The sequence below is a fragment of the Streptomyces sp. NPDC052109 genome (assembly GCF_040680195.1).
Taxonomy (GTDB): Bacteria; Actinomycetota; Actinomycetes; order Streptomycetales; family Streptomycetaceae; genus Streptomyces.
The window spans coordinates 228538-285254 of sequence record NZ_JBFAWF010000009.1; the positions used below are offsets into that span (position 1 = coordinate 228538).

The 56717-nt window shown below is 71.3% G+C and carries 49 protein-coding genes and 1 pseudogene (2 of these 50 only partly in view); 26 read left to right on the forward strand and 24 right to left on the reverse strand.

Translation table 11 applies throughout. From position 1 onward, the window contains the following. Window positions 1-815, forward strand: the final stretch of a protein-coding gene (locus AB0L59_RS20740; protein WP_365585536.1) for an ATP-binding protein. The gene continues 1639 nt to the left of window position 1, outside the view; the window shows 815 of its 2454 coding nt (coding positions 1640-2454); its start codon lies off the left edge, out of view; its stop codon occupies window positions 813-815. 69 nt (window positions 816-884) lie between these two features. Here AB0L59_RS20740 and nucS read toward each other — a convergent pair whose 3' ends face one another. Continuing rightward, window positions 885-1556, reverse strand: a complete 672-nt coding sequence (gene nucS / locus AB0L59_RS20745; protein ID WP_365585539.1) for an endonuclease NucS — start codon at window positions 1554-1556, stop codon at window positions 885-887. A gap of 276 nt (window positions 1557-1832) precedes the next feature. Here nucS and AB0L59_RS20750 point away from each other — a divergent pair, with 276 nt between their 5' ends. Continuing rightward, a complete protein-coding gene (locus tag AB0L59_RS20750) occupies window positions 1833-2225 on the forward strand; it encodes an SCO5389 family protein (protein ID WP_365585542.1) in 393 nt (130 codons plus the stop codon). A gap of 117 nt (window positions 2226-2342) precedes the next feature. Here the strand turns inward: AB0L59_RS20750 and AB0L59_RS20755 are convergent, their stop codons facing one another. Continuing rightward, a complete protein-coding gene (locus AB0L59_RS20755) occupies window positions 2343-3371 on the reverse strand; it encodes an LLM class flavin-dependent oxidoreductase (RefSeq protein WP_365585545.1) in 1029 nt (342 codons plus the stop codon). A 222-nt stretch (window positions 3372-3593) separates the two neighbouring features. On the opposite strand from AB0L59_RS20755, the gene AB0L59_RS20760 reads away from it, so the two are divergent. Further along, window positions 3594-3926, forward strand: coding sequence for an ATP/GTP-binding protein (locus AB0L59_RS20760; RefSeq protein ID WP_365585548.1), 333 nt, complete (start codon window positions 3594-3596; stop codon window positions 3924-3926). Between the two features lie 7 nt (window positions 3927-3933). Here the strand turns inward: AB0L59_RS20760 and AB0L59_RS20765 are convergent, their stop codons facing one another. From AB0L59_RS20765 to AB0L59_RS20790, 6 genes are all read right to left on the reverse strand, one after another. Further along, on the reverse strand, window positions 3934-4539 hold the full coding sequence (locus tag AB0L59_RS20765) for a hypothetical protein (RefSeq protein WP_365585551.1): 606 nt from the start codon (window positions 4537-4539) through the stop codon (window positions 3934-3936). A 15-nt stretch (window positions 4540-4554) separates the two neighbouring features. Further along, window positions 4555-9435 (reverse strand): RICIN domain-containing protein, encoded by a 4881-nt coding sequence (locus tag AB0L59_RS20770; RefSeq protein WP_365585553.1) that lies wholly within the window; start codon window positions 9433-9435, stop codon window positions 4555-4557. Between the two features lie 538 nt (window positions 9436-9973). Next, on the reverse strand, window positions 9974-10861 hold the full coding sequence (locus AB0L59_RS20775; protein WP_365585555.1) for an ABC transporter permease subunit: 888 nt from the start codon (window positions 10859-10861) through the stop codon (window positions 9974-9976). Further along, a complete protein-coding gene (locus AB0L59_RS20780) occupies window positions 10858-12159 on the reverse strand; it encodes an ABC transporter ATP-binding protein (RefSeq protein WP_365585558.1) in 1302 nt (433 codons plus the stop codon). Before AB0L59_RS20780 ends, AB0L59_RS20775 begins: the two co-directional genes overlap by 4 nt. A 130-nt stretch (window positions 12160-12289) precedes the next feature. Further along, complete coding sequence (locus tag AB0L59_RS20785; RefSeq protein WP_365585560.1) at window positions 12290-13063, reverse strand: ABC transporter permease; 774 nt, start codon at window positions 13061-13063, stop codon at window positions 12290-12292. Then, window positions 13060-14019: an ATP-binding cassette domain-containing protein gene (locus AB0L59_RS20790; protein ID WP_365585563.1), complete on the reverse strand. Its 960-nt coding sequence runs from the start codon at window positions 14017-14019 to the stop codon at window positions 13060-13062. Before AB0L59_RS20790 ends, AB0L59_RS20785 begins: the two co-directional genes overlap by 4 nt. Before the next feature lie 181 nt (window positions 14020-14200). On the opposite strand from AB0L59_RS20790, the gene AB0L59_RS20795 reads away from it, so the two are divergent. After that, entirely contained in the window at window positions 14201-14344 is a 144-nt protein-coding gene (locus AB0L59_RS20795; protein WP_365585566.1) for a hypothetical protein, read from the forward strand. Between the two features lie 221 nt (window positions 14345-14565). On the opposite strand, the gene AB0L59_RS20800 is transcribed toward AB0L59_RS20795, so the two are convergent. From AB0L59_RS20800 to mce, 3 genes are all read right to left on the reverse strand, one after another. Continuing rightward, window positions 14566-15501, reverse strand: coding sequence for a cellulose-binding protein (locus tag AB0L59_RS20800; RefSeq protein ID WP_365585569.1), 936 nt, complete (start codon window positions 15499-15501; stop codon window positions 14566-14568). 182 nt (window positions 15502-15683) lie between these two features. Beyond that, entirely contained in the window at window positions 15684-19598 is a 3915-nt protein-coding gene (scy, locus tag AB0L59_RS20805; protein WP_365585571.1) for a polarized growth protein Scy, read from the reverse strand. A gap of 206 nt (window positions 19599-19804) precedes the next feature. Continuing rightward, window positions 19805-20245: a methylmalonyl-CoA epimerase gene (mce, locus tag AB0L59_RS20810; RefSeq protein WP_365585574.1), complete on the reverse strand. Its 441-nt coding sequence runs from the start codon at window positions 20243-20245 to the stop codon at window positions 19805-19807. A 148-nt stretch (window positions 20246-20393) separates the two neighbouring features. On the opposite strand from mce, the gene AB0L59_RS20815 reads away from it, so the two are divergent. From AB0L59_RS20815 to AB0L59_RS20825, 3 genes are all read left to right on the forward strand, one after another. After that, a complete protein-coding gene (locus AB0L59_RS20815; protein WP_365585577.1) occupies window positions 20394-21593 on the forward strand; it encodes an acetyl-CoA C-acetyltransferase in 1200 nt (399 codons plus the stop codon). A gap of 53 nt (window positions 21594-21646) precedes the next feature. After that, complete coding sequence (gene meaB, locus AB0L59_RS20820; RefSeq protein ID WP_365585580.1) at window positions 21647-22603, forward strand: methylmalonyl Co-A mutase-associated GTPase MeaB; 957 nt, start codon at window positions 21647-21649, stop codon at window positions 22601-22603. Window positions 22604-22752: 149 nt separating this feature from the next. Then, window positions 22753-23955, forward strand: coding sequence for an MFS transporter (locus tag AB0L59_RS20825; protein WP_365585583.1), 1203 nt, complete (start codon window positions 22753-22755; stop codon window positions 23953-23955). A 105-nt stretch (window positions 23956-24060) separates the two neighbouring features. Here AB0L59_RS20825 and AB0L59_RS20830 read toward each other — a convergent pair whose 3' ends face one another. From AB0L59_RS20830 to AB0L59_RS20845, 4 genes are all read right to left on the reverse strand, one after another. Beyond that, window positions 24061-24537 carry a MarR family transcriptional regulator gene (locus AB0L59_RS20830; protein WP_362119024.1) on the reverse strand — a complete coding sequence of 159 codons (477 nt, stop codon included), beginning with the start codon at window positions 24535-24537 and terminating at the stop codon, window positions 24061-24063. Window positions 24538-24629: 92 nt separating this feature from the next. After that, window positions 24630-25439, reverse strand: a complete 810-nt coding sequence (locus AB0L59_RS20835) for an AIM24 family protein (protein WP_365585585.1) — start codon at window positions 25437-25439, stop codon at window positions 24630-24632. After that, window positions 25436-26086 carry an AIM24 family protein gene (locus AB0L59_RS20840; protein ID WP_365585588.1) on the reverse strand — a complete coding sequence of 217 codons (651 nt, stop codon included), beginning with the start codon at window positions 26084-26086 and terminating at the stop codon, window positions 25436-25438. Before AB0L59_RS20840 ends, AB0L59_RS20835 begins: the two co-directional genes overlap by 4 nt. A gap of 2 nt (window positions 26087-26088) precedes the next feature. Then, window positions 26089-26721 carry an AIM24 family protein gene (locus AB0L59_RS20845; protein ID WP_365585702.1) on the reverse strand — a complete coding sequence of 211 codons (633 nt, stop codon included), beginning with the start codon at window positions 26719-26721 and terminating at the stop codon, window positions 26089-26091. A gap of 160 nt (window positions 26722-26881) precedes the next feature. Here AB0L59_RS20845 and AB0L59_RS20850 point away from each other — a divergent pair, with 160 nt between their 5' ends. The 3 genes from AB0L59_RS20850 to AB0L59_RS20860 all read left to right on the forward strand — a co-directional run bounded on the left by AB0L59_RS20850 (window position 26882) and on the right by AB0L59_RS20860 (window position 28379). Next, a complete protein-coding gene (locus tag AB0L59_RS20850; RefSeq protein WP_365585590.1) occupies window positions 26882-27226 on the forward strand; it encodes a DUF3817 domain-containing protein in 345 nt (114 codons plus the stop codon). Then, window positions 27223-27516 (forward strand): MTH1187 family thiamine-binding protein, encoded by a 294-nt coding sequence (locus AB0L59_RS20855; protein WP_365585592.1) that lies wholly within the window; start codon window positions 27223-27225, stop codon window positions 27514-27516. Before AB0L59_RS20850 ends, AB0L59_RS20855 begins: the two co-directional genes overlap by 4 nt. 110 nt (window positions 27517-27626) lie before the next feature. Next, window positions 27627-28379: a hypothetical protein gene (locus AB0L59_RS20860; RefSeq protein ID WP_365585594.1), complete on the forward strand. Its 753-nt coding sequence runs from the start codon at window positions 27627-27629 to the stop codon at window positions 28377-28379. A gap of 118 nt (window positions 28380-28497) precedes the next feature. Here AB0L59_RS20860 and AB0L59_RS20865 read toward each other — a convergent pair. Beyond that, window positions 28498-29463, reverse strand: a pseudogene (locus AB0L59_RS20865) (DUF5937 family protein); the annotation flags it as partial. 75 nt (window positions 29464-29538) lie between these two features. Between AB0L59_RS20865 and AB0L59_RS20870 the strand changes: the two are divergent. The 5 genes from AB0L59_RS20870 to AB0L59_RS20890 all read left to right on the forward strand — a co-directional run bounded on the left by AB0L59_RS20870 (window position 29539) and on the right by AB0L59_RS20890 (window position 33948). Beyond that, window positions 29539-30807: an MFS transporter gene (locus AB0L59_RS20870; protein WP_365585597.1), complete on the forward strand. Its 1269-nt coding sequence runs from the start codon at window positions 29539-29541 to the stop codon at window positions 30805-30807. 11 nt (window positions 30808-30818) lie between these two features. Beyond that, window positions 30819-31328 (forward strand): MarR family transcriptional regulator, encoded by a 510-nt coding sequence (locus AB0L59_RS20875; protein WP_365585599.1) that lies wholly within the window; start codon window positions 30819-30821, stop codon window positions 31326-31328. Between the two features lie 57 nt (window positions 31329-31385). Then, window positions 31386-31724, forward strand: a complete 339-nt coding sequence (locus tag AB0L59_RS20880) for a DUF3817 domain-containing protein (RefSeq protein ID WP_365585602.1) — start codon at window positions 31386-31388, stop codon at window positions 31722-31724. A gap of 86 nt (window positions 31725-31810) precedes the next feature. Beyond that, the gene (locus tag AB0L59_RS20885) at window positions 31811-33511 is read left to right on the forward strand and encodes a methylmalonyl-CoA mutase family protein (RefSeq protein ID WP_365585604.1); all 1701 of its coding nucleotides are present in this window, start codon (window positions 31811-31813) and stop codon (window positions 33509-33511) included. 191 nt (window positions 33512-33702) lie between these two features. Then, window positions 33703-33948, forward strand: a complete 246-nt coding sequence (locus AB0L59_RS20890; RefSeq protein WP_365585607.1) for a hypothetical protein — start codon at window positions 33703-33705, stop codon at window positions 33946-33948. 30 nt (window positions 33949-33978) lie between these two features. On the opposite strand, the gene AB0L59_RS20895 is transcribed toward AB0L59_RS20890, so the two are convergent. Next, window positions 33979-34599, reverse strand: a complete 621-nt coding sequence (locus AB0L59_RS20895; RefSeq protein ID WP_365585610.1) for a TetR/AcrR family transcriptional regulator — start codon at window positions 34597-34599, stop codon at window positions 33979-33981. A 211-nt stretch (window positions 34600-34810) separates the two neighbouring features. Here AB0L59_RS20895 and AB0L59_RS20900 point away from each other — a divergent pair, with 211 nt between their 5' ends. The 4 genes from AB0L59_RS20900 (at window position 34811) to AB0L59_RS20915 (ending at window position 39087) form a co-directional block, all read left to right on the forward strand. Further along, complete coding sequence (locus AB0L59_RS20900) at window positions 34811-35779, forward strand: tetratricopeptide repeat protein (RefSeq protein ID WP_365585613.1); 969 nt, start codon at window positions 34811-34813, stop codon at window positions 35777-35779. Between the two features lie 622 nt (window positions 35780-36401). Then, the gene (locus tag AB0L59_RS20905) at window positions 36402-37040 is read left to right on the forward strand and encodes a DUF6230 family protein (RefSeq protein ID WP_365585616.1); all 639 of its coding nucleotides are present in this window, start codon (window positions 36402-36404) and stop codon (window positions 37038-37040) included. 117 nt (window positions 37041-37157) lie between these two features. Further along, a complete protein-coding gene (locus AB0L59_RS20910; RefSeq protein ID WP_365585619.1) occupies window positions 37158-37712 on the forward strand; it encodes a DUF6114 domain-containing protein in 555 nt (184 codons plus the stop codon). Further along, the gene (locus tag AB0L59_RS20915; protein ID WP_365585622.1) at window positions 37702-39087 is read left to right on the forward strand and encodes a hypothetical protein; all 1386 of its coding nucleotides are present in this window, start codon (window positions 37702-37704) and stop codon (window positions 39085-39087) included. Before AB0L59_RS20910 ends, AB0L59_RS20915 begins: the two co-directional genes overlap by 11 nt. Before the next feature lie 98 nt (window positions 39088-39185). On the opposite strand, the gene pyk is transcribed toward AB0L59_RS20915, so the two are convergent. From pyk to pta, 3 genes are all read right to left on the reverse strand, one after another. Beyond that, on the reverse strand, window positions 39186-40613 hold the full coding sequence (gene pyk, locus AB0L59_RS20920) for a pyruvate kinase (RefSeq protein WP_365585624.1): 1428 nt from the start codon (window positions 40611-40613) through the stop codon (window positions 39186-39188). 84 nt (window positions 40614-40697) lie between these two features. Beyond that, window positions 40698-41906, reverse strand: a complete 1209-nt coding sequence (locus AB0L59_RS20925) for an acetate kinase (RefSeq protein ID WP_365585627.1) — start codon at window positions 41904-41906, stop codon at window positions 40698-40700. 23 nt (window positions 41907-41929) lie between these two features. Then, window positions 41930-44005 (reverse strand): phosphate acetyltransferase, encoded by a 2076-nt coding sequence (gene pta / locus AB0L59_RS20930; protein WP_365585629.1) that lies wholly within the window; start codon window positions 44003-44005, stop codon window positions 41930-41932. Between the two features lie 215 nt (window positions 44006-44220). Between pta and AB0L59_RS20935 the strand changes: the two genes are divergently transcribed. Beyond that, on the forward strand, window positions 44221-45246 hold the full coding sequence (locus tag AB0L59_RS20935; RefSeq protein ID WP_365585632.1) for an ATP-dependent 6-phosphofructokinase: 1026 nt from the start codon (window positions 44221-44223) through the stop codon (window positions 45244-45246). On the opposite strand, the gene AB0L59_RS20940 is transcribed toward AB0L59_RS20935, so the two are convergent. The 3 genes from AB0L59_RS20940 to AB0L59_RS20950 form a co-directional block, all read right to left on the reverse strand. Beyond that, entirely contained in the window at window positions 45243-45932 is a 690-nt protein-coding gene (locus AB0L59_RS20940; protein ID WP_365585635.1) for an XRE family transcriptional regulator, read from the reverse strand. The two genes, AB0L59_RS20935 and AB0L59_RS20940, sit on opposite strands and share 4 nt — an antisense overlap. Before the next feature lie 319 nt (window positions 45933-46251). After that, window positions 46252-46944 (reverse strand): response regulator, encoded by a 693-nt coding sequence (locus tag AB0L59_RS20945; RefSeq protein WP_365585638.1) that lies wholly within the window; start codon window positions 46942-46944, stop codon window positions 46252-46254. Next, window positions 46941-48569 (reverse strand): sensor histidine kinase, encoded by a 1629-nt coding sequence (locus AB0L59_RS20950; RefSeq protein WP_365585639.1) that lies wholly within the window; start codon window positions 48567-48569, stop codon window positions 46941-46943. The genes AB0L59_RS20945 and AB0L59_RS20950 overlap by 4 nt, the downstream gene beginning before the upstream one ends. A gap of 121 nt (window positions 48570-48690) precedes the next feature. On the opposite strand from AB0L59_RS20950, the gene AB0L59_RS20955 reads away from it, so the two are divergent. Then, on the forward strand, window positions 48691-50100 hold the full coding sequence (locus AB0L59_RS20955; protein ID WP_365585705.1) for a cation:dicarboxylase symporter family transporter: 1410 nt from the start codon (window positions 48691-48693) through the stop codon (window positions 50098-50100). A gap of 114 nt (window positions 50101-50214) precedes the next feature. On the opposite strand, the gene AB0L59_RS20960 is transcribed toward AB0L59_RS20955, so the two are convergent. Continuing rightward, complete coding sequence (locus AB0L59_RS20960) at window positions 50215-50832, reverse strand: TetR/AcrR family transcriptional regulator (RefSeq protein ID WP_365585642.1); 618 nt, start codon at window positions 50830-50832, stop codon at window positions 50215-50217. A 134-nt stretch (window positions 50833-50966) separates the two neighbouring features. On the opposite strand from AB0L59_RS20960, the gene AB0L59_RS20965 reads away from it, so the two are divergent. From AB0L59_RS20965 to AB0L59_RS20985, 5 genes are all read left to right on the forward strand, one after another. Further along, window positions 50967-52640: an MFS transporter gene (locus AB0L59_RS20965; RefSeq protein WP_365585645.1), complete on the forward strand. Its 1674-nt coding sequence runs from the start codon at window positions 50967-50969 to the stop codon at window positions 52638-52640. Window positions 52641-52745: 105 nt separating this feature from the next. Next, complete coding sequence (locus AB0L59_RS20970; RefSeq protein WP_365585648.1) at window positions 52746-53510, forward strand: DUF2127 domain-containing protein; 765 nt, start codon at window positions 52746-52748, stop codon at window positions 53508-53510. 57 nt (window positions 53511-53567) lie between these two features. Beyond that, on the forward strand, window positions 53568-53996 hold the full coding sequence (locus tag AB0L59_RS20975; RefSeq protein ID WP_365585650.1) for a MerR family transcriptional regulator: 429 nt from the start codon (window positions 53568-53570) through the stop codon (window positions 53994-53996). Then, window positions 53993-54325 carry a thioredoxin gene (gene trxA / locus AB0L59_RS20980; RefSeq protein WP_365585652.1) on the forward strand — a complete coding sequence of 111 codons (333 nt, stop codon included), beginning with the start codon at window positions 53993-53995 and terminating at the stop codon, window positions 54323-54325. The genes AB0L59_RS20975 and trxA overlap by 4 nt, the downstream gene beginning before the upstream one ends. A 181-nt stretch (window positions 54326-54506) precedes the next feature. Continuing rightward, window positions 54507-56717 carry the 5' portion of a UvrD-helicase domain-containing protein gene (locus AB0L59_RS20985; RefSeq protein ID WP_365585707.1) on the forward strand. Its footprint extends 30 nt past the window's final position, so 2211 of the gene's 2241 nt are visible here — the first part of the coding sequence; it begins with the start codon at window positions 54507-54509; its stop codon lies off the right edge, out of view.

The following is a 56717-nucleotide window of genomic DNA, read 5'->3' on the forward strand; positions in this document are numbered from 1 at the left end:
CGCTCGCCGACAAGCGGGGCACCGTCTCCGGGCGCCGGGCCCTCGCGCTGGTCGCCGACCGCTCGGGCGAGGTGGTCGGGTTCGCGGCGACGGCGGGGGAGGAGCCGCCGGAGATACGGCACGAGGAGTCGGCGCCGCCGCCGTACGTACCGCTCGGCGATCCCCTCGTCACCCAACGGCTCCCGGCCGCCACGGCGAGCGGCGGGGGCCTCAGACGGCTGGCCCGCCGCAACCTCGTGGCGGTCGGCTCCGGGGCGCTGCTCGCCGCCGTGCTCGGTACGGTCGTGACGCTCGGCATGACGTCCAACGAGAACGCCGACAAGAACCCGGCGGGCAAGGTGGACATCAACCCGTCGGCGAGCCAGGGCACGGACGACGGCACGCTCGGCGCGGACCCGAAGAAGGGCCCGACGTCGGGCTCCGGCTCGATGCCGACCGCCACCCGGCCCACGGACCCGGGTCCCGACGGCACCTACGGCACGACGGACGACCCGACGCCTTCGGAGCCGGGCACGACGCCGTCGGCCGGTCCGAGCGGGACCAAGGGCACGGGCGGCGGGGGCACCTCGCCGACGCCGTCCAAGTCGCACACCACGAAGCCGGGTTCGCCGACGCCGACCAAGTCGACGCCCACGGGCACACCCACCTCGTCCACGCCGACGTCCTCCCCGACGGACCCGACGACCACTCCGACCCCGACGGGCGGTACGACGCCGTCCACGACGGACTCGGCGAGCGGCCCCACGACGCCGCAGACGTCGGGGAGCGCGGTGAGCTCGCAGAGCGCGCCGGCGTCCACGGAGGCGGTGATGTGAGGCCGCCTCGTCACCGGCGGAGGACGGCGGGCGCCGCAAGAAGGTGCGGGCGGCGCCGGACGGCGGCCCTCAGAACAGGCGCAGCTTGTCGTCCTCGATGCCGCGCAGGGCGTTGTAGTCGAGGATCTGGCAGTTGATGCCGCGGTCGGTGGCGAGGACGCGGGCCTGGGGCTTGATCTCCTGGGCGGCGAAGACGCCGCGGACCGGCGCCAGGTGGGGGTCGCGGTTCAACAGCTCGAGATAGCGGGTGAGTTGCTCCACGCCGTCGATCTCGCCCCGGCGCTTGATCTCGACCGCGACCGTCTGGCCGTCCGCGTCCCGGCACAGGATGTCCACCGGCCCGATCGCCGTCATGTACTCGCGGCGGATCAGCGTATAGCCGTCGCCCAGCGTCTCGATGCGGTCGGCGAGCAGCTCCTGAAGGTGCGCTTCCACGCCGTCCTTGATCAGACCGGGGTCCACGCCGAGTTCGTGCGAGGAGTCGTGGAGGATCTCCTCCATCGTGATGATCAGTTTCTCGCCCGTCTTGTTGACGACCGTCCAGACGCCCTCTTCCTCGCCGGTGCCCTCCTTCAGCGTGCAGGGCGGCGACATCCAGTTGAGGGGCTTGTAGGCCCGGTCGTCGGCATGGATGGAGACGCTGCCGTCCGCCTTGACCAGGATCAGGCGGGGTGCCGAGGGCAGGTGGGCGGTGAGCCGGCCGGCGTAGTCGACCGAGCAGCGGGCGATGACGAGACGCATGGTCGGCAACGCTACTCGACGCCCGTCGGTGCGCGCGATCCGCCCGTCCCGCTCCCGATCGATCGCCCCAATTGTCCCTGGAAACTCTTGTTCATCCCTGGCCGATTGTGCCCGTAACGGGACCGTTCCATATACGCATTCTGCTGGTGCCGTCACCTACCGTTGCCTACCGTAGTAAACGGGAGGTCGCCATCTATGTACTGAGCGTGTTCGATATCGCGAACTCCCATACCTGTCCGGCAACCCCTGCTCCGCGGGGGTGCGAGAGGAGTACCCATGTCGCTCGACGTCTCACCGGCCCTACTCGAACAGGCCGAGCGAGGCGAGGTCGACGAAGCAGCATTCGTCGACTGCGTCCGGACCTCCCTGCCCTACGCATGGGAGATGATCAGCTCCCTGGTGGCCCAGCTGAAGGTCGACGGCGGATCGTTCGCCGACAACCAGACGCCCCCGCCGGACGAGCAGGCACGCGGACAGCTGCTGCGTGCGCTCGCGAGTGACGCCATCCGCGGCGCCCTGCAGCGGCACTTCGGTGTGCGGCTGGCCTTCCAGAACTGCCACCGGGTGGCGGTCTTCCCGCTCGACCCCTCGGTGGACGAGACGCTGGCCCGCTTCACGTCGGTACGCAGCCAGTTGCTGAACCAGTCGCCGGAGCTCCGGGACTGCTGACGGGCAGCCCCGGTACGGCACGGGACGTGAGCTGCTTGCTTGCCGCTCCACACGCGGGAGGTGCATTCAGTACTGGGGCGGCAAGCCCCCAAGGCGGCCGGGGAGCCGGCGGCGGGCTCAGCGCAGCTGGGGCAGCACCTCGGCGCCCAGCCGTCGCAGGTTCTCCTCCGTCGCGGCGAGATCACCCGACCCCTCCACAAGGAGGGCGAAACGGGAGATTCCGGTGCGCTCCGAGGTGGCCGCGAGCCGGTCGGCGGCGAGCCGGGGGGTGCCGACCGGGTGCAGGCCACAGAGCAGTTCGGTGTAGGCGTGGGGGTCGCGCATCGCCCGCGTCCGCCCGTCGACCGTGACATGCGCCTCCAGGCCCTGCTTCAGCCAGCCCGGCATCGCCTTCATGAGGGTCTCCGCCGCGTCCGTGCGCCGGTCGGCGAGCTGGCACACCCCGGCCGAGACGTGCGCGGCGCCCGCGATCTCCTCGGCCGGCCGGCCGGCGTCTCGGGCGTGGCGTCGCCACAGGGCGACCATCTCGGCCTTTTCCTCGTCCCCGACGTGCATGCCGAGGAGCATCGGCAGTCCGCGCTCGGCGGCAAGCCGTACGCTCGCCGGGGAGGTGCAGGCGACGACGACCTCGGGCCCCGGGGTCTCCGTCAGCTCCTCCGCCGGGCGGGGTACGACCTGCACCTCGCGGAACGTGTACCGCTCGCCGGACGCCGACACCGACGGCTCGCGCAGCCAGCGCAGCAGCAGATCGAGCGACTCCGGGAACCCCTGTTCGTACGCCTCCAGGCCCGCGCCGAACACCTCCAGGTCCACCCAGGGCCCGCCGCGGCCCACGCCCAGCGTGAACCGCCCGCCGCTCGTCAGGTGCAGCAGCGCCGCCTGTTCGCCGAGGGTGACCGGGTGGGCGGTGGGCAGTACGCTGACCGCTGTCCCGACGCGGATGCGGCGGGTGCGGCCGAGCAGTAAGGCGGCCAGGGTGACCGCGGACGGGCATGTGCCGTACGGCACGAAGTGGTGCTCGGCCAGCCACACCGCGTCCAGCCCGGCCTCCTCGGTGACCTCCGCCGAGCGGACCGCCCGGTGCAGGGCCTCCCCGGGGCCCTGGCCCGGGAACTGGGCGCCCAGCACAAAACTTCCTACGTACATCTCTTTTCCTGCTTCCTTGGCTCCGACCGGAGCTCCCCCACACCCGCATAACCGTCTGACACGTGCCCAGGACACGGCCTGGCGGGGAGATTTGCGGATTGTCTGCAGAATGGGGCCCCGCGGAGGGGGACTTGTACGGGTTGGTTCCGTACGCGTACCCCTGTCGGTGGCGCGTAGGCTGGATGCAGCCCGTGCTGCCTGTGAACCCCCGAGAGGTGTCCCGTGTCCCCGCGTCGCAACCGACCGAATGCAGCCGGATCGTCGGGCCGGAGCGCCGAGGACGACCGCGCCGACCGGTACGGCGGCTGGCAGTCGACCGAGAGCTGGCAGGGCGAGGAGTGGAGCGTACGCCATGTCGCCGGGGCGAGCGCCGAGGGCAAGACCTACCGCTGCCCGGGCTGCGACCAGCTGATCCCCTCCGGGGTCCCGCACGTGGTGGCCTGGCCCGAGTACGCGGGCGTGGACGACCGCCGCCACTGGCACAAGGCCTGCTGGAACGCGAAGGACCGCCGCACCACGCGGGTGCCGCGGTCCCGTAACGCGCCGAGGTTCTAGCCGGGGGCTAGTCGGCTTCGACCAGGTACTGGACGGAGTCCACCACGAACTCGCCGTGGTGGAGGGCCGATCCGATGGTTTCCAGCCGCCCGTACTGCTCCGGAGTCAGCGACCCGCCACGGGCGACCATCATGGCCCGCAGCAACAACCGAAAGGCCAGCTCCGGGGTGCAGCGGCGAGCGCACTCGACGAGTGCCGCCCGCACGTCGACCGCCAGGAAGCGTGCCTCCTCGATCTCGGCGAGGACCGCGTCCAGCTGGGCCGCACCGTCTTCCGTGTCCGCCCCGGCGAGGGGACGTACGTCCGCCTTCGCCGACAGGCGGGCGTCACACAGGTCGACGACCGTGCGCGTCCATTCGGCTCCTCCCCCGATCCGCTCGAAGCCCGGCATGTAGTCCGCCCCGGCGTCCCACAGCACCTCCAGCGTCTCGGAGGGAAGGCCGTCGAGGAGCGTCCGGGCGTCGCGTCGGACGGCCAGGACATACTCGGCGTCCAGGTCGGCGAGGTTCTTGGCCACGACGTCGGCGGCCGTCGGCCCGTCGTGGTACCAGTCCTGGTGGAAGAAGCCCATCACCCACGTGACGCCGAAGTCGAACTCTGTGAACCGCTGCACCGCTTCTCACCTCCCTCAGACCGGAAAGAAGGTCTGGACGTAGTAGCCGCGGGGGTGCTTGGCGACTCCCCGGCCCTTGGACTTCACGAGCTTGAGGAAGAACTGGTTGCCGGCGTCCTCAGTGGCCCGGTCCGCCCAGAAGACCTTACCGAGGGAGGAACCCTCGGGGCCGAAGCTACCCCTCAAGGGCAGCTCGACCGGGCCGCCCTGCGTCCGCATCCACTTGCTGATCCTGCTGGCATTCTTGCTCAGCGCGAAGTCGAGGACCTTTTGTGCCGTCGCCTCGTCGACCCAGACGCTGTTCGGTGTCGGCTTCCCCTGCTCCTCCGTCTTGCGCCGGGACAGGGCCTTCGCCTCGTCCTCGTCGGGGCGCACGTGCTCCTCGAGCGTGTGTGCGTCCTTGAACTGCGCCTCGTCCAGCGCCAGGTTGTCACAGTTGTGGACCAGGACCGGGCTGGTGCCGGCGACCGCGTAGAAGGTGTGCAGGTCGGACACTGTCAGGTCGTACACGGTCCGGGGCGTGGCCTGGTGCCGGTCGAGCAGCACGGCCACGGTGCGGACGGTACCGTCAGGACCGCGCAGGGCGTCTCCGCGTCGCAGGTCGGACGCCAGGGTCCAGCCGCGGCCCACGACGTAGAACCGGTGGCCGGGGGTGCTGGTGAGGCGTCCGCCGTCGGCCAGGGCCAGGTCGACCAGGTCGACGGTGGTGTGGTGGAACGTCCGCGTGACCGGCTCGCCCTGGGCACGTCCCGTCGCCGGGTCGGTGGCCAGCAGCAGGTCACCGGTCCGCACGTCACGCAGCGCCTTGCGGCTGCCGTCGGCGAGGACCACCTCGGTGGTGCCGGGGAAGCTGTTGAGGTTGCATGCCGTCCGCGCCTCCTCGAACACGTCGACCTGCCGCTCGATCTCGGCGAGCGTCTCCGCGTCGACATCGAGCGTCTTGAGCGCCTTCAGCGCGTCGGCCACCCCTTCGCCGGACCGCAGCGCGGCGTCCACGCTGCGGATCGCATCGGCGACCTTCCCGAGCGGACCGCCGAGCGGAAGCCAGGTGGCGGCCCAGGCGCAGTCGCCGAGGGTGCCGTCACCATCACCGGTGATCTTGTGGTAGCAGCCGGTGAAGTCGCCCTTGATCGAGTTGAAGATGCCCTTCCAGAGGTCAATGGTCACGTCCAGGGCGGAGACCTTGACCTTCTTGCTCAGACCCTTGACCGTCACCGTCTTGAGGAAGATCGTGTCCTCCACCGGGCAGCCGGACTCGGTGGCGGGCACGTCCGGGTCGAGGCACAGGTAGTAGCTGACCACCGCGTCGAAGTGCGCGATGTACACCATGGTGTTGCAGTTGAAGTTGTGGCACTCGTTGGGCAGTTGCTCGGGATCGCCGTCCTGCTTGATGTCGTCGATGACGGAGAACACTCCGCCGACTCCGGTCCCCGCCCCCGTCTGGACCTGCTGGTTGGCCTTGTTCCGTTCGGCCTGGTCGGCCGCGTCCTGGGCGTCCTTGGCGTACTTGTCGGCGTCCTTGGCGGCCTGTTCGGCCTCGGTCGCGGCGGTGTCGGCGCGGTCGGCGGCGGCGCGGGCGTCCTTGGCGTCCTGTTCGGCCTGGGCCGCCGCGGAGCGTGCGGCGTCCGCGTCGAGTTCGGCGGCGTCGGCCGAGCTGCGGGCGTCCTTGGCGTAGCCGTCGGCGTTGTCGGCCGCCTTGTCGGCGGCCGCGGCGTCGTCGGCGGCCTGCTTGTCGTACTCGATCGTGCGGGCCAGTGACTCCTGGGCCGCCGCGGCGGCCTTGGCGGCGTCGGCCGCGTAGCCGAGGGCCTCCTTGGAGTAGGTGCGGGCGTCCGCCGCGTACCGGGCGGCGTTCGCGGCGTGCTGGTAGGCCTCCTTGGCGTCTCCCTTGGCCTGGTCGGCGAGGTTCTTGGCGGCGTCGGCCTCGGCGGCGGCGTTCTTGGCGTGCGCGTCGGCGACGGCCTGCTGCTGATCCGCGATCGTCTTCGACGCCTGCCCGGTGAGCACCACCAGGCCGGCGGCGGAGTCGGTGTCGACGTAGGCCGAGCCGAGTTGGATGGCGTCGTTGGCGGGGTTGGCGACCTGTTCGGCCGCCTTGCCGGCGTCCACTGCGGCCTGGGCGGTGACGTGGGCGTAGCCGGCGGCCTTGGCGGAGGCGGCGAGTGCGTTGCCTGCTTCAGTGTTGGCGGCGTCGGCCTGGGCCTTGGCGTCCTTGGCGTGCTGTTCGGCCTCGTCGGCGAGTTTGACCGCGGTCCTGGCCTCGGTGGCGGCGTCCTGGGAGGCCTTGATGGCGTCGGCGGCGGCGCTGGTGGCGGTCTTGACCGCCGCGTCCGCCTTCGCCTTGTCCGCCTGCGCGGCGTCCGCGTCGGAGCGGGCCCGCTTGGCGGCCGCCTCGGCGCGGGTGGCGGCGGCGTCGGCGTCGGCGGCCGCCTGGGTGGCGGCGTCGGCGGCCGCACGGGCGTTCTTCGCCGCGGTCTCGGCGTCGTCGGCGTCCTTGTCCGCCGCGTCCGCCGCGGAGCGGGCCGCATCGGCCGCGTCCCCGGAGTCGACCTTGTCGGCGTAGGCGTCCTTGGCGTCGGCCTTGGCGCGCGCCGCGTCGGCCTTCTGCTCGGCGTCCCAGGCGTCGTCACGCTTGGCCTTGGCGTCGTCCTTCGCCTTGACGGCCGCGTCCCGCTTGTCCTCGGCCGTCTTCTCGGCGGCGTCGGCCTTGTCCTTGGCGTCCTTGGCCCTGCCCGCCTGGTCCTCGGCGTTCTTCCGGTCCTGGGCGGCTTCGGCCTGTTCGGCGGCGGCGGTCTCCTTCTCCGCCTTGGCCGTCTTCTCCTCGGCCTCGGCGGCGAGGCGCTTGGCGTGGGCGTCGGCGGCCGCCGCCTTGGCATCCCCCTCGGCCTTCAGGGCGTCACCGAGCCTGGCCTCGGCGGTCTCCTTGTCCGCCTTGGCGTTGTCGCGGTGCACCTTGGCCGCGTCGGCGGCGGCCTTGGCCTGCTCCTCCGCGGCCTTGGCGGCCTCCTTGCGGAACTCGGCCTTGGCCTGCGCGGCCTGGGCGAGGGCGCGCTGGGCGATGGTCTCACTGTCGTCGGCGGAGGCACGGGTGGCGGCCTCGGCCGTCTCACCGGCCTTCTCCAGCGCCGCCAGTGCGGCGGCCGCACCCCGGGTGACCTGCGCCTTCTGCTGGCCGACCAGCAGACCACGGCCCCGCGGCGCACCATTGGCATCCGCGATGCCGTACGCGGCCTGGAGGGCCGTGTCCGAGGTGGTGGCGGCCGTCTGCGCGGTCGCGAGCTGGGCCTTCAGAGCGGCCAGTTGCTTCTTCGCGCCCGCCTGGGCCGCGGTGATGCCGGCCTTGGCCTTGTCGAACTGGGCCTTGTCCGGGTACGACGGCGCGTCGGTGCCGCTGTGGCCGGAGGGCGCGATGTCGAACTGCTGCGCAGCGGTGCCGTTGCACGTGTACAGCTGGGCGTCGTTGCCGTTGTCGAGGGTGTGCAGGTCCAGGCATTTACCCGTACCGGCGTTCTTCAGGCTGGTGGCGCCGCGCAGGCCGGAGTCCCATGTCTGGGCGGGGGAGCCGGTGCACGACGAGATCTGGATCTTCGTGCCGTTGGCGTTGTTGCCGCTCTGCACGTCAAGACACTTCAAGGAGTTGACGTTGCGCAGGTGAAGGCTGTCCTCGCTGCCGTAGAGCACCCACTTCTGCGCCGCGCTGCCGTTGCAGGTGTAGACCTGGACGGGCGTGCCGTTGTCCTTCTTCCCGCCCTGTACGTCGAGGCACTTGCCCTTGGCGGCGTGCACCTCGATGACCGCCGGGCTGTCACCGACCCAGCCCAGACCACCCGGCTGCCAGTAGTCCTGCCAGCGCGTGAGGCGGTCGGCGACCCAGGAGTGCCCCAGCATCTCGCCCAGGGCCTTGGCGCCCTTGGCGAGTGCCTCGACGGCGGTCTTGTCGGCGTCCAGGATCTGGTTGCGCTGGGCGGCCTGGGAGGAGACCTCCTGCTGCCACTCGCCGGCCGCGGTGGAGGTGACATCGCCCAGCACGTCGTCCGGGTCGAGCGGGTCACGCCAACCGCAGGCCGCGAAGCGGGACTTCACGTCCTCCACCGCGATACGGAACTCCGGCGTCCCCGGCTGCGGCGCGGTGCGCGGGAAACCGCCCGAGGAGAGGAAGACGCGCGCGTCGTCGGCGCCCGCGTTCGCGGCCGGGCTGCCGTGCATCCACTGGAACGCGCTGTGTTCGGCGAGCGCCCGGTTCCACTCCTGCTGGGTGGTCCCGGCCGGGTCGGGGTCCTTGCCGTAGAGCGGGCCGCCGACGGCGTCGACGGCCTTGAGGGTCTCGTCGTCGGCCTTCGGGGTGTCGTCGTTGTAGAAGTCGACGTCGTTCCTCCAGAACCGGTCGGCGATCCACGGGGTCAGGCCGGTCTGCTCGTAGAAGGACCTCTGGCCGTCGTTGCCGGTACCGGGCGGCCAGTGGAAGCCCGTGTCGGTGAACCCGGCCGGGGTGGTCAGGCCGTCCAGGGACTTCTTCCAGCCGTCCTGGAGCGTGGAGAGCGCGTCGAGGTCCTTGCCCGCCGCGTCGCGGTCCTTCTGGTACGCGGTGGAGAGCGGCGTCTGCTCCCAGCGCTCGCGGTTGGCCAGGACGTGCAGTTTGTCGGCGCTCTGGTTGAGACCGTCCTGCGCGGTCGCGGCCATCGACGGCCCGCCCAGGCGCAGTACGTCGGTCATCAGGCACTGGTCCTGCCGCAGCTGTTCGGCGGCGGTGTCCTGGTACCAGGGGTAGGAGTCACTCGCCGGTTCGGCGTTCAGCGGGGAAGAGCCCGGCTGGACCGCGAGACCGGCCACGACCGCCAGCGCGGCCACGGCGGTGACGGCGGAGGTGAACCTGCCCGGTGGTCGTGACGCGGGCATGCGGAACCTGGGTCTGGGGTGCACAGATGCATCCCTTTCTGCACTCATGGGGGGCCGGGAGAACGGCCGAAGAGCAGGGAGCGGCTGCCGGAACGCGCCTCTGGCAGCCCGTCAGGACGGCAGGGACGACGGCAGGGTGAAGCGACCCCTCCCCGTGAGCGACGGTGTTCCCCCGGTCGCTGGTCGATGCGCGCGTCACGGAACTGGTCAGGTTCCGGTCATGCGCGGCGACACCTTACGCGTACACGGATTGATTCGTGTAGGTGTTCGCTTCGGGACGGCGGAGCGTGCTGGCCGGAAAGTTCCCGCTGTTCACCGGGTGGCAGGTGATCCACCCGGGAGCATGTTTATGGATGTTCTGTGGGTTTCCTGTGTGTGCGACCCGGGCGATGGCCTCCGTGGGCCGTAGAGGAATGGCTGGTTTACGCCCCCATGGCGTCGGTGGGTACGACGGTGAAACACGAGGGCCTCCCGTCGGCGGCACGCGGATCCGTCGATCCGCGGCGCCCGGGAGGCCCCTGCCGGTGAACGTCCAGGCTCAGACGTCCCGCTTCTGCAGCAGCGCCCACGCGCCGGCGAACGCGGCCGCCGTCAGGCCCAGCATGATCCACAGCGGGTCCCAGCCGGTGGGGCCGGAGCTGCTGAGGGAGTTGTCGTAGAAGCAGCTCATCTGGCTCGGGATGGAGTACTCCAGCAGCCATTCGCGGATCTTGGACAGCGACTGCGAGGCCATGAACAGCGCGATCACCAGCGGGGCCAGCACCGCGCCGATCATGATCGTGATGGCTCCCGCGGAATGCCGGATGACCGAGCCGATGAGCAGCGAGAACAGCCCGAGAAGCGCGATGTAGACGCTGACACCGACGGTCGCCTTCAGCCAGTCGTCCGTGGAGGGCGTACGGGCGCCGCCGACCCCTTCCAGCATGGACGCGTGGACCATCGCCACGAAGCCGGACGTGGCCAGGGTGACGACGAAGGCGACGGCGAAGAACACCATCGACTTGGCCGCGAGCACCCTGGCCCGGCTCGGGCACGCGGTCATCGTCGTGCGGATCATGCCGGTGCCGTACTCCGAGGCCGTGGTCAGCACGCCGAGCGTGATGATGCACATGCTGCCGAGGAGCAGGCCGAAGAAGCCGAACTGGAGCGGGTTCTGGTCCGACAGGCTCTGCGACCCGGAGTGGGAGCTGACCACCGAGCCGGAGAGCAGGCCGATGCCGAGGACGAGCAGCACGAACACGCCGAGCGTCCACATCGTCGACCGCACCGACTTGATCTTCGTCCACTCGGAGGTCAGCGCGTGCCCGAGGTGGGTGCGCACGACCGGGATCGGAGAGGTGTAACCGGGGTACGGACCGCCGGGCACCGCCTGCCAGTCGGGCACGGAGGCAGGGGCCTGCGGCATCGGGGGCTGGTGGGTGCTCATCGGGCGTCCTCGGGCTTGGTCAGGTCGGCGGGGGCGGGGGCGGCGGGCGGGGCCGGGGGAGCGGCGGCGGGCGCCTGCTGCGGCGCGGTGGCGGCCGGCGCCGGCGGCTGGTCCTGCGGCGCCGGAGCGGCAGGCTGAGCCTGCGGGGGCTGCTGGGCGTACGGGGGCTGCTGGGAGTAGGGGTTGGGGGCGCCGGGAGCCCCGTAACCGCCCGCCTGCGCACCGCCGTACGGCCCCGCGGGCGCCTGCGGCATCGCGAACGGCTGCCCGCCCTGCTGGGGCGGCGGCGGGGCGTACCAGCCGGGCTGGCCCTGGCCGGGCACCGGCAGGGGCGGCTGCGCGCCCGGCGGCAGCGGCTGCTGCAGGCCCGCCTTCTGGTCGATGGTCGAGCGGTAGTCCACGGCGCCCTGCGTCATCCGCATGTACGCCTCCTCCAGCGAGGCCTGGTGCGGCGACAGCTCCCACAGCCGGACGCCCGCCTCGTGCGCGAGGTCGCTGATCCGGGGCAGCGGCAGCCCGGTCACGCGCAGCGCGCCGTCCTGCTCAGGCAGCACATGGCCGCCCGCCTCGGTGAGCGTGGTGCTGAGCTTCTCGCGCAGCTGCGGCTCGCTCTCGGGGGTGCGCACCCGGGCGAAGTCGGCGGAGTTGGCCGAGATGAAGTCCTTCACACTCATGTCGGCGAGCAGCTGGCCGCGTCCGATGACGATCAGGTGGTCGGCGGTCAGCGCCATCTCGCTCATCAGGTGCGAGGAGACGAAGACCGTACGGCCCTCGGCCGCGAGCGCCTTCATCAGGTTGCGGACCCAGAGGATGCCCTCGGGGTCGAGACCGTTGACCGGTTCGTCGAACAGCAGCACCTGCGGGTCGCCGAGCAGCGCGGCGGCAATGCCGAGGCGCTGCCCCATGCCGAGCGAGAAGCCCTTGGACCGCTTTCTCGCCACGTCCTGCAGGCCGACCACGCCGAGCACCTCGTCCACGCGCCGGGCCGGGATGCCCGACAGCTGGGCGAGGCTCAGCAGGTGGTTGCGGGCGCTCCGCCCGCCGTGCACGGCCTTGGCGTCGAGCAGGGCGCCCACCTGGCGGGGGGCGTTGGGCAGCCTGCGGTACGGGTAGCCGCCGATCGTCACCGAGCCGGACGTCGGGTTGTCCAGCCCGAGGATCATCCGCATCGTCGTCGACTTGCCCGAGCCGTTCGGCCCGAGGAAGCCGGTGACGGCACCCGGCCGCACCTGGAAGGAAAGGTTGTACACGGCGGTCTTGTCGCCGTAGCGCTTGGTCAGGCCGACAGCCTCGATCATGCTCCGCACCCATCGAAAGGTTCAGGACAGCGGGGCACACGCCCCCGTAAGGGTTAGGAGGATATCGAGGCGCTGACGGTTCCGCCCAAAAGAAAGTAAAGTCATGACGCTACGCTGCGTCACCTCTGGTCTATTGGGCGTCCCGGCGCTTGATGAGGACGTACCCGCCGACGAGCGCCGCGATCACCCACAGCGCCATGATCCCGAGCCCGCCCCAGGGCCCGTACGGTCTGTCGTCGCCGATTCCCGGCACCACCTGCATGATCCGGCTGCCCGCCTGGTCCGGCAGGAACCGGCCGATCTTCTTCGTGGCGTCCACATTGCCTAGGATGTTGGAGATCAGGAAGAAGAACGGCATCAGGATGCCGAGCGACAGCATCGGCGAGCGCAGCATCGCGGCGACACCCATGGAGAACGTCGCGATCAGCGTCATGTACAGCCCACCGCCGAGCACCGCGCGCAGCACGCCGGGGTCGCCGATCCGCGCGCCGTCGGGCCCGAGCATCGCCTGCCCGAGGAAGAACGCGGCGAAGCTCGTGCACATGCCGACCACCAGGGCGAGCCCGGTGGCCACCGCGACCTTGCCGAACAGGAAGGTGGCGCGCTGCGGCACGGCGGCCAGCGACACCCGGATCATGCCGGTGCTGTACTCGTTCGAGACGACGAGCACCCCGAACACGATCATGGCGAGCTGGCCCAGGGTCATACCCGCGAAGCTCACGTACGTCGGATCGAAGGACAGCCGGTCCTGCACCGGCATCGAGTCGAACTGGCTCCGCGACAGCGCCGAGATGAGCATCCCGACGGCCAGGGTGACGACCACGGCCAGCGACAGCGTCCACACGGTGGACGCCACCGACCGGATCTTGGTCCACTCGGACCGGACGACCTGCACGGCCGTCATCGCCCCGGGCCATTCCGGTCGGCACCCCAGTCCTGCGGGCCGGGATCCTGGCCGGCCTGCGCGTGGTACTCCACCGCCTGGGCCGTCAGCTGCATGAACGCCTCCTCCAGCGAGGCCTGCCGCGGGCTCAGCTCGTGCAGCACGACCCCGTGCCGCGCCGCCAGCTCACCGATCCGCTCCGCCTTGTCGCCCTCCACCTCCAGCGCACCCGAACCCGCCTCCACGACGGTGATCCCGTCCGCGTGCAGCACGTCGAGGAGCCGTTCGCGCTGCGGGGAGCGGATCCGCACGTACGACCGCGCGTTCTGCCGGACGAAGTCGGCCATGGAGGTGTCCGCGAGCAGCCGTCCCTGCCCGATGACCACCAGGTGATCGGCGGTCAGCGCCATCTCGCTCATCAGGTGGCTGGACACGAACACCGTCCGCCCCTGCGCGGCCAGCGATTTCATCAGGTGCCGGATCCAGTGGATGCCCTCCGGGTCCAGACCGTTGACCGGCTCGTCGAACATCAGGATCCGCGGATCGCCGAGCAGCGCCGCGGCGATCCCCAGCCGTTGCCCCATCCCGTACGAGAACCCCTTGGCCTTCTTCCGCGCCACCGCGGTGAGCCCGACGGTGTCCAGCACCTCCGCCACCCGGGCCCGCGGAATCCCGTTGCTCTGCGCGAGGCACAGCAGGTGGTTGTAGGCGCTGCGCCCACCGTGCACGGCCTTGGCGTCCAGCAGCGCGCCGATGTACGTCAGCGGGTCCTTCAGCTGCCGGTAGTGCCGGCCGTCGATCCGGACATCACCGGCCGTGGGGTGATCGAGCCCCAGGATCATCCGCATGGTCGTGGACTTCCCGGCCCCGTTGGGCCCCAGAAAGCCGGTCACGATCCCGGGTCTGACCACGAAGGTGAGCCCGTCGACCGCGACCTTCTCGCCGTACCGCTTGGTCAGCCCCTCCAGCTCGATCATGCGGTCACGCTAAGACCGGCTCCGGGCATCTGCCACTCGAGCGGCCGGAGCGGGCAACTGGAGGGTCCGGCGACGACCGGGGAGCGTGGGCCGAGCCGGCCGGTGGGCGGGTCGGCGGCACGGGCCGCGCCGAGCCGGTCGTCACCGTGCTGTGCCGGCGCCAGGGAGCCGTCGCCGACCGGTGCCGGGCCCCGGTCCGCCGCGCGAGGACGTGCCGGCCGCGCTGCGGACGAGGGCCGACCGGCAGCGGGAGATCGGCCAGGACGCCCACTGGGCGCTCGCGGAGATCGGCGACCAGCGCATCGGGGAGGCCGGCGAATCATGAACCCTCCCACCGACCGGGTACGGCACGAGATCGTGCCGCGCGGACCGGCGACCGAGGCGACCCCGGCGGACATCGTGGACGAGGTGGTCCTGCCGTTCGTCCGCGCTCCGAGGGGGCCTGGGGGCCGCGCGACCAGCCCCACGCACCCGCTCCCACAGACGAAGGCCCGCACCCCCGAAGGAGATGCGGGCCTTCGTCGAGATTCGCCGTGCGGCAGCGCCTTACCGGGACTGCTGCGCCGGAACCCCACGCGAGATCGGCTCGTCCTCGGTCGGCGAGCCGGCGGCGGCCACCGCCGCGCCGGTCAGCGTGGCGAGCATCTCGCGGACGTTCGTCAGCTGGGCGTTGATGCTGTCGCGGCGGTTCGTCAGCGCCGCCAGCTCACGCTCGGATTCCGAACGGATCCGGTCGGCCTTGGCGTTCGCGTCGGCCACGATGTCCTCGGCCTGGCGCTGGGCCGTCTCCACCGTCTGACGGGCGCGGCGCTCGGCGTCCGTGCGCAGCTTCTCGGCCTCCAGGCGCAGCTGCTCGGCGCGGTGCTCGATCTCGGCGAGACGCTTCTCCGCCTTCTGCTGACGCGAGGCCAGGTCGCGCTCGGACTGCTCGCGACGCTTGGCGAGGTTCGTCTCGAAGTCGGCGGCGGCCTGCGCGGCCTTGGCGCGGGTCTCCTCGAAGAGGGCGTCCGCCTCCTCGCGCTTGGACTGCGCGTCCTTCTGCGCCTCGGCGCGCAGCTGGGCCGCGTCGGCCTTCGACTTCTCGACGATCCGGACGCCCTCGTCCTCGGCCTTGGACTTGCGCTCGGCGGCGTACGACTCGGCGTCGTTGCGGACCTGCTGGGCCGCCGACTCGGCGAGGTCGCGGTGCTGTTCGGCCGCCCGCCGGGCCTCCTCACGCAGCTCCTTGGCCTCTTCCTCGGCCAGGCGCAGGATCTTCTCGACCCGTGCGCCGAGACCCGCGTACGACGGCTCGGCGTCGGTGACCTGGGCCTGGGCGTTCTGCGTTTCGAGGTGCAGCTCCTCGATGCGCTTCTCCAAGGCGGTGATGCGGGCGAGAGCGCTGTCACGGTCGGAGACGAGCTTGGAGATACGTTCGTCCACCTGAGCGCGGTCGTACCCACGCCGCACAAGCTCGAAGCCGTAGGGGGAAGTGTCGCTCATGGGGTTCCTGTCAATGAGACCGGTGAGGTGATAAGGGGAATCCTAGGGGCCGAAGCGGTGTGTCATCGAGCGGATACGGTTTTGATCTGGAGAATGGCACCTCTTTTGAGTGGCTGACCGTCGGAGCGCTTGCCAACGACTCGGGCAAAGCCCCCAGACGTTACCGGAACGCATCGCTCACACTAGCTGTCTGACGACTTGCCACCCGATCGGGGGGCTCCCACCGTCGCGCCCGCCTTGACACCGCCGTCCTTGCTCCCGCCCGGGGCCTCGAAGGACTCCAGCGCCTCCAGGACGTCCTGGACCCGCGAGATCTCGGCGTTGATGTCCTCGCGCCGGCGCACCAGGATCTCCAGCTCGCGCTTGCCCTCCTCGACCGTCCGCCGGGCCTCCCGGATCGCCTCGGCCTTGAGCTCCTCGGCCTCCTTGACCAGGCTGGCCTTCTTCTGCTCGGCCTCCTTGAGCAGCCCCTCCGCCTTCTTGACGGCGGCGATGCGCACCTTGCCCGCCTCGGAGTTGGCCTCCGAGACCAGCTCCTTGGCCTTCGCCTGCGCCTTCTCCAGCTGCTCCTCGGCGGCCTTGATGAGCGCGTCGCAGCGGTCGCCGGTCGACCTCATCGTCTCGGCGGCCTCGCGGCGGGCCCGCTCGTGCAGCTCCTCGATCTCGGTGGTGATGCGGTCGCGCAGCTCCTCGGCGCGCTCCCTGATCGCGGTCGCGTCCCGGCGGGCGCCGACCAGCAGCTCGTCGGCGTCCGTACGGGACTTCTCCACCAGGGAGTTGCCCTCGACGGTCGCCTCGGCGACGATCCGCTCGGCCTCGCTGCGGGCCGCCCCGACCATCGTGTCGGCCTGCGACTCGGCGTCCGCGGTGGTCTTCAGCGCCTGCTCCTGCGCCTCGCCGAGCAGCTTGTCGACCTCGGCCGTGGTCTCGGTGATGAGCGTGTCGACCTGCTCGGCCGCCTCCGAACGCCGCTTGTTGGCGTCCTTGCGGGCCTCGTCGAGGGTCCGCTCCGCCTCCTCGCGGGCGGAGCTGACGAGCCGTTCGGCCGCCGCCTCCGCATCCGCCCTGACCTGCTCCGCCTCGGCCCGCATCCGCTCGGCGTGCTGCTGGGCCGAACCGACGGTGTCGGCGGCCTCGGCGCGCAGCCGCTCGGCCTCGCCGGTGGCGTCCCCGATGAGCTGCTCGGCGGCCGCCAGCGCCTCCGCGCGCACCCGGTCCGCCTCGGCGAGGGTCTCCGTGCGCACGCGCTCGGCCTCGGCGGCGGTCTCCGCCTGCAGCCGCTCGGCCTCGGCGATCGTCTCGGTCTGGAGCCGCTCGGCCTCGTTGCGGGCCTCGGTGATGAGGGTGTCCGCCTGGGTGGCCGCGTCCGAACGGATTCGGTTGGCGTCCTCGCGGGCGTCCGCCCGGGTGCGGGCGGCCGCCTGGTCGGCCTCGGCGAGCGCGTCCGAGGCCTCCGTGCGCACCCGCTGGGCGTACTCGCCGGCGTCCGCGCGCAGCCGCTCGGCCTCGGCGATCGCCTCCGCGACCGTACGCTCGGCCAGCCCCTTGGCGGCCTCGGTCTCCTCCTTCGCCTCGCGGCGGATCCGCGAGGCGTCCTCGCTCGCCCGTTCCCGTTCGGCGTAGGCGTCGGCGCGGACCCGGTCCGCCTCCTCCTCGGCCTCCCGCTTCGTACGGTCCGCCGCGTGCTCCGCGGCCGAGCGCAGCCCGGTGATCTCCTCCTGCGCCTGCTCGTGCAGCCCGGCGACGGAGTCCCGCACCTGCTGGGCGTGCTGCTCGGCGGCGGAGACCATCTCGGTGGCGCGCCGGTCGGCCTCTTCGACCAGCCGGGTCGCCTCGGCCTGGGCCTCCTCCACCCGCCTGCGGGCGGAGGCCAGCAGTTCCTCGCTCTGCTCGCGGGCCCGCTCGCGCTCCTGGTCGGCCTCGGCGCGTGCGGCCCCGAGGGTCTCCTCGGCCTCGCGGCGGCGCCGGACGGCCTCCTCCTGCGCGGCGGCCAGTGTCTCGGATGCCTCGGTGCCGAGCCGCTCGGCGGCGGCCTGCGCCTCCGCCCGCACCCGGTCGGCCGTCTCCTGCGCCTCGACCTTCAGCCGCTCGGCCTCGGCGGCGGCCTCGGAGCGCAGTCGTACGGCGATGGCCTCGCCCTCGGCACGGGAGGCGGACGCGTCGGACGCGGCCTCCGTGCGCAGCCGGTCGGCCTCGGCCTCGGCCTGCTCCTGCAGGCTGCGGATGCGTTCCGCCGACTCGGCGCGCAGCCGCTCGGTCTCCTCGCCGGCCTCGCGGCGGATCCGGGCGGCGTCCTCGCGGGCCTCGGTCAGCGCCTGCTCGGCCGAGGCCAGCCGGTCCTGCGCCTCGGTCTGCAGCCGCGTCAGCTCCTCGGCGGCCTCGGCGCGGCGGGCCTCGACGGCGCGCTCGGTCTCCTCGCGCAGTGCGCGCGCGGCGGTCTCGGCGTCCGCCCGGGCCGTCTCGGCCTGCTCGTCGGCCTCGGCGCGCAGCCGCTCGGCCTCCTTGCGGGCGCGGTCCAGAGTCTCCTCGGCCTGCCGGCGCAGGCTGGTGGCCCGCTCGATGGCCTCGGTGCGGACCTTCTCGCTGTCGGTGGTCGCGCTCTGGCGCAGCTCGTCGGCGTCCGCCTTCGCCTTGGCCAGCAGCTCCTCGGCGGACCTGGCCGCCTCCTCGATCTGCGTGACCGCCTCGCGGCGGGCCTCCGCGCGGATCGATTCGCCTTCGGCGACCGCGTCGGCGCGCAGCTGCTCGGCCTCGCCACGCAGCCGGCGGGCCTCCTCCTGCAGCTCGACCGTCTTGGCGCGGTACTCCTTGGTGTCGTCCTTCGCCGCGCCCTTGAGCTGCTCGGCGATGTCGTGCGCCTCGGCGCGCAGCCGGTCCGCCTCGGCCTCGGCCTCGGTGCGGATCCGCTCGGCCTCCTCGGCGGCGGCCCTGGTGGTCCGCTTGGCCTCCTCGGACGCCTTGTTGAGCACGTCCTCGGCGGTCTTGGCCGCCTTGGACAGCTGGGTCGCGCTCTCCTCGGCGGTGATCGTGCGGGCCTTCTCGGCGGCCTCCGCGACGATCTTCTCGGCCTCGGCGCGGGCGTCCGCGACCAGCTGCTCGGCCTCGGACCTGGTCTGCTCGGCCTCCTTGGTGGCCTCCTCGACCAGCCGGGCGACCTGCTCCTTCGCCGTGCGCGTGCGCGCCTCGCCCGCGGCCTCGGCGCTCGCGAGGGCCTTGGCGGCGGCCTCCTTGGCCTCCGTCTGCAGCTTCTCGGCCTCGGTCTGCGCCTTGCGCAGCGCCTCCTCGGCCGCCGTCATCCGCTCCTCGGCGGCCCGGCTCAGCTCGGCGGCCCGGCGGCGGGCGGTGTCCGACTCGCCGGCCGCGTCGGTGCGCAGCCGCTCGGCGTGGTCGGTGGCCTCCTGGGCCTGCGTGGAGGCGGCGTTCAGCAGCCGCTCCGCGTCCGTGCGGGCACGGCGCAGGAGCTGCTCGGCCTCGGCACGGGCCGCTTCGGCGTCGTTCTGCAGCCGCTCGCGGGCCTCCCGGGTCAGCCGCTCGGCCTCCGCGCGGGCGGTGGCCATCGCCTGCTCGGCCTCGTTGCGGGACTCCTCGAGGAGGCGGCGGGCCTGTTGCTCGGTACGGGCGCGCAGCTGCTCCGCCCAGGCCACGTTCTCGTTGACGTGCGACTCGACGGTGGCGCGGCGTTCGGCCAGCTCCTGGTCGAGCTGCTGGCGCCGGGTCACCGCCTCCTGGTGCAGTTCCGCCTGCAGCCGGGCGGCCTGCTCGGCGTGCTCCTGCAGGATGCGCTGCGTCTGCGCGCGGGCCTGGCTCAGCTCCCGCTCGGCGTCCTGACGCAGCTGGTCGGCCTGCATCTGGGCATTACGGAGCAACTGCTCGGCCTGATAGCCGATGTCACCGCCGTCGAAGGCGGGCCGGGTCATCAGGGTGCGGCGCGCCTCGTGCAGCTTGGCGCGCAGCACCTCGACCTGGTAGCCGAGGTCCTCGGCGTGCTGGATCGCCTTTTCCCGCTCGGTCCTCAGCCGCTTCATCTCGGCCTCGAACCGAGAGAGGTGGTCGACGTCAGCCGCCGGCTCTCGCTCCTGGCTCTCGTAGCCCCGCACTGCGCGGTCCCATCCGTCCCCTGGTCAGCTTCTCCAACGAGCTCCGTCCATCCGCCGAACGGGGCCCCCGGGGAATGGTGTCAGATCAACGGCGGAGCACGGGCTGCTGCCCCGACGCTCGTCCCCCGAAACCCGGACCCCGGCATGCGGTCATCCCTGTTTCAGGGACGACCGCCCCCAACCCTACCGGCCCTTATGTACGAGGGTCAGTGCTCGGGCGACTCAACAGGGGCCGAAGTGACCAGTTCTGTGAGGACGCCATGGCAATCCTTCGGGTGCAGGAAGGTGATCCGCGACCCCATGGAACCGCGCCGGGGCTCGTCGTACAGCACGCGTACGCCCTTGCCGCGGATCTCCTCGGAGTCGGCGTCGACGTCCGCCGTGCCGAAGGCGATGTGGTGGACGCCCTCCCCGTTCTTGGCCAGCCACTTCCCGACCGCGGAGTCCGCGCGGGTCGGCTCCAGCAGCTGGAGGTAGGAGGCGCCGCCGTCCGAGGTCCCGTTGATCTTGAGCATGGCCTCGCGTACGCCCTGCTCCTCGTTGACCTCGGTGTGGAACACCTCGAAGCCGTAGGTCGCCCTGTAGAACTCGACGGTCGTGTCGAGGTCGTGGCAGGCGATCCCGATGTGGTCGATTCGCGTCAGCATGGAATCAGTGCAGCGCTCCCGGCGTGGTTACGCAACGTGCGCGCGATCACACCGACGGCCCGATGACGGCACGGAGTGCCATCAGTACATTCGAAGTAAACCCTCGTTCACTCCTCGGCTGTGCAGGCCGGTAAGGGGATCGCAGCTCATGCCTTCTGGAACGACCAGCTCTGTGATCGTCGCGGGCGCGCGCACGCCCATGGGACGACTGCTGGGCTCCCTCAAGTCCTTCTCCGGGGCCGACCTGGGCGGCTTCGCGATCAAGGCCGCCCTCGACCGTGCGGGGATCGGCGGCGACCAGGTGCAGTACGTGATCATGGGCCAGGTGCTGCAGGCCGGCGCCGGCCAGATCCCGGCCCGCCAGGCGGCCGTGAAGGCCGGCATCCCGATGAACGTCCCGGCGCTCACCGTCAACAAGGTGTGTCTCTCCGGCCTCGACGCCATCGCGCTCGCCGACCAGCTGATCCGCGCCGGCGAGTTCGACATCGTCGTGGCGGGCGGCCAGGAGTCCATGACCAGCGCCCCGCACCTGCTGCCGAAGTCCCGCGACGGCTTCAAGTACGGCGCGGTGCAGATGCTCGACGCGATGGCCTACGACGGCCTGACCGACCCGTGGGAGAACATCCCGATGGGTGAATCCACCGAGAAGCACAACACTCGCCTCGGCATCGGCCGCGCCGAGCAGGACGAGATCGCCGCCCTGTCCCACCAGCGGGCCGCCGCCGCGCAGAAGAACGGCCTGTTCGAGGCCGAGATCACCCCGGTGGAGATCCCGCAGCGCAAGGGTGACCCGGTGCTGTTCAGCAAGGACGAGGGCATCCGCGGCGACACCACCGCGGAGTCCCTGGCCAAGCTCCGCCCCGCGTTCACCAAGGACGGCACGATCACGGCGGGCACGAGCTCCCAGATCTCGGACGGCGCGGCGGCCGTGGTCGTGATGAGCAAGGCCAAGGCCGAGGAGCTGGGCCTGACCTGGCTGGCCGAGATCGGCGCGCACGGCAATGTGGCAGGCCCGGACAACTCCCTGCAGTCCCAGCCGTCCAACGCCATCCTGCACGCCCTGAAGAAGGAGGGCCTGGAGGTCTCCGACCTCGACCTCATCGAGATCAACGAGGCCTTCGCCGCGGTCGCCGTGCAGTCAATGAAGGACCTCGGCGTGTCCACGGAAAAGGTGAACGTCAACGGCGGAGCCATCGCGCTGGGCCACCCGATCGGCATGTCCGGCGCCCGGCTGGTGCTCCACCTGGCGCTCGAGCTCAAGCGCCGGGGCGGCGGTGTCGGCGCGGCCGCGCTGTGCGGCGGTGGTGGCCAGGGTGACGCGCTGATCGTGCGGGTACCGAAGGCCTGAGTTCTCTCTGTACATCGCTGAAGGTACGTCGCTGAAGTGAACGGAGCTGTTTGATGCAGGACGTCTCCTCTCTGGTGGCCCTGGCCAGGGAAGGCCGGCCACGGGCCGTGGCCCGGCTGATCTCCCTCGTGGAGGGGGCGTCCCCGCAGCTCAGGGAGGTTATGGCGACCCTGGCCCCGCTTACCGGGAACGCCTATGTGGTGGGCCTGACGGGCTCGCCGGGGGTCGGCAAGTCGACCTCCACCTCCGCGCTCGTCAGTGCCTATCGCAAACAGGGCAAGCGGGTCGGCGTGCTGGCCGTCGACCCGTCGTCCCCCTTCTCCGGCGGCGCCCTGCTCGGCGACCGCGTCCGCATGTCGGAGCACGCCTCCGACCCCGGCGTCTACATCCGCTCGATGGCCACCCGGGGCCACCTGGGCGGCCTCGCGTGGGCGGCGCCACAGGCGATCCGCGTGCTGGACGCGGCGGGCTGCGACGTGATCCTCGTCGAGACGGTCGGCGTCGGGCAGTCGGAGGTGGAGATCGCCTCCCAGGCCGACACCTCCGTCGTCCTCCTGGCCCCCGGCATGGGTGACGGCATCCAGGCCGCGAAGGCGGGCATCCTGGAGATCGGGGACGTGTACGTCGTCAACAAGGCGGACCGGGACGGCGCGGACGCCACGGCCCGCGAGCTGAACCACATGCTGGGTCTCGGCGAGTCCCGGGGCCCCGGTGACTGGCGCCCGCCGATCGTGAAGACGGTCGCGGCCCGGGCCGAGGGCGTCGACGAGCTCGTGGAGGCCCTGGAGAAGCACCGCGCGTGGATGGAGGAGCGCGGCGCGCTCGCCGAGCGCCGCCGGGCCCGCGCGGCCCGCGAGGTCGAGACCATCGCCGTCACGGCCCTGCGGGAACGCATCGGCGACCTGCACGGCGACCGCCGCCTCAGCGCGCTCGCCGAGCGCATCGTGGCGGGCGAACTGGACCCGTACCGCGCGGCGGACGAGCTGGTGGCGGGCCTGACGCAGGGCTGAGCCCCACCAACTGACGTGCCGGGCTGCTAATTTGGCGGGCATGTTGTTCCTCGTCATGGCGTAGAGCGCACACCGGACCGCGAGGCCGCCGACAAGGCCCTCGCGTCCCTCGGTGTCCCCTCTTCCGCCTCCCTCAGAGGAACATCAGCATGACCACGCACGCCTCCGTGCGGCCCTCGTACGCCGCCGTACTGCGCCTCCCGCACGCACGCCGCACCTTCGCCTCCGCCCTGGCCGCCCGCCTGTCCTACGCCACGGTCTCCCTGGCGGTGCTGCTGTCCGTCACCCGGGCCACCGGCTCCTACGCCGCCTCCGGCGCCGTGCTGTCCCTCTTCGGCGCCGCCACGGTCCTTCTCCTGCCGGTCAGGGCCGCCTTGATCGACCGGTACGGGGCACGCAGGGCCCTGTTGCCCATGGCGCTGCTCCACGGCGTCCTGCTGGCCGTCCTGGCCGCGCTGACCTGGCGCCCCGGGGCACCGCCGGCGGCCATCGCCGGCGCCGCGGTCCTCCCCGGCCTCTGCGCTCCACCGCTGGGGCCCACGATGCGCGCGGCGTGGGCCGAACTGGCACCGGAGCCCGGCATGCTGGCCCGCGCCTACAGCCTGGACGCGGTCGCCGAGGAGCTGCTCCACGTCTCCGGACCCGCCCTCGTCGGCGCGCTGACCGGCTTCGCGCCGCCGGCTGCGGGGATCCTGCTGAGCGCGCTGCTGATGGTGGCCGGTACCTGCGTCTTCGGTACGTCTCCGGCATTGCCCGGGCCGTGCCCGGCGGCCCCCGGGGACCGGCTCGGCGCCGTCCCTGGACTGCTGGCTCCCGTCGCCGTGGCCGCGGGCGTCGGACTGGCCGTCAGCGGCGTGGAACTGCTGGTCCTGGCCTTCGCCACCGAGCGCGCGCACGACACCGCGCCGGTCCCCTGGGTTCTGGGCGCGCTGTCGGCGGGCAGCGCTGTCGGCGGTCTGCTCAACGGGGCGCTTCGCTGGAGGGCGCCGGCTCGGGTCCGCCTGCGCGGCCTCGCGGCGGCCTTGGGCCTGGTGGTGGCAGCGGCAGGGCTGGCGCCCGGCCTGTGGACACTGACGGCGGCCATGGCCTGCGCGGGGGCGTTCATCGCACCCGCTCTGACGACGGCGTACCTGCTGGCGGAGGAGACCGCCGAGGAGGGTCCGCGGACCAGGGCCGGGGCGTGGGTGAACGCGGCCGTGAACGCGGGGATGTCGGGCGGCACGATGGTGACGGGGCTATTGGTCGGGAGGCTGCCGCTGGGGCTGTGTTTCGCGCTCGCGGGTGGGATGGCCCTGCTCCCCGCCCTGGGGGTGTACCGCCGCCGCGGCGTGCGGGCGGCGGGGGTGGGCTGATCGCACCGTCCCCCACCCCCCTGGGGCGGCACGGGTGGGCGCAGCGGCACCTAGACGGCGCCGGTGAGCGACCCACCCCCGCCCGGCTGCGGCACCCCGCACTGATCAGGGCCGCCCCCGCTGCCCCCTCAGGTGCTCGGCGATCGGCTTGAGTGCCTTGTCCAGCTCCGTCAAGGCCTCCGGCGACAGCAGGTCGATGAAGTGCCGCCGCACGGAGGCCACGTGATGTGGCGCGACCTTCTTCATCGTCTCCATGCCGTGCTCGGTCAGCACGGCGTACAGCCCCCGCCGGTCGGACTCGCAGTTCTCACGGCGCACCAGATTCGCGTTCTCCATCCGCGTGATCTGGTGCGACAGCCGGCTCTTGGACTGCAGGGTGGCGGAGGCGAGGTCGCTCATCCGCATGCGTACGTCTTCCGACTCGGACAGGTTCACGAGGATCTCGTAGTCGTTCATAGTCAGGCCGAACGGCTGCAGATCCTTCTCCAGCTGGTACGTCAACAGCCTGTTGACCTCCAGGTGGGTGCGCCAGGCGCACTGCTCCGCATCGGTCAGCCAGCGCGTGGCCGTCTCGGTCTCCATGAATGAAGTCTACCTAAGAAGTTGAATGACGAACTACTTCGGGTGGTGTGACAGTGCGCACGCGTTCGACGTCACACTCCGCAGACTACCGCTCACAGCCCGAAGCGACGCTGGAGGTCCCCCAGCTGTCCGGGAAGGCGCGGTGCGCCCGACGGTTGCGGACCGTGTCCGGCCGGTGCCGCTCCGCCACCCCCGGGCACCCCCGGTTCGGGCGGAACGACGCCCGTCGCCACCTCGTCCCTGAGGGTCTCCGACGACTGCAGGAGGACCGTCCCGGCGCCCACGAACTCGAACTGGTGCTCCTCCCCGGACACCCCGCCGAGGCCCGTCATCGCACGTAGACCGCCCAGTACGCCCGTCAGATAGCCGTGGTCGTAGTGATGGCACGGCGACGGGCAGTCGGCCCACCCGACGAGCGCCTGCGGGTCGACCCGGATCGGAGGTTCCATGAACACCACCGGACCGTTAGATGCGGCCACAAACTTTCCGGTTCCGATAAGGGTCAGAAAACCCGGCACGATCGATTGCTTGAGCGCGAGACTTGGCTGAAAAGCGAGCAGATTGCCCGCGCGAATGGTCAAGTTCCCGTCGTCCAGGTCGTAGGAGTTGACGTCGAAGGCCCGGTCGGCGAGGAGCATCTTGCCCGAGCCCGCCGCCACGACCCAGTCGCTCGCGTGCAGTGGCGAATGGAACGACGTACGGACAAGTCGGTCGAGTCGGCCGTGCCCGACGCCGTTGAACTCGATCGCCCCGTAGTAGGCGATCATCTTCCCCTTCTGCAGGAACCACTGCCCGCTCTTGAGCTCGACACAGAACGTGTACTTGTTCACGTTGTCGTCGGCGGGCAGGGTCATCGGGTCGTACACGACCGGTCCGGCGCCCGGAGTTCCGTAGGTGCTCACAGCTTCTCCTCCGACGCCTGGACGTACACCGTGCCGTTGCCGCTCAGCTCCAGCTGGAAGGCCTCGCCGGAGCCGCGGCCCACCATCTCGCGCCAGCCGAGCGCGGTGGACAGCTTGTTGCGGACCTCGCCGTGGTGGGCGACGTACGCCTGCGGGTCGACGTGCACCGGGCGCTGGGGAGTGATCGGGATCTCGAAGACGCCGCCGTGCGCCATGACGGCGACCGAACCCTGTCCCTGAAGGGTCGTGGTGAACAGCCCCTGACCGGTGACCTGGCCCCGGACCAGGCCCATCACCCCACCCTGCGATCCCATGAACATCGTGCCCTGCCGGAGCGTGCCCTCGAAGGCGAGCAGCCGGTCGGCCTCCACGTAGAGGGTGTCGCCGGTGAGGTGGATGACGTGGACGTGGTGACCGCCGTGCCCGAAGAAGACCGTGCCGCTGCCCTCGACGGTCATCAGCGGGGTCGCCTCGCCCGTCACCCGGCGCCCGATCATGGACATCAGCCCGCCCTGGCCGCCCTGGATGTTCGGCGTGAAGGACACGTCCCCCTTGTAGGCGAGCATCGCGCCGCGCTGACTGAAGAGCCGCTGCCCGGGCAGCACGGTCGCCTCGACCATCTTGGAGTTGATCTCCCGGAACGCCATGTCTACAGATCCCCCGCGATCGTGTTCCGCTCGCTCGGCTGCACGTACACCAGCCCGTCGCCCTCGAAGCGGATCTGGAAGGCCTCGCCGCCGCCCTCCCCGAAGAACGTGCGGAACGTCACGCCGGACTGGAAGGACTGCCGGACGTCGCCCTGGTGGGCGATGTAGGCACCCGGGTCGACGATCAGCGGGTACTGCGGGCTGACCCGGAGCACCACCGCCGGCCCGTCCGACATGATCGCGGCCTGCCCGTGCCCCTCGACGGTCGTCGTGAACAGCCCGTTGCCCTGCGAGGCGCCGCGCAGCCCGGTGAACGTCGTGCCCGTGCGCAGCCCCGCGTCCGTCACGAGCAGGTTGCTCGACTCCACGTACAGCTTGTCGCCCCGGAGGTTCACGAGGTTGATCTCGGTCGCCCGGTCCGCGAACCAGCAGGTGCCGTGCCCCTTCACCTCCATCACCGTCATCTGCTCGCCGGTGAGCCGCCGGGTCACCATCCCGCGCAGCCCCTCGCCGCCGCCGCTCAGCTTCTTGAAGCTCATCTGCCCGTCGTACGCGACCATCGAGCCGTTCTTCGCCTTCACGGCGTCCCCGGTCATGTCGACGGCGAGCACCTTGCTGCCCTGGAGTCGGAACATCGCCACGCAGCGAAAGTAGCGGTGCCACGGGTGGACGGAACAGAGCCTGTGGGTGGACACGGACCCTGGGCGGACCCCTAGGGCCGCCGTTTGCCACAATGGGCGGACGTTTGTGCTTGCGTTCACAAACCGTGGACGTCTCTCCCACCGAAGGTGACCCGTGGACATCAAGACCGCCACCGCCCTCCGCCGCCTCCGCCTGGTCTCGGCCCCGGAAGCCGTTTCCTTCCTGATCCTGCTCGTGTGCTCGGTGCTGAAGCGGACCACGGACTTCAACGCGGTCCCCGTCATGGGCGCGATCCACGGAGTGCTGTTCATCCTCTACGTGATCTTCTGGGCGGACGCCTGGAACCGCACCAAGTGGCCGCTGAAGACCGGCCTCCTGTACTTCGTCCTGTCCGTGCTGCCCACCGGCGGCTTCTTCGCCGAGCGCAAGCTCAAGCGCGCCGCCGAGGACGAGGTCATCGCCGCCCGCGCCCGCAAGGAAGGGACCGTGAACGCGTGATCGTCGCCTTCTCCGTGACGCCCCTCGGCGTCGGCGAGGACGTGGGGGAGTACGTCGCCGACGCCGTCCGCGTGGTCCGCGAGTCGGGTCTGCCCAACCGCACCGACGCCATGTTCACCTCCGTCGAGGGCGAGTGGGACGAGGTCATGGACGTCGTCAAGCGCGCCGTCGCCGCCGTCGAGGAGCGCGTCCCGCGCGTCTCGCTGGTCCTCAAGGCCGACATCCGCCCCGGTGTGACCGACGGGCTCACCTCCAAGGTCGACACCGTCGAGCGGCACCTGGCGCGGTAGCCGGGCCCTCCGGGAGCGGCCGCTTTGGGGCGGTCGCTCACGGAGGTGTACGTTCCCCTCCTGATCATCCGAGCGTTCGCTCGAATCCCGTTCTGGCCTGGGGGAACACCATGGGTCTCTACCGAGAGACACACATACGCGCCGACCTCGACGAGCTGTGGGCGCGCACCCAGGACCCCGTCACGCGACTGCGCTGGGACCTGCGCTTCAGGTCGATCGAGCCGCTGCCGGGCGGGGCGGGGGAGCCGCGGCGCTTCCGCTGCGACTGGCGCGTGCTGCCGTTGCTGACCGTGCCCGGCACCGGCGTCGCGGCCGGCGAGCGGGACCGGCCCGACGGCACCCGCGTGTGCGCCCTGCGCTTCTCCTCCGCGCACCCGCTCGCCCCGATCGCCGAGGCGAGCGCCTACTGGCGTTACGTGCCGGACGCGCACGGCGTGCGGCTGCTGACCGGGTACGAGTACCGCGCCCGCGGAGGAGCGTTCGGCGCGGTCGCCGACCGGGTGCTGGTGCGCCCGCTCACGGGGTGGGCGACCGCGTGGTCGTTCGACCGGCTCCGGCTCTGGCTGGAGCGGGGCATCACCCCCGAGCGCGCGCTGGTCAACTGGCTCACCGAGCTGGCGGTCCGCGCGCTCGTGCTCACGGTGTGTCTGACCGGGCTGGGGCTGGAGTCGCTGCTGCGGCTCTTCGGGGCCTTCGCGGACACCATGGCCTACCTGTGCCCGCTCCTGCTGGTGGTCGCCGGGTCCCTCGCCGTCTTCAAGGCGCCGCTGGCCGGGACGCCGGCGGCTCGGCGGTGTCTGCGGGCGCCGGTCACTCAGGCGCGGGCACCGCGGGTGCTGCGCCGGCTCGAGGCGTACGGGTGACGCCGTCCGTCCGGCCGACCTGAGGGGTGGCGCGGTGCGTCGCCGGGTGCGGGTTCGCCGTCGCTCGTCGCGCGGTTCCCCGCGCCCCTCGAGGCGGTCCCTCCTGCCCGGAGCTGGTGAGGGCCACCCCCAGTGGTGTCCTCTCGTACAGCACCTGGTGGCCGTACCGCCGCGCGGTGAGGAGGCCTGCGTCCCGCAGGACGGTCAGGTGCGCCGACACCGAGGACGGGGCCAGGTCCAGTCGGTGGGCCAGCGTCGTGGTGGTCGCCGGTTCGTCCAGCGCGGCCAGTACCTCGGCGCGGTTGCGGCCCAGCAGTCGTACCAGCGAGTCGGGTGTGCGGGCGCCCGGCTCCGTCCACAGCCCCGCGATCCCCCTGGCCGGATAGACCAGAGTCGGCTGCCACGGCGGCTCGAAACCCGTGATCACGTCGGGCCACGAGAAGACGCTCGGCATCAGCACCAGACCCTGGCCGCCGAGGTCGCGGGCGTGCTCGGTGTTCAGCGCGAGCGTCAGCGTGCGCCCGCCCCAGGACAGCCGGGCGTCCAGCTCCGGCAGCAGCGTGCCGAGCCCCACCTCGGCCAGTCGCCGTGAGTGGAAGGCCACATCCGCCTCCAGCAGGGCCCGCAGCCGGGGCCAGTCCGGCTCGACCAGCACCCGCCAGGCCTCCGCCATGGCGTCCGCCAGTTCCCGGACCATCCGCGCGGGGTCCGCGAGCCAGGCCCGGCCCCGCGGTGACCGAAGCGCGCCCGGCGTGCAGGCCAGCGCGCGGGCGGTGTCCTCGCGGGCGGCCTCCGGGTCCGACGCCCGCACGGCCGCGATCTCCTCCTCGAACGTGGCGGCCGGTCCGATCGGCGGCGCGCCGAGCCAGTCCGGCGAGTGCCCGCGCCGGGGCATCAGCAGCCACAGCGGGGTCAGATCGAGGCCGGCCGCCGCGTCCCGGATCCGGCGCAGCCACGGCGCCTGGTAGGCGTGCCGGTCGGGCCGTCTCAGCGTCCGTACCGCCTCCTGCGTCTCCCACAGCGGCGAGATCGCGAACCGGCAGCGCAGGAAGTCGTCGTCGCCGAAGTGCAGCCGCGACGCCATTTGCGCACCCCCTGAAAGATTCGGCCGGAGCCGAAACTCTACGGCTCCCGCCCGGATCCGGGCACGCTGCCCGGCATGTCCGCCCCACGCCAGGCCGCCCCGGCGCCCGCCGGCTACGGCCGTGTCTTCGCCGTGCCCGAGTTCCGGGCCGTCTTCGCCGCCCACGTGCTGTCCATGCTCGGCGTGATCGTCGGTGAGATCGCGCTGTCCGTCCTCGTCTACGACCTGACCCGCTCACCCTTGCTGAGCGCGCTCACCTTCGCGCTGGGCTTTCTGCCGTACGCGGTCGGGGGCGCCCTCCTCGCGCCCGTCGCCGACGGCTTCCCCGCCCGGCGGGTCCTGGTCGCCTGCGACCTGGTGTGCGCGGGCTGTGCGGCGCTGATGACCGTCCCGGGCACCGGCATCGGCCTGCTGCTCGCCCTGCGCTGCGCGCTCGCCGTCGTCTCGCCGGTCTTCTCCGGCACCCGCATGGCCACGCTGGCCGACGTCCTCGGCGACGGCGACCTGTTCGTGCTCGGCCGCTCCCTGCTGCGGATCGTGGCCCAGAGCGCCCTGCTGGTGGGCTACGGGCTCGGCGGTCTGCTGCTGACCGCCGTCACCCCGCGCCACGCCCTGCTGATCACCGTCGGCACCTTCCTCGCCTCCGCCGCGCTGCTGCGCTGCGGCACCCGGCACCGCCCCGCCCGCACGCGCCCCGGCACGGACGCCCCGCCGGGACCGCGCGCGCTGTTCGCCGACCGTCGCGTGCGCGTCCTGCTGCTGCTGTTCTGGGTGCCGGCGGCGTTCTCCGTCGTCCCGGAGGCGCTTGCGGCGCCGTACGCCGACGAGCTGGGCGGCGGCTCCACCGGGCTCGGCCTGCTGATGTGCGCCCTGCCCGTCGGCACGGTGGCCGGTGAACTGTTCGCCGGGGCCAGGCTCCGGCCCGTGGCCCGCGAGCGTGTCGCACTGCCCCTGCTCTGCCTGACCCTGCTGCCGTACCTCGGCTACGCCCTGCGCCCCGGGCTCGCCGTGTCCCTGCTGCTCCTGCTGCTGTCCGGGGCCGGGTCGGCGTACACCCTGGGCCTGGACCAGTGGTTCGTGCGGGCCGTGCCCCAGGAGCTGAGCGGGCGCGCCATGACCGTGCTGAGCGCCGGGCTGATGACCGTCCAGGGGATCGGCATGGCGCTGGCCGGGGTGGCGGCGCAGACGGCGGGGGTGCGCGCGGCCGTCGCCGGGGCCGGTGTGGCGGGTGTGCTGTGCTGCTGCGGGCTGGCCGTGGCGGCCCGGGCCACGGAGAAGGGGGCGGAGACCCGAGAAGCGACCGAAAGCCGAGACGGGGCTGCCCGGAATATGACCGGCCGGTAGGGTCTGATGACGTGCCGAAGCCACTCAGCCTCCCCTTCGACCCCATCGCCCGTGCCGACGAGCTCTGGAAGCAGCGCTGGGGAAACGTGCCGCCCATGGCCGCGATCACCTCGATCATGCGGGCCCACCAGATCCTGCTCGCCGAGGTCGACGCGGTGGTCAAGCCGTACGGACTGACGTTCGCGCGGTACGAGGCGCTGGTGCTGCTCACCTTCTCCAAGGCCGGCGAGCTGCCGATGTCCAAGATCGGCGAGCGGCTGATGGTGCATCCCACGTCGGTGACGAACACCGTGGACCGGCTGGTGAAGTCGGGGCTGGTGGCCAAGCGCCCCAATCCCAACGATGGGCGCGGCACGCTCGCGGTCATCACCGACAAGGGCCGTGAGGTGGTCGACGCGGCCACCCGCGACCTCATGGCGATGGACTTCGGGCTCGGGGTGTACGACGCCGAGGAGTGCGCGGAGATCTTCGCGATGCTCCGCCCGCTGCGGATCGCGGCCCACGACTTCGACGAGGACTGACCCCGAGGGGCTGACCCCGGACAAGATCCCCCGGAACGGGTGGTTACGCTCGACTCCATGAAGAAGAGCGTGCTGACCCGCTACCGCGTCATGGCCTACACCACCGGTGTCCTGCTGGTCCTGCTGTGCCTGAGCATGATCGCGAAGTACGGGCTCGACATCAGCGGTGCCGCGGACGTCACCCGGGTCGTGGCCATCGCCCACGGCTGGCTGTACGTCGTCTACCTCGTCGTCGCCTTCGACCTGGGGTCGAAGACGAAGATGCCGATCGGCAAGCAGCTGTGGGTGCTGCTCGCGGGGACCATTCCCACGGCCGCCTTCTTCGTCGAGCGCAGGATCAGCCGCGAGCTGGAGGCCAAGGTCGCCGACCCGGCCCCGGCCGTCGCCAAGGCGTAAGGGCGACCGTCGTCACACCGCCGTACGGACACCGTGCGGCGGTCAGCCATCGACATTTACTAGGACGTCCAAGTAAATTCGATGGTATGGACGCTCACGCCATCGAGGAAGGCCGCCGCCGCTGGCAGGCCCGCTACGACGCCGCACGCAAGCGCGACGCTGACTTCACCACGCTCTCCGGTGATCCCGTGGACCCGGTGTACGGGCCCCGACCGGGCGACACGTACCAGGGATTCGAGCGGATCGGCTGGCCCGGGGAGTACCCCTTCACGCGCGGGCTCCACCCGACCGGCTACCGCGGGCGCACCTGGACGATCCGGCAGTTCGCCGGGTTCGGCAACGCCGAGCAGACCAACGAGCGCTACAAGATGATCCTGGCCGCGGGCGGCGGAGGCCTGTCCGTGGCCTTCGACATGCCGACGCTCATGGGGCGCGACTCCGACGATCCCCGCTCGCTGGGCGAGGTCGGCCACTGCGGCGTCGCCATCGACTCGGCCGCCGACATGGAGGTCCTGTTCAAGGACATCCCGCTCGGCGACGTCACCACCTCCATGACCATCAGCGGTCCCGCCGTTCCGGTCTTCTGCATGTACCTGGTCGCCGCCGAGCGGCAGGGCGTGGACCCGTCGGTGCTCAACGGCACGCTCCAGACCGACATATTCAAGGAGTACATCGCGCAGAAGGAGTGGCTCTTCCAGCCGGAGCCCCATCTGCGCCTGATCGGCGACCTGATGGAGTACACCAGCGCCGGCATCCCGGCGTACAAGCCGCTGTCGGTCTCCGGCTACCACATCCGGGAAGCGGGCGCGACGGCCGCGCAGGAGCTGGCGTACACGCTCGCAGACGGCTTCGGGTACGTCGAGCTGGGGCTCAGCCGGGGCCTGGACGTGGACGTGTTCGCGCCCGGCCTGTCCTTCTTCTTCGACGCGCACGTCGATTTCTTCGAGGAGATCGCCAAGTTCCGCGCGGCCCGGCGCATCTGGGCGCGGTGGATGCGTGACGTGTACGGCGCGAAGAGCGAGAAGGCGCAGTGGCTGCGCTTCCACACGCAGACCGCCGGTGTCTCCCTCACCGCCCAGCAGCCGTACAACAACGTGGTCCGTACGGCCGTGGAGGCGCTGGCGGCCGTCCTCGGCGGGACCAACTCGCTGCACACCAACGCGCTGGACGAGACCCTCGCGCTGCCCAGCGAGCAGGCCGCGGAGATCGCGCTGCGCACCCAGCAGGTGCTGATGGAGGAGACGGGAGTGGCGGGCGTGGCCGACCCGCTGGGCGGTTCGTGGTACGTCGAGCAGCTGACGGACCGGATCGAGGCGGACGCGGAGAAGATCTTCGAGCAGATCAAGGAGCGGGGCCTCAGGGCGCACCCGGACGGGCGGCACCCGATCGGCCCCATCACCTCCGGGATCCTGCGCGGGATCGAGGACGGCTGGTTCACCGGCGAGATCGCCGAATCGGCCTTCCGCTACCAGCAGGCCCTGGAGAAGGGTGACAAGAAGGTCGTCGGCGTCAACGTCCACACCGGCTCGGTCACCGGCGACCTGGAGATCCTGCGGGTCAGTCACGAGGTGGAGCGGGAGCAGGTCCGGGTGCTCGGCGAGCGCAGGGCCGGACGCGACGAGACCGCGGTGCGGACGGCGCTGGAGGGCATGCTGGCCGCCGCGCGCGACGGCTCCAACATGATCGGCCCGATGCTGGACGCCGTCCGCGCCGAGGCCACGCTGGGCGAGATCTGCGGGGTGCTGCGGGACGAGTGGGGGGTGTACACGGAGCCGGCCGGCTTCTGAGCGCGGCGGGCGCAGGGGAACGGTGAGCGTGACCGACCGGGTGCGGCCGGTCTCCCGCCGGGGAGACCGGCCCGAGTCGGCGCGCCCTGCGGCTTCCGGCTGCGGTCCCGTCCCCGGCGCGGGACGTGTCATTCCTCGCCCGGTGTGCCGGGCACACCGGCGTACCGGGATCTGGAACCACGTCTTCCCGCATGTCGGCGACCCCGCCGACGCCGTCGTGGAACCTGGGCCGCGAGGTGGTCCACGGTCTCGTGGCCCAGGTGCGGGAGCCCGAGTGGGCCACCTTCGCCGGTGACTCGATGCGGGAGGCCCAGGGCGGATACCGGCGGCGGTGGCGGCCCACCGGCCTCGCCACCCGTGTCACCGGTTCTCCGGCCCCACCCTGGCCGAGTTCCCGGACCTCGCCGTACGGGACCCGGCGCACGGGGTGCTGCTGACCCGCCCCCCGGCCGGGCGGGTGATCGCGCTCAGCCCGTCGCGCCCGTGAGGCCCAGCAGCAGCACCCGGGTGAAGCTGCGCACCCATTCCTCGTCGGCCGGCTTGCCGCTGACCAGGGTGCGGTGGACCACCGCGCCCGCCACCACGTCGAAGATCAGGTCCACCGTGCGGGCGGATTTCTCCGGGTCCGGTTCCGGCGGGAGTTCGCCCCGGCTCTGGGCCCGTGCGCGACCCTCCAGTACCAGCCGCATCTGACGCTCCACGATGGAGGCCCGGATGCGCTCGCGCAGGGCGTCGTCGCGGGTGGACTCGGCCACCACCGCCATCAGGCCGCTCTTGGCCTCCGGGCGGGCCAGGATCGCCGCGAACTGCAGGACCACCCCCTCGATGTCGGCGTCCAGGCTGCCCAGGTCGGGGAGTTCGAGCTCGTCGAACAGCTCCGCCACGGCGTCCACGACCAGTTCGTTCTTGCCGGCCCAGCGGCGGTACAGCGTCGTCTTCGCAACCCCGGCGCGGGTCGCCACGTCTCCCAGGGTGAGCTTGGACCAACCCAGTTCCACCAGCGCCTCCCGGGTCGCGGCCAGGATCGCGGTGTCCGCGGCGGCGCTGCGCGGGCGCCCGGTGCGGCTGGCGGGAGTGCGGCTCTGCATCCCTCGACCATAACCGGCGGGAACTGTGCGGTCGTGAGGGAGATCACCGGGGAGTGGTGTCGCGCGGGGCTCCCATGGCATTACGCTACGACTCGTAGCGAAAGCTCGTGAGGGACGTACACGAGCGTCGACCACGGGGCGTGGGGTGGGGACCCGGCGCCCGTACACCCGGCTTTTTCATTTCGACGCGGCAACGGGGGAGGATAGACGCATGCAGCCACGGAACATGTCCATGAGCGGCGTCGTCGACCTCGCCGCGGTGAAGGCGGCCCAGGAGGCCAAGGCCAAGGCCGAGCAGACGCGCGCCGAGGTCGCCCGGCAGGGCGGCACGGGGGCCGTCGCCCCGGCCGATCTCGTCATCGACGTCGATGAGGCGGGCTTCGAACGCGATGTCCTGCAGCGGTCCGCCGAAGTCCCCGTCGTCATCGACTTCTGGGCCGAGTGGTGCCAGCCCTGCAAGCAGCTGAGCCCGGTCCTGGAGCGGCTGGCCGTCGAGTACGACGGGCGCTTCCTCCTCGCCAAGATCGACGTCGACGCCAACCAGATGCTGATGCAGCAGTTCGGGGTGCAGGGCATCCCGGCCGTCTTCGCCGTCGTCGCGGGCCAGGCGCTGCCGCTGTTCCAGGGCGCGGCCGCCGAGGAGCAGATCCGGCAGACCCTGGACCAGCTGGTGCAGGTCGCCGAGCAGCGGTTCGGTATCACCGGCCTGACCGTCGACCCGGACGCGCAGCAGGGCCGGCCGGCCGAACAGGCCCAGGAGGGCCCGTACGACGCCCTGTTGAATGCCGCCGCCGAGGCCCTGGATGCCGGCGACCTGGGTGGCGCCGTCCAGGCCTACAAGAACGTGCTGGCCGACGACCCGGCCCATCCCGAGGCCAAACTGGGCCTCGCGCAGGCCGAGTTGCTGCAGCGGGTGCAGGGTTTCGACCCCCAGAAGGTGCGTCAGGAGGCCGCGGAGAAGCCCAAGGACGTCGAGGCGCAGATCGCCGCCGCCGACCTGGACCTGGTGGGCGGCCATGTGGAGGACGCCTTCGGCCGGCTGATCGAGACCGTGCGGCGCACCGTCGGTGACGACCGGGACACGGTGCGGCTCCGGCTGCTGGAGCTGTTCGAGGTCGTGGGGCCCGAGGACCCGCGTGTGGTGGGGGCGCGGAGGGCGCTCGCGCGGGCCTTGTTCTGACCAGTCGCTAAACGCCACGGCTTGTGATGCCGGGGTGAAAGGTTTGCCGACGAGTCGTCACGGTGACCGCGCTTTGCCAAATCTTGGCAATCGGCGGAACTGTTACTCGGAGTAAGTCGAAGCCGTTGATCTGTCTGGTTTGATCCAGGGATCAACGGCTTTGCTCTGCCCAGAAATGCCACCCAGCGTCGCGCTCCGAGACCGGTCGGTCGTACTCCGGTTATCCGGCCGTTACTAGCCAGTAACGAACCCCCTTGTGTCCGGGCCGAGAATGCACCACGATCGGCGACGCTCGGTCCATTCCCTTACCCCGGCAGCCGGTCGGGTCACGGGAGACTCTGGGTCCCCACCGAGCAGAGCCGGCGGCAGTGGCGCCGGCTCTAGGGCAGGGGGGTCTTCGCCCACCCGGCGAAGCCTGTCCAGCAAGGTTGTGCGTGATGCGTGTCAGGCGCGACCAGTGGTTGTCGCTCGGGGGTGATCGCCGGTGATTCGGGCGCGGTTCGCGCCTCCGAGTGCGGGCGCTCTCCTTTCCGAGGACGTAGCACTTCTCCCATCCCTACCTGGCTGAGCCGCCGACAGGGGCCGAGTCCGGTAAGAGATGTACGTCCGAGAAGGAGGAAATATGGAGTCCCAGGTGCGTGGCGGGACCAGATGGAAGCGGTTCGCTGTGGTCATGGTGCCCAGCGTGGCCGCCACGGCGTGCATAGGTGTCGCCCTCGCGCAGGGTGCTCTCGCCGCTTCGTTCAGCGTGTCCGGCCAGTCGTTCAAGGTGACGGCCGACGAGCTCGACGGCAAGGGCTTCGAGCAGTACGGCGCCATCGACAGCGGTTACACGCTGGACGGCAAGAAGACGGCCCACCCGGTGGCCGTCTCGGCGTTCCAGCACGCCGAGATCACCAACCTGTGCCAGTCCGTCGTCACGCCGGACGTGCCGATCTTCGGCAAGGTCAGCCTGATCCTGCGGGCCGGTGGGGCGGGGCACGACAAGGTCGAGGCCGACCGGATCTACATCGACGTCGCCGACCTCAACGCCGACGCGACCTTCAACAACATCGACATCGGTGTGGCCGCCAAGGACGCCTCCAAGGGTCCGGGCATGAAGGGCGGCAGCGAGCAGGCCAACCCGTACGGGTTCGCCCAGCAGGCCGATTCGGCCACGCTGGTCGGCGTGAAGCAGACGGCATGGGCGACCACAGCCGGTACCTTCAAGCTGAGCGGGCTGCACATGTCGCTGTCGACAGACGGCGCGGAGTGCTACTAAGCGCTCACTGACGGGCGGGGGAGCCGATGGCGCCCCCGCCCGTCCCCTCTCCGGCCGCGTCTTCACGCGCGGAACACATCACCACCACAGCAACACCGCACCAGGGAGCTGTTTTCCATGAGCGCCGAGACCCCTGCCGCCGCACCCGGCCAGTTCACCCTCCGGAAGCAGCAGTTCCGCGCCTGGCGGGGCACGCGTCCGTTCTGGGCCGGTCTGTTCGTCTTGCTCGGCGGCTTTCCGATCATGTACTTCCCGTACGCCCACCTGCAGCTCGGCCACCTGACGCTGGCGATGTCGACCACCGCGGGGGCCGGGTCCCTGATCATCGGTGTGCTGCTCGTCGTCCTGGGCATCAGCCTCTGGTTCCAGAAGCACGTACGGGTCTTCGCCGGAGTCGCCGCGATCCTGCTCGCGCTGGTGTCCATCCCCGTGTCCAACTTCGGCGGCTTCATCCTGGGCTTCCTCTTCGCCCTCGTCGGTGGGGCGATGGCGGTGGCCTGGGCGCCGGGCGCGTCTCCGCAGCCGGAGCCGCCGGCCGACGCGGCGCCGGGCGAGGGTGGTGCCCCGCAGGCCGTACCGCTGCCGGAGCAGCGCACGGACGCGTTCGGGGAGAACGACCTGTCAGGAACGAGCCCGGCCAACGGGGCGAACGGGAGGCACAGTGCCGGCTGACGAGGTGGCTTGCGGGACCGATGTGGACGGGTCCCGCGCGAGAACCGGCCCCCGCCACGCGGCCCCCAGAAAGCCGCTGTTCACCAGGTTCCACATGCCGGCCGGCAAGGCGATAGCCTCTGTGGCCATGCCGACGGCGGTGCTGATGGGCATGGGCTTCACGTCCACGCTGGCCCTCGCGGCCGGCAACGGCAGCAGCCCGTCGCCGTCGACCACGTCCAAGAGCCTGACGGCCGACGAGTACAAGAACTGCGTCAAGGCGCTGGACGCCGCCAAGGACCCCTCGTCCTCGCCGTCGCCCTCCGCCTCGGAGAGCGCGTCCGGTGACACGGCCACGCCGTCGCCCTCGGCGAGCCCCGACGCCAAGGACGGCAAGTCCGGCGACTCGGGCAAGACCTCTTCGTCGGATTCAGGTTCCGGCGACAAGGCCACGCCCGAGCCGAGCGCGACCTCCGGCTCCTCAGGCTCCGGCTCGGGCTCCGGCTCGTCGGGTTCGTCGTCGGGCTCCGGCGGTGACTCGGCCACGCCGACCCCGTCGGCGTCCAAGAGCAGCGGCGGTCTGCTGGACACCATCGGCGACACGCTCGGCGGCATCCTCGGCGGCGGCAAGGACTCCGGCAGCTCGTCCGCGAGCCCGACGGCGTCCGCGACCCCGTCGGCGAGCGCGTCCGCGGACTCGTCGTCCACGTCGGGCTCCTCGAAGGCGGACCCGTCGTCCGGTTCCAAGCTCTCCGACACCGTCAACGACACCGTCTCCAAGGCCACCAAGACGGTCGGGGACACGGTGAAGAAGACCACCGACACCGTCTCCAAGACGGCCGGGGACGCCACCCAGGCGGTCAAGGACGCGGCGGGGTCGGTCACGCCGAGCCCGTCCGCGAGCTCCGGCACGTCGGCCGAGGACTGCCCGGCGGCCACGACCGACGAGAGCGGCGTCGACAACAAGGTGCCGGTGGCGGACGACCCCTGGTACCTCAGCGCCAGCTCGCTGCTGCTCAAGGGCGCCGACTATCAGGGCATCGTCGAGGTGAAGACGGCCTCCGGCGCCACCAAGAAGGTGCTGAAGTACGTCATCTCCGACGGCACGGACATCGGCGACCTGCACCAGACGGTGAACGACAAGCTCTCGGGCAAGACCTACCACGTGCAGGCGGCCAAGGGATCGACGTCCACCATCCGGGGCGGCTCCACCACGATGTACACGGAGAGCATCTCGGGCAACCTGTTCGGTCTGATCCCGATGACGTTCACGCCCGACAGCCCGCCCCCGCTCAACCTGCCGCTGATCTACTTCACCAACGTGAAGGTGGTCCAGGCCGCGCAGTTCGGCGGCAACCTGCACGTGCCCGGCATGCACGTGTACACGACCGACTGACCGGTCCTGCAGAGCCCGTCCGGGAGCCGCACACAGCTGAGGGCGCCCCCTGCTCCAGGGGGCGCCCTCAGCGCCGTACAAGGCCCTTGTGAGGCGTGTCAGTTGCTCTGGGTGCCCAGGTGGTGGACGCGGAGCATGTTGGTGGTGCCGGGGACGCCGGGGGGCGAGCCGGCGGTGATGATGACCGTGTCGCCCGCGTCGAAGCGGCCCAGCCTGGCGATCTCCTGGTCGACCAGGTCGACCATCTCGTCGGTGGTGTTCACGAACGGCACGATGTGCGATTCCACGCCCCAGCTCAGGGTGAGCTGGTTGCGGGTGGACTCGTCGGTGGTGAAGGCGATGATCGGCTGGCTCGCGCGATAGCGGGAGAGCCGGCGCGCGGTGTCACCGGACTGGGTGAAGGCGATCAGGCCGCGGCCGCCGAGGAAGTCGGCGATCTCGCAGGCCGCGCGGGCCACCGACCCGCCCTGGGTGCGCGGCTTCTTGCCCGGCACCAGCGGCTGCAGGCCCTTGGAGAGCAGCTCCTGCTCGGCCGCGACGACGATCTTCGACATGGTCTTGACCGTCTCGACCGGGTAGGCGCCCACCGACGACTCGGCGCTCAGCATGACCGCGTCCGCGCCGTCCAGGATCGCGTTGGCCACGTCGGAGGCCTCGGCGCGGGTCGGGCGGGAGTTGGTGATCATCGACTCCATCATCTGGGTCGCCACGATCACCGGCTTGGCGTTGCGCCGGCACAGCTCGATCAGGCGCTTCTGCACCATGGGGACCTTCTCGAGCGGGTACTCGACGGCGAGGTCACCGCGGGCGACCATCACTCCGTCGAACGCCATCACGACGTCCTCCATGTTCTCCACCGCCTGCGGCTTCTCCACCTTGGCGATGACCGGGACCCGGCGGCCCTCCTCGTCCATGACGCGGTGCACGTCGTGGACGTCCTTGGCGTCCCGGACGAAGGACAGCGCGACCAGGTCGCAGCCCATGCGGAGGGCGAAGCGCAGGTCCTCGATGTCCTTCTCGCTCAGCGCGGGCACGTTGACGGCCGCGCCGGGCAGGTTGATGCCCTTGTGGTCGGAGACGACACCGCCCTCGATGACGATCGTCTTCACCCGCGGGCCCTCGACGTCCAGGACCTTCAGCTCGACGTTGCCGTCGTTGATCAGGACCTGGTCGCCGCGCGAGACGTCGCCCGGCAGCCCCTTGTACGTCGTACCGCAGATGTGCCTGTCGCCCGGCACGTCCTCGGTCGTGATGACGAACTCGTCACCGCGCTCGAGCTCGACCGGACCCTCGGCGAAGGTCTCCAGGCGGATCTTCGGGCCCTGCAGGTCGGCGAGGACGCCGATGGCCCGGCCGGTCTCCTTGGACGCGGCCCGGACGCGGTCGTACCGCGCCTGGTGCTCGGCGTGGGAGCCGTGGCTGAAGTTGAACCGGGCCACATTCATGCCCGCCTCGATCATGGCGACGAGCATCTCGTGGGAGTCGACCGCGGGGCCGAGAGTACAGACGATTTTCGAACGGCGCATGGGGCGATCCTATCGGTTTGTTTCGCTACGGAATATTCCGTCTGGCGGAAGATACAAATGAGTGCCACACCGCTCAGGTGCTATTCAGCTGTTCTTTCCGACCAGTGCGTAGGTCTGCGTCGCGATCTCCAGTTCTTCATCCGTCGGCACCACCGCCACCGCCACCCGCGCGCCCTGGGGTGAGATCAGCCGCGGCTCCCCGGAGCGCATCTCGTTCAGCTCCGGGTCGACGGCCGGGCCCAGGCCCTCCAGGCCCGCGATCGCCGCCTCCCGCACGGGTGCCGCGTTCTCGCCGACCCCGGCCGTGAACGCCACCGCGTCCACCTTCCCGAGCACGGCGCAATAGGCGCCGATGTACTTCTTGAGCCGGTGAATGTAAATGTCGAACGCGAGAGCGGCCTCTTCGTCGCCCTCGTCGATCCGGCGGCGGATCTCCCGCATGTCGTTGTCCCCGCACAGACCGAACAGACCGCTCCTCTTGTTCAGAAGAGTGTCGATCTCGTCCATGGACATTCCGCCAACCCGGGCCAAATGGAAGATGACGGCCGGATCCAGATCACCGGAGCGCGTACCCATCACGAGCCCCTCCAAAGGCGTCAGCCCCATGGAGGTGTCCACGCACCGGCCCTTCTCCACCGCCGACGCCGAGGCCCCGTTGCCCAGGTGCAGCACGATCACGTTGACCTCGGACGGATCCCTGCCCAGCAGCCGCGCGGTCTCCCGCGAGACGTACGCGTGCGAGGTGCCGTGGAAGCCGTAGCGGCGGATGCGGTGCCGGTCGGCGATCTTCGGGTCGATCGCGTAGCGCGCCGCCGCCTCCGGCATCGTCGTGTGGAAGGCGGTGTCGAAGACGGCGACCTGGGGCAGGTCGGGGCGCAGGGCCCGGGCGGTGCGGATGCCGGTGAGGTTGGCCGGGTTGTGCAGCGGGGCCACCGGGATCAGACGCTCGATCTCGGCGAGCACCTCGTCGTCGATGACGGTCGGCTCGGTGAAGAACATCCCGCCGTGCACCACCCGGTGCCCGATCGCGGCCAGCTCCGGGGAGTCCAGGCCCAGGCCGTCCCGGCTCAGTTCCTCGGCGACCGCCTTGAGCGCGGCGTCGTGGTCGGCGATGGGCCCGGTGTGCTCCCGGACGGCACCGCCGGTGAGGCAGGTGTGCTTGAGCCGGGAGGTCTGCTCGCCGATGCGCTCCACCAGGCCGACGGCGAGCCGGCTCTCGTCACGCATGTCGAGGAGCTGGTACTTCACCGACGAGGAGCCGGAGTTGAGGACGAGGACGCGAGTCGCGGTCACGGTGATGTCGATGCTCTCTGTGCTCAGTTGGCGGGCGTCTGGGCCTGGATCGCCGTGATGGCGACGGTGTTCACGATGTCCTGGACGAGCGCGCCCCGGGACAGGTCGTTGACCGGCTTGCGCAGACCCTGCAGGACCGGTCCGACGGCGATCGCGCCGGCCGAGCGCTGCACGGCCTTGTAGGTGTTGTTGCCGGTGTTGAGGTCGGGGAAGATCAGCACGCTGGCCTGCCCGGCGACCTCGGACTCGGGGAGTTTGGTCGCGGCGACGGACGGCTCCACGGCCGCGTCGTACTGGATCGGCCCCTCGATCTTCAGGTCGGGCCGGCGGGTGCGGGCGAGCTCGGTGGCCTCCCGCACCTTGTCCACGTCGACGCCCGAGCCGGAGGTGCCGGTGGAGTACGACAGCATGGCGATCCTGGACTCCACGCCGAACTGCACGGCCGTGGACGCCGACTGGATGGCGATGTCCGCGAGCTGCTCGGCGTTCGGGTCCGGGTTGACCGCGCAGTCGCCGTAGACCAGCACCTTGTCGGCGAGGCACATGAAGAAGACCGACGAGACGATCGACGACTCCGGCCTGGTCTTGATGATCTCGAAGGCCGGGCGGATGGTGGCCGCCGTGGAGTGCACCGAGCCGGACACCATGCCGTCGGCCAGGCCCTCCTGGACCATCAGGGTGCCGAAGTAGTTCACGTCCGACACGACGTCGTAGGCCAGCTCGACCGTGACGCCCTTGTGGGCGCGCAGGGCCGCGTACTTCTCGGCGAAGGCGTCGCGCAGCTCGCTGGTGGCCGGGTCGATCAGCTGGCAATCGCCGAGGTCGATGCCCAGGTCGGCGGCCTTCTTGCGGATCTGGTCCGCCGGGCCGAGCAGGGTCAGGTCGCACACGCCCCGGCGCAGCAGCACCTCGGCCGCGTGCAGCACCCGCTCCTCGGTGCCCTCCGGCAGCACGACCCGTCGCCTGTCGGAACGGGCCTGCTCCAGCAGCTTGTGCTCGAACATCATCGGGGTGACCCGGTCGGTGCTGGGGGCGCTCACGCGCGCGGCCAGCTCGGCCGTGTCGGCGTACCGCTCGAACAGGCCCAGCGCGGTCTCCGCCTTGCGCGGGGTGGCCGCGGTCATCTTGCCCTCCAGCGAGAACAGCCGCTCGGCGGTGGGGAAGCTGTTGCCGGCCACCGAGAGCACCGGGGTGCCCGGGGCGAGGCGGGCGGCGAGGGTGAGGATCTCGTGGCTCGGCACCTCGTTCAGGGTGAGCAGCACGCCGGCTATCGGCGGGGTGCCGGCGCTGTGCGCGGCCAGCGAGCCGACGACCAGGTCGGCGCGGTCGCCCGGGGTGACGACCAGGCAGCCGGGGGTCAGGGCGCCGAGGAGATTGGGCAGCATGGCGCCGCCGAAGACGAAGTCCAGCGCGTCCCGGGCCAGGCCCGAGTCGTCGCCGAGCAGGACCTTGGCGTCGAGGAGGTGGGCGATCTGGGAGACGGTCGGCGCGGACAGCGCGGGCTCGTCGGGTACGACGTAGCAGGGCACCGGGAGCCGGTTCGCGAGCCGCTCGGCGATCTCGTCCCGGTCCTCGCGGGCCACCCGGTTGGTGACCGTCGCCAGCACGTCGCAGCCCAGGCCGTCGTAGGCGCGGTATGCGTTGCGGGTCTCGGCCAGCACCGACTCGGCGGTCTGCCGGCGGCCGCCGACCACCGGGATCACGGAGGCGCCGAACTCGTTGGCGAGACGGGCGTTCAGGGACAACTCGTCCGGCAGCTGGGTGTCGGCGAAGTCGGTGCCGAGGACGAGGACGACGTCGTAGTCGCGCGCCACCAGGTGGAAGCGGTCGACCAGCGCGGAGACCAGCTCGTCGGTGCCCTGCTCGGCCTGGAGCGCGGACGCCTCGTGGTAGTCCATGCCGTAGACGGTCGCCGGGTCCTGCGAGAGGCGGTACCGCGTCCGCAGCAGCTCGAACAGCCGGTCGGGGCCGTCGTGCACGAGCGGACGGAACACGCCCACCCGGTCGACCTGCCGGGTCAGGAGCTCCATGACCCCCAGCTCCACGACCTGGCGGCCGTCACCGCGGTCGATCCCGGTCACGTACACGCTGCGCGTCACGTGTCCCACTCCGTTCCTCATGTCTTATGTCGTGATGTCTTATGTCGTGAATGTCGCGTCGGGGCATAAAAATCGCTCACCGAGGTGAGCAGAACCCTCTTGACAATACCCCCGGTGCCGGATAAGGCGCCCGTCAAGTTCCTCGCCGTCCCGGAGGACGTGAAAGAATCGACAGCGGCTCACCGGTACCCACAGCGAGCAGGAGACACAGCACGATGCGCATCGGAGTTCTCACCGCAGGCGGCGACTGCCCCGGCCTGAACGCCGTGATCCGTTCGGTCGTGCACCGGGCGGTGGCGCAGTACGGCGACGAGGTCATCGGCTTCGAGGACGGCTACCGGGGTCTGCTCGACCGTCACTACCGCACCCTCGACCTGGACGGCGTCAGCGGCATCCTGGCCCGCGGCGGCACCATCCTCGGCTCCTCCCGGCTGGAGCGCGACCGGCTGCGCGAGGCCTGCGACAAGGCGACCGACATGGTCGAGGAGTTCGGCATCGACGCGCTGATCCCGATCGGCGGCGAGGGCACGCTGACCGCGGCCCGCATGCTCTCCGACGCGGGTCTCCCGGTCGTCGGCGTCCCCAAGACCATCGACAACGACATCTCCTCCACCGACCGCACCTTCGGCTTCGACACCGCCGTCGGCGTGGCCACCGAGGCGATGGACCGCCTGAAGACCACGGCCGAGTCCCACCAGCGGGTGATGGTCGTCGAGGTCATGGGCCGGCACGCCGGCTGGATCGCCCTGGAGTCCGGCATGGCCGCCGGCGCCCACGGCATCTGCCTGCCCGAGCGGCCCTTCGACCCCGCACACCTGGTCAAGATGGTCGAGGAGCGCTTCGACCGAGGCAAGAAGTTCGCCGTCATCTGCGTCGCCGAGGGTGCCCACCCCGTCGAGGGCACCATGGACTACGTCAAGGGCGAGATCGACCAGTACGGCCATGAACGCTTCCAGGGCATCGGTACGGCGCTCGCGTACGAGCTGGAGCGGCGCCTCGGCAAGGAGGCCAAACCGGTCATCCTCGGCCACGTCCAGCGCGGCGGCGTGCCCACCGCCTACGACCGTGTGCTCGCCACCCGCTTCGGCTGGCACGCCGTCGAGGCCGCGCATCGCGGCGAGTTCGGCAGGATGACCGCGCTGCGCGGCACCGACATCCGGATGGTGCCGCTCGCGGAGGCGGTCACCGAGCTGAAGACGGTGCCGAAGGACCGGATGGACGAGGCCGAGTCGGTCTTCTAGGCCGTCCTGTCCTCCGCGCTCTTCCAGAAGTTCTCCACGATCCGGTCGAGGAACTCCCGGCCGGACTCGCTGGCGCTCCTGCTGCCGCCGCCCCAGCTGAGAGTGGCGGCCATGTGGCCCTGGTAGTCCTCGTGCAGTTCCTGCAGGACGCCTTCCAGCACGGTCCGGCCCATGGGCGCCAGCTTCGCCACCGGCCGCACATAGGCCTGCCAGCGGGTGGTCACCGCGCTGTGCAGGAGCTCGGCGAGCTTCGCCTCGCGGCCGGTGACGGCGACGAAGTCGGGCAGGGCGAGATCCAGCACCTGCGCGAGTGCGGCCGACTGGCGCTCGTTGCCCCGCCACTGCCCGCTCTCCTCCATGCGCAGATAGTCGCGCAGGTTCATGTCGACGGCCCGGGCGACGTCCTCGGGCGCGACGGCGCGCGCGATGCGATGCTCGCGCAGGGTCTGCGGCCGGCCGAGGAGTTCGCCCGGCGAACACCACAACACGCCCGCCAGGGCGGTGAGTTCCGGGTGGCTGGGGGCGACGGAGCCGCGTTCCCAGGCGATCACCAGATCGGGTGTGACGTACGGCAGCCCGTACGAGGCCCGCATGCCGTAGGCGACGTGCTCGGGTCCCATACCGAGCGCGGCGCGCAGCCGGCGGGCCGCCGGGGCGTTGAAGGGGGGAGCTGAGGGTTGGCGCACCTCGCACAAGCTAGGGCCGCTGTGACGGGATGGCTACGGGCTGTTCGGACAGGATCCCGGATTGGCGGAACGTACAGTTCCGTCCGTTCGGTATGTAACGGACGGAACACCCTTCCCGTCCTCCCGTTGACCCCCCGAGTGCGTCGGTGCGGATTTCTCGCGAACGCCGAGCCGGCCACGTCGGCGCGCCGTACGTCCCCACCAGGGCCGGGCTGGTCCGCTGCGGCGCCGCGGCACAGCCTGCGATCCAGGAAGGCCGCGCGTCAACGCGTGGGCGGAGTCGCGAAGGTCCTCATCAGCCGCGCGCCCGCCCCGGTGTTCACCGCGCCTGCGGAACCCACCGGTACACCAGCTCCGGCCTGCCCACCTGTCCGTACAGCGGGCTCCGGGCGGCGCGGCCCGCCTCCACCAGGTGCTCCAGATACCGCCGGGCGGTGATCCGGGAGATGCCCACGGTCTCGGCCAGCGCCGCCGCCGTGAGGCCTTCCTCCGCCTCCCGCAGGGCGCCCGCAACCCGTTCCAGGGTCGGCCCGCTCAGCCCCTTGGGCAGCGCGGCGGGCGACGGCGCCCGCAGCGCCGCGAGGGCGCGGTCGACCTCGTCCTGGCCGCTCGCCTCGCCGGCCGCCGCGTGGAACTCGGCGTAGCGCGCCAGCCGATCCCTCAGCGTCGCGAAGGTGAACGGTTTCAACACGTACTGGACGACCCCCAGCGAGACACCCTCCCGCACCACCGCCAGATCGCGGGCCGAGGTGACCGCTATGACGTCGGCGTGGTGCCCGGCCGCGCGCAGGGAGCGGGCGAACTGCAGCCCGTGCACGTCCGGGAGGTGCAGGTCGAGCAACAGCAGGTCCACGGCGGTGCGGTCCATGATCCGGCGGGCCTCGGCGCCCGTGTGCGCCTTGCCGACGGCCACGAAGCCGGGAACCCGGCCGACGTACATCACATGGGCGTCGGCGGCCACCGGGTCGTCCTCGACCACGAGCACGCGGATGGGCTGCTGTTCCCGGGTCATCTGCCGTCCCTCGCCGCCGACCGCAGCGGCAGCCGCACCTCGAACACCGCTCCGCCCTCGCCATCCTCGCCGGACTCCGCCACCGTCAACGTGCCCTCGTGGCGGTTCACCGCCTGCCGGACCAGGGCCAGCCCGAGGCCCCGGCCGCCGGGACCGGCCGGCTTCGTCGAGAACCCCCGCTGGAATACCAGGTCGGCATGGTCCGGGTCGACACCTGGGCCCGTGTCGGACACCCGCAGCACCACTTCGGTCTGCGAGGCGTACGCCGTCACGGTCACCCGGGCCCGGACGCTGCCCTGCGCCGCGTCGACCGCGTTGTCGATGAGGTTGCCGAGAATGGTGACGAGGTCCCGCGCGGACAGGTCGTCCGGGAGCAGGCCGTCGTCGAGGCGGCTGTCCGGGGACACCACCAGCTCCACGCCCCGCTCGTTGGCCTGGGCCGTCTTGCCCAGCAGCAGGGCGGCGAGCACCGGTTCGCCGACCGCCGCGACCACCTGGTCGGTCAGGGCCTGGGCCAGTTCCAGTTCCGCCGTGGCGAACTCCACCGCCTCCTCCGCCCGGCCCAGCTCGATCAGTGACACCACGGTGTGCAGCCGGTTCGCCGCCTCGTGCGCCTGCGAGCGCAGGGCCTGGGTGAATCCCCGCTCCGAGTCCAACTCGCCCATCAGCGACTGGAGTTCAGTGACGTCGCGCAGGGTGACGACCGTGCCGCGGCGCTCCCCGCCGGACACCGGGGAGGTGTTCACCACCAGCACCCGGGACGCGGTCAGATGCACCTCGTCCACCCGGGGCTCGGAGGACAGCAGCGCCCCGGTCAGCGGGGCCGGCAGACCCAGCTCGGCGACCGAGCGGCCGATCACCTCCTCCTCGGTGGCGACGCCGAGCAGCTCCCGCCCGCCGTCGTTGATCAGTGCCACCCTGTACTGCCCGTCCAGCATCAGCAGTCCTTCGCGGACCGCGTGCAGCGCCGCCTGGTGGTAGTCGTGCATCCGGCTCAGCTCGGTGGCGTTCATGCCGTGGGTGTGGCGCCGCAGCCGCGCGTTGACCACGTACGTGCCGACCGCGCCCAGCAGCAGGGTGGCGCCGGCGACGCCGAGCAGGGCCGTGACCTGGTTCTGGACCCGTTCGCTGATCGTCTCCACGGTGATGCCGGCGCTCACCAGGGCGACGATCCGGCCGTTGTCGTTCACCGGCGTCACGGCACGCACGGAGGGGCCGAGCGTGCCGGTGTAGGTCTCGGTGAAGGTGCGGCCGTGCTGGGCGGGGGCGATGGTGCCGAGGAAGCGTTTGCCGATCTGTTTCGGGTCGGGGTGGGTCCAGCGGATCCCGGACGGGGTCATGATCGTGACGAAGTCGACGTTCGCGTCCCGTGTGACCTGCAGGGCGTACGGCTCCAGGAGGGCGGACGGGTCACTGGTGCGGACGGCCGCGCGGACCGAGGGGGAGTCGGCGATCGAGCGGGCCACCGCGGTGGCCTGCCGGGCGGCCGCGTCCTCGGCCTGGCTCTTGTCGCTGACGTAGGTGAACAGCGCGTACCCGGTCACGACCACCGCTATCAGCACGGCCTGCATGGCGAACAGCTGGCCGGCCAGGCTGCGGGGGCGCGAGAGGGACGGAAAGCGCATGTCAGCAGTGTGCCTCTCCGGTTAAGCGTGAACTAAATGAACGGAAGGGTGACCGCCCTCACAGGGCGGGAGATAGTCACGGCATCCCCCACAACCCCCGGACGTGAGCCGCACGCCGGTGATGCCGACGAAGACGTCAAGGAGGGCAGCCGTGGCCGCCAGCACCCCCGATACGGCACCTGCCGTACCCCGCGTGAAGCGGGACCGGACCCACTATCTGTACATCGCCGTCATCGCGGCGGTCGTCCTCGGCATCGCCGTGGGGCTCATCTGGCCCGATGCCGCGGTCCAGCTGAAACCGCTCGGTACCGGTTTCGTGAACCTGATCAAGATGATGATCTCGCCGATCATCTTCTGCACGATCGTGCTGGGCATCGGGTCCGTGCGGAAGGCCGCCAAGGTCGGCGCCGTCGGCGGTATCGCCCTCGGCTACTTCCTCGTGATGTCGCTCGTCGCGCTGGCCATCGGGCTCGTCGTCGGCAACGTGCTGCACCCCGGGGACGGGCTGCACCTGACCAACGCGCTCAAGCAGACCGGTCACGCCCAGGTGGCCAGCGACGCGCTGCCGCCCGTCGACTTCGTGCTGTCGATCATCCCGACCACGTTCGTCTCCGCCTTCACCGAGGGCCAGGTCCTCCAGACGCTGCTGGTGGCCCTGCTCGCCGGGTTCGCGCTGCAGGCCATGGGATCGGTGGGGCAGCCGGTGCTGCGGGGCATCGAGCACATCCAGCGGCTCGTCTTCCGCATTCTGTCGATGGTCATGTGGGCCGCGCCGATCGGCGCGTTCGGAGCGATCGCGGCCGTCACCGGCTCGGCCGGCCTGGACGCGCTCAAGAGCCTCGCCGTGCTGATGCTCGGCTTCTACGTCACCTGCGTCCTGTTCGTCTTCGTGGTGCTCGGCGCGATCCTGCGGATCGTCTCGGGGCTGAACGTCTTCTCGCTGCTCAAGTACCTGGCGCGGGAGTTCCTGCTGATCCTGTCCACCTCCTCCTCCGAGTCCGCGCTGCCGCGGCTGATCGCGAAGATGGAGCACCTGGGGGTCAGCAAGCCGGTCGTCGGTATCACCGTGCCGACCGGTTACTCCTTCAACCTCGACGGCACGATGATCTACATGACCATGGCGTCGCTGTACATCGCCGACGCGCTGGGCACGCCCATGTCGGTGGGCGAGCAGATCCCGCTGCTGCTGTTCCTGCTGCTGGCGTCCAAGGGCGCGGCGGGCGTCAGCGGCGCCGGTCTCGCCACCCTGGCCGGGGGCCTGCAGTCGCACAAGCCGGCGCTGGTCGACGGGGTCGGGCTGATCGTCGGCATCGACCGGTTCATGAGCGAGGCGCGCGCCCTGACGAACTTCGCGGGCAACGCCGTCGCCACGGTGCTGGTGGGCACGTGGACGAAGGAGATCGACAAGGAGCGGGTGCGGCAGGTGCTCGCGGGTGAGCTGCCGTTCGACGAGACCACGCTGATGGACGAGGGCAGGGGGACGGTGACCGAGGTTCCCGAGCCCAGGGAAGAGGAGCTGGCCAAGGCCTGATCCACCGCACGGAACTCCGGACGCCCGGCCCCGCCTGAACCCGGGCCGGGCGTCCGGGAACCGCCGCCGGGCGCCTGAGTCTCCCCCGTACCTCAGCCGCCCGGCCTCCTTCGTTCACTCACTCACCTTCGCCACCAGCGCGGTGGCCGGAGAGGCGGGTACGCCCGCCGCGGTCAGCACCGTGACCGCGGCCGAGCGGCCCGCCTCCTGTGCTGCCAGGAGGCCGTCGTTCACCGCCTCCATCACCGCGAAGAGCATCTGCTCGTGCACGTAGGCCAGGGCCGGGGCCGGTAGCGGCGAGCTGAACACGCCCTCGTCCAGCCCCTGTTGGAGGAGCCGGACCTTGCCCGCCCGCAGGGGGGCGAGACGTTCGCGGATGCCCTGGACGGTGACCGTGCGCTGGGCCAGTGCGACCAGCAGCCGGTAGCGGTCCGCGACCTCCCACAGGGCCAGCACCGAGCGGGCCACCGACTCCGCCGGGTCCGTCACCCCGTCGCGGGCGTGGGCGTCCACGGCCATCAGCGCCTCCACCGCCCCGTCGACGAGCGTGCTGATCAGCGCCTCACGGCTGGGGAAATGGCCGTACACCGTCCGTCGCACGACTCCCGCGGCGCGCGCGATCTGGTCCATGGAGGCGTCGGGATCGCGCAGCAGTTCGGCGAGGGCGACGTCGAGGATGCGGCGCCGGTTGGCGTCGGCGCGGCTGGTGTTACCCGTGGTCATGGCGGCCATTCTGCCCTCCCTTCCGACTTGCACGGCGCTGTGCAACGGCGTACATTGCACATGATCGTGCAATTGCACATCATTGTGCAAGTCAGCACTCCGCACCCGTCACCGTCGCGCACCTGAGGAAGGCGACCCCTGCCATGCGACTCGTCATGACCGAACCGGTCGAGAAGATGGAGCGCCCGTACGCCCGGCGCTGGTGGGCACTGCTCGTGCTCTGCCTGAGCCTGCTGATCATCGTGATGGCGAACACCGCCCTCACGGTCGCCGCGCCCGACATGACGAAGGACCTCGGGCTCTCCAGCGCCGACCTGCAGTGGGTGATCGACGGCTACACCGTCCCCTACGCGGCCCTGATGCTGCTGCTCGGCGCCATCGGCGACAAGTACAGCCGACGCGGGGCGCTCGTCCTCGGGCTCGTGGTGTTCGGCGGCGGCGCCGTCTTCGGCTACCTCGCCGACAGTGCGGCGACCGTCGTCGCGGCCCGTGCCGTGATGGGCGTCGGCGCCGCTCTGATCATGCCCGCCACGCTCTCCCTGCTCGCCGCCACCTTCCCGCGGGCGGAGCGGGCCAAGGCCATCACCTTTTGGACCGCCACCGCCGGCCTCGCCATCGCCGCCGGTCCCGTGGTCGCGGGTGCCCTGCTGCGCGGCCACGGCTGGTCCTCGACCTTCCTGATCAACGTGCCCATCGCGGCCGTCGCCGTCGTCGCCGCGTTCGTCCTCGTACCGCCCTCCCGGGCCGGCCACCACGACCGCATCGACTACGTCGGCGGCCTGCTGTCGGTCATCTGGACCGGCTCCCTCGTCTACATGATCATCGAGGGCCCGCACTTCGGCTGGGGCGTGAAGGCCGTCACGGCGGCCGCCGTGGCCGGCGCGGGCCTGGTCGCCTTCGTGGTGTGGGAGCTGCGCCACCCGCGCCCGATCCTCGACGTCCGCCGCTTCGCGCACCGCCGCTTCGCGGGCTCCAACCTCGCCGTCGCCCTCTTCTTCCTCGCCGTCTTCGGCGCCTTCTACTACCTCACCCAGCACCTGCAGTTCGTCCTGGGCTACGACGCCCTGGAGACCGGCGTACGGATGCTGCCGCTGGCCGGCGCGGTCTTCGTCGGCTCCGCCCTGACCGGCGTCCTGACGCCACGCGTCGGCATGAAGTGGACCGTCACGGCGGGCATGGTCGGCGGCACGACCGCTCTCGCGCTGCTCAGCCGGGTCGACGCGGGCTCGACGTACGCCGATTTCGCGGCCCCGCTGATCATCCTCGGCCTCGCCATCGGCCTCGCCCTCTCGCCCTGCACCGACGCGATCATGGGCGCCTTCCCGGAGTCCGAGCTGGGCGTCGGCGGCGCGGTCAACGACACCTCGCTGGAGCTCGGCGGCTCGCTCGGCATCGCGATCCTCGGCTCGCTGCTCGCCACCTCGTACGGCAACCACCTCGACGACGCCACCGCCGGCAGCAGGCTCCCGGCGAGCGCCCTCGACACCGCGCAGGACTCGGTCGGCGCCGGGTACGCCGTCGCCCAGGGCATCGGCGAGAAGGCGCACGCGCTGGCCGCGCAGGCGGCCAAGGCCTCCGACCCCCAGCAGGCCGCGCAGCTCAGGCAGCAGGCCACCGAACTCGCCGCCGCTGCCCGCCGGATGACCGACGCGGTCGGCTCCGCCTTCTCCGACGCCGTCGCCCACACCAGCCTGGTCGGAGCGGTGATCCTCGGCATCGGCACGGTCCTGGTGGCGTTCCTGCTGCCGCGCCGTGGAGCCGCCGCGCCGGACGTGAAGACGCGGGAGAAGGAACTCGCGGAGAGCGCCGCCGGCTGAACGGTTCCCGCCTCCATCCATTAGCGTGCCGCTCCGGGATCAATCGGAACGGCACGCTCGTGCGTGGCGTCAGTACGTGTGAATCGTGTTTGGGAGGCTCGGGGGATGACGATCGACTGGGACCGGCGGACCTGTGCGCGCAAGGGGCATGTCACCTACGCGCCCGACGACCCCCGGCTGCGGATCCGGCTGCACGCCGAGACCGCGCTGGGGGACGTGTGGCGCTGTCTGCGCTGCGGTGACTTCGTGCTCGGCGAGCCGCACGGGTCGGGGCCGGCCGCGGATGCCCCGCTCGTACCGCGCGGCAAGGTGCTCCGGGACCTGTTCATCCTGCGCTTCCTCGCGATCGAGCGGGCCGTGCGCGGGGTGTTCATCGTGCTGGTCGCGGTCGCGGTGTGGAAGTTCAGCAACAGCCAGGACGCGGTGCGCCGGCTCTTCAACGCGAACCTGGACGTCTTCCGCCCTGTCTTCAGGCACTTCCACTACGACCTCGACCACTCACCGGTCGTCGGCTCCATCCAGAAGGCGTTCGGTTACAAGCACTCCACGCTGCTTGTGGTCGCCGCCCTGCTGCTCGCCTACGCGCTGATCGAACTGGTGGAGGCGGTCGGCCTCTGGTACGCCAAGAGGTGGGCCGAGTACCTGACCGTCGTCGCGACCGCCGCCTTCCTGCCGCTGGAGATCTACGAGCTCACCGAGAAGGTCAGCTATCTGAAGATCGCCACGCTGGTCCTGAACGTCCTCGCGGTCCTCTACATCGCCCTGGCCAAGCGCCTGTTCGGCCTGCGCGGCGGCCGCCGCGCGTTCGAGGAGGAGCGGCACAGCGCCTCCCTGATGGAGGTGGAGGAGTCGGCGGGGGTGACCGTCTGACAGGAGAGGAGCGCACCGCTTGCCTTGACGCCCACGTCAAGCCCTACGGTCGTAGGCATGCGAATCGGCGAGCTGGCCGCACGGGCCGGGACCACCACCCGCACGCTGCGCTACTACGAGGCACGCGGGCTGCTGCCGGCCCGCCGTGACGGCAAGGGGCACCGCACCTACGACGAGGGTGATCTGCGGCTGCTGGAGCAGATCCGTACGCTGCAGGACTTCGGCTTCGAGCTGGAGGAGACGCGGCCCTTCGTGGAGTGCCTGCGCGCCGGGCACCCGGAGGGCGACTCCTGTCCGGCCTCGCTCGCGGTCTACCGGCGCAAGCTGGACGAGCTGGACGCGCTCATCGGGCAGCTGTCGGCGGTGCGGGAGACGGTCGCCGGGCAGCTGCGGCGGGCCGAGGTGGCCCGTGACGAGCTGGCCGCCGAGGCGCTGGTTCCGGGGGGCCCGGAGCCCGTGTGCGAACTGGGAGGGCTTGCGCGATGAGCTTGGTGAGCGGACTGGCCGAGGTGACGGACGCGGATTTCGACACGGAGGTGAAGGGCTCGGAACTGCCGGTGCTGGTGCAGTTCACGGCCGACTGGTGCGGGCCGTGCCGGCAGCTCGCGCCGGTGCTGAGGGACATCGCCTCCGAGGAGGGCGACCGGCTGAAAATCGTACAGCTCGACGTGGACCGCAATCCGGAGACGACCATCGCCTACGGCGTGCTGTCGACGCCGACCCTGATGGTGTTCCGGGACGGTGAGCCGGTGCGGTCGATGGTGGGGGCGCGGCCGAAGCGGCGGCTGCTGGAGGAACTGGCCGATGTGCTGTAGCGGCCTGCGGTAATACGTTCAGCCCACGAAAAAATCCCCTGAGCAATTGCGCTCGGGGGATTTCTGTGCGTATATTCAGTGGTTCGCGACTTCAATTCGGATGAGTCGCGGGGAAGTCCAACGAGCACAGTATATCCGGGCGGGAGCGGAATTGTCAAACACCGAATTTCCGGACGATGAATTGCGTCGCGAGCAGGAATTCATCGACGGACTGTACGCGCGCGTGGACGTGCTGCGCGGCGCGGCCGAGTCCTCGGTCACGGACGCGCTCGCCCAGGGCGACAAGCCCATGCAGGCCCGGTTGGAGCGGGACATCCTGGTCGCCGAGCGGTCGGGGCTGCTCGCCGCGCTGAACGCCGTCGACGGCTCGCTCTGCTTCGGCCGGATCGACCTGGCCGACGGCGCCGCCCACCACATCGGCCGGATCGGGCTGCGCGAGGACGACGCCGAGCGCACCCCGGTCCTCATCGACTGGCGGGCCGACGTCGCCCGCCCCTTCTACCTGGCCACCGGTCACACCCCGATGGGCCTGCGCCGCCGCCGGCACATCACCACCCGGGGCCGGACCGTGACCTCCCTGCACGACGAGATCCTCGACCTCGGCGACGCCACCCGCACCGGGTACGAGGACCACAACGGGGACGCGGTGCTGCTGGCCGCGCTGAACTCGGCGCGCACCGGCCGCATGAGCGACATCGTGCAGACCATCCAGGCCGAGCAGGACGAGATCATCCGGGCGCCCTACCGCGGGGTGCTGGTCGTGGAGGGCGGCCCCGGCACCGGCAAGACGGCGGTCGCGCTGCACCGCGCCGCCTACCTGCTCTACGAGTACCGCGAGCTGCTGGCCCGCCGGGCCGTGCTGATCGTCGGACCCAATCCGGCCTTCCTCGGCTACATCGGCGAGGTGCTGCCCTCGCTCGGCGAGACCGGCGTGCTGCTGGCCACGGTCGGCGAACTGTTCCCCGGGGTAAAGGCCACCGCCACCGACACCCCCGAGGCGGCCGCCGTGAAGGGCCGCGCCGCCATGGCCGACGTGCTCGCCGCCGTCGTCCGCGACCGGCAGGCCCTGCCTGACCCGGTCATCGCCATCCGGCACGACCGCGAGGTCCTGATGCTCGACGACGGTCTGGTCTCCGTCGCCCGTGAGCGCACCCGCGCCGCCAGGCTGCCGCACAACGCCGCCCGCGAGCACTTCGAGGGGTACATCCTCAACACCCTCACCGAGCTCTACGCCGAACGCGTGGGCACCGACCCGTACGACGGCAGCAGCCTGCTCGACGCCTCCGACATCAGCCAGATCCGCGACGAGCTCGCCGAGAACCCGGAGGTCTGGTCCGCGATCGACCAGCTGTGGCCGAGGATCACCCCGCAGCGGCTGGTCGCCGACTTCCTGGCCGAACCGGACGCCCACCTGCCGGAGGCGGACGCGGACGCGATCCGCCGGCCCGTGACCCGCGCCTGGACCGTCGCCGACGTCCCGCTGCTGGACGAGGCGGCCGAACTCCTCGGCGAGGACGACCGGCTGGCGCGGGCCCGCGCCGAGCGCGAGCGCGAGACGCAGATCGCGTACGCGCAGGGCGTGCTGGACGTCTCGTACGCCTCCCGGACCTACGAGTTCGAGGACAAGGAGGACGGTGACCCGGACGCGTCGGAGGTGCTGTCCGCGCACGACATCATCGACGCCGAGCGCTTCGCGGAGCGGCAGGAGGAGGCCGACCACCGCAGCGCCGCCGAGCGGGCCGCGGCCGACCGCACGTGGGCGTTCGGGCACATCATCGTGGACGAGGCGCAGGAGCTGTCCCCGATGGCCTGGCGGCTGCTGATGCGGCGCAGCCCGACCCGCTCGATGACCCTGGTCGGCGACCCGGCCCAGACCGCCGAGGCGGCCGGCGTCGGCTCCTGGGCGGACATCCTCGCCCCCTATGTCGAGGACCGCTGGGAGCACACCCGTCTCGGCGTCAACTACCGCACCCCGGCCGAGATCATGGAGCTGGCCGCGGCCGTGGTCCGCGCCGAGCACCCGGACTTCGAACCGCCGAGCTCGGTCCGCTCCACGGGCGTACGGCCCTGGGTGCGGCAGACCGACGGCGACCTGCCCGAGGCCGTGGCGAAGGCGGTCGCCGAACTCACCCCGGCCGAGGGGCGCCTCGCGGTCATCGCGCCGCGCGAGCTGCACCGCTCCCTGGCCACCCGGCTGGACGGCGTCACGGCGGGCGCCGAGCCCGACCTGACCCGTACGGTCGTCCTGCTCGACCCCCGCCAGGCAAAGGGTCTGGAGTTCGACTCGGTCCTGGTGGTGGAGCCGGCCCGCTACGGCACGAGCGACCTGTACGTCGCCCTGACCCGCGCCACCCAGCGGCTCGGGGTGCTCTCCACGGGCGAGCTGCCCACG

Coding starts and splice junctions, on each gene's coding strand:
- AB0L59_RS20885 (WP_365585604.1), top strand. CDS start 31,811: ATGGACGCTCACGCCATCGAGGAAGGCCGCCGCCGCTGGCAGGCCCGC.
- AB0L59_RS20860 (WP_365585594.1), top strand. CDS start 27,627: ATGGGTCTCTACCGAGAGACACACATACGCGCCGACCTCGACGAGCTG.
- trxA (WP_365585652.1), top strand. CDS start 53,993: ATGAGCTTGGTGAGCGGACTGGCCGAGGTGACGGACGCGGATTTCGAC.
- AB0L59_RS20975 (WP_365585650.1), top strand. CDS start 53,568: ATGCGAATCGGCGAGCTGGCCGCACGGGCCGGGACCACCACCCGCACG.
- AB0L59_RS20960 (WP_365585642.1), bottom strand. CDS start 50,832: ATGGCCGCCATGACCACGGGTAACACCAGCCGCGCCGACGCCAACCGG.
- AB0L59_RS20770 (WP_365585553.1), bottom strand. CDS start 9,435: ATGCCCGCGTCACGACCACCGGGCAGGTTCACCTCCGCCGTCACCGCC.
- AB0L59_RS20830 (WP_362119024.1), bottom strand. CDS start 24,537: ATGGAGACCGAGACGGCCACGCGCTGGCTGACCGATGCGGAGCAGTGC.
- AB0L59_RS20840 (WP_365585588.1), bottom strand. CDS start 26,086: ATGGCGTTCCGGGAGATCAACTCCAAGATGGTCGAGGCGACCGTGCTG.
- meaB (WP_365585580.1), top strand. CDS start 21,647: ATGCAGGACGTCTCCTCTCTGGTGGCCCTGGCCAGGGAAGGCCGGCCA.
- AB0L59_RS20905 (WP_365585616.1), top strand. CDS start 36,402: ATGGAGTCCCAGGTGCGTGGCGGGACCAGATGGAAGCGGTTCGCTGTG.
- AB0L59_RS20775 (WP_365585555.1), bottom strand. CDS start 10,861: ATGAGCACCCACCAGCCCCCGATGCCGCAGGCCCCTGCCTCCGTGCCC.
- AB0L59_RS20785 (WP_365585560.1), bottom strand. CDS start 13,063: ATGACGGCCGTGCAGGTCGTCCGGTCCGAGTGGACCAAGATCCGGTCG.
- AB0L59_RS20965 (WP_365585645.1), top strand. CDS start 50,967: ATGCGACTCGTCATGACCGAACCGGTCGAGAAGATGGAGCGCCCGTAC.
- AB0L59_RS20900 (WP_365585613.1), top strand. CDS start 34,811: ATGCAGCCACGGAACATGTCCATGAGCGGCGTCGTCGACCTCGCCGCG.
- AB0L59_RS20895 (WP_365585610.1), bottom strand. CDS start 34,599: ATGCAGAGCCGCACTCCCGCCAGCCGCACCGGGCGCCCGCGCAGCGCC.
- AB0L59_RS20755 (WP_365585545.1), bottom strand. CDS start 3,371: ATGTACGTAGGAAGTTTTGTGCTGGGCGCCCAGTTCCCGGGCCAGGGC.
- AB0L59_RS20815 (WP_365585577.1), top strand. CDS start 20,394: ATGCCTTCTGGAACGACCAGCTCTGTGATCGTCGCGGGCGCGCGCACG.
- AB0L59_RS20970 (WP_365585648.1), top strand. CDS start 52,746: ATGACGATCGACTGGGACCGGCGGACCTGTGCGCGCAAGGGGCATGTC.
- mce (WP_365585574.1), bottom strand. CDS start 20,245: ATGCTGACGCGAATCGACCACATCGGGATCGCCTGCCACGACCTCGAC.
- AB0L59_RS20945 (WP_365585638.1), bottom strand. CDS start 46,944: ATGACCCGGGAACAGCAGCCCATCCGCGTGCTCGTGGTCGAGGACGAC.
- AB0L59_RS20890 (WP_365585607.1), top strand. CDS start 33,703: ATGTCGGCGACCCCGCCGACGCCGTCGTGGAACCTGGGCCGCGAGGTG.
- AB0L59_RS20880 (WP_365585602.1), top strand. CDS start 31,386: ATGAAGAAGAGCGTGCTGACCCGCTACCGCGTCATGGCCTACACCACC.
- AB0L59_RS20750 (WP_365585542.1), top strand. CDS start 1,833: ATGTCGCTCGACGTCTCACCGGCCCTACTCGAACAGGCCGAGCGAGGC.
- AB0L59_RS20825 (WP_365585583.1), top strand. CDS start 22,753: ATGACCACGCACGCCTCCGTGCGGCCCTCGTACGCCGCCGTACTGCGC.
- AB0L59_RS20870 (WP_365585597.1), top strand. CDS start 29,539: ATGTCCGCCCCACGCCAGGCCGCCCCGGCGCCCGCCGGCTACGGCCGT.
- nucS (WP_365585539.1), bottom strand. CDS start 1,556: ATGCGTCTCGTCATCGCCCGCTGCTCGGTCGACTACGCCGGCCGGCTC.
- pyk (WP_365585624.1), bottom strand. CDS start 40,613: ATGCGCCGTTCGAAAATCGTCTGTACTCTCGGCCCCGCGGTCGACTCC.
- AB0L59_RS20790 (WP_365585563.1), bottom strand. CDS start 14,019: ATGATCGAGCTGGAGGGGCTGACCAAGCGGTACGGCGAGAAGGTCGCG.
- AB0L59_RS20800 (WP_365585569.1), bottom strand. CDS start 15,501: ATGAGCGACACTTCCCCCTACGGCTTCGAGCTTGTGCGGCGTGGGTAC.
- AB0L59_RS20780 (WP_365585558.1), bottom strand. CDS start 12,159: ATGATCGAGGCTGTCGGCCTGACCAAGCGCTACGGCGACAAGACCGCC.
- AB0L59_RS20845 (WP_365585702.1), bottom strand. CDS start 26,721: ATGTTCCGACTCCAGGGCAGCAAGGTGCTCGCCGTCGACATGACCGGG.
- AB0L59_RS20950 (WP_365585639.1), bottom strand. CDS start 48,569: ATGCGCTTTCCGTCCCTCTCGCGCCCCCGCAGCCTGGCCGGCCAGCTG.
- AB0L59_RS20955 (WP_365585705.1), top strand. CDS start 48,691: ATGCCGACGAAGACGTCAAGGAGGGCAGCCGTGGCCGCCAGCACCCCC.
- AB0L59_RS20910 (WP_365585619.1), top strand. CDS start 37,158: ATGAGCGCCGAGACCCCTGCCGCCGCACCCGGCCAGTTCACCCTCCGG.
- AB0L59_RS20935 (WP_365585632.1), top strand. CDS start 44,221: ATGCGCATCGGAGTTCTCACCGCAGGCGGCGACTGCCCCGGCCTGAAC.